General features: G+C 59.7%; 57 protein-coding genes and 2 pseudogenes (1 of these 59 cut by a window edge). 29 read left to right on the forward strand and 30 right to left on the reverse strand.

What is annotated here, in order from left to right; all coding sequences use genetic code 11:
• Together ACYVNQ_RS35195 and ACYVNQ_RS35200 are read right to left on the reverse strand one after the other, a co-directional pair.
• Positions 1-264 (reverse strand): manganese catalase family protein (locus tag ACYVNQ_RS35195; RefSeq protein WP_460909941.1); only part of this gene is annotated, 264 nt, incomplete at its 3' end.
• A gap of 870 nt (positions 265-1,134) precedes the next feature.
• A complete protein-coding gene (locus tag ACYVNQ_RS35200) occupies positions 1,135-1,371 on the reverse strand; it encodes a hypothetical protein (RefSeq protein WP_460911229.1) in 237 nt (78 codons plus the stop codon).
• Between the two features lie 526 nt (positions 1,372-1,897).
• Between ACYVNQ_RS35200 and ACYVNQ_RS35205 the strand changes: the two genes are divergently transcribed.
• Complete coding sequence (locus ACYVNQ_RS35205) at positions 1,898-2,116, forward strand: hypothetical protein (protein WP_460909943.1); 219 nt, start codon at positions 1,898-1,900, stop codon at positions 2,114-2,116.
• 27 nt (positions 2,117-2,143) lie between these two features.
• Here ACYVNQ_RS35205 and ACYVNQ_RS35210 read toward each other — a convergent pair whose 3' ends face one another.
• Together ACYVNQ_RS35210 and ACYVNQ_RS35215 are read right to left on the reverse strand one after the other, a co-directional pair.
• A complete protein-coding gene (locus ACYVNQ_RS35210) occupies positions 2,144-2,407 on the reverse strand; it encodes a hypothetical protein (protein WP_460909946.1) in 264 nt (87 codons plus the stop codon).
• Positions 2,408-3,191: 784 nt separating this feature from the next.
• Positions 3,192-3,820: pseudogene (locus ACYVNQ_RS35215) on the reverse strand (tyrosine-type recombinase/integrase).
• A 364-nt stretch (positions 3,821-4,184) separates the two neighbouring features.
• Between ACYVNQ_RS35215 and ACYVNQ_RS35220 the strand changes: the two are divergent.
• Positions 4,185-5,315, forward strand: a complete 1,131-nt coding sequence (locus tag ACYVNQ_RS35220; RefSeq protein WP_460909948.1) for an ATP-binding SpoIIE family protein phosphatase — start codon at positions 4,185-4,187, stop codon at positions 5,313-5,315.
• Between the two features lie 131 nt (positions 5,316-5,446).
• Here the strand turns inward: ACYVNQ_RS35220 and ACYVNQ_RS35225 are convergent.
• A pseudogene (locus tag ACYVNQ_RS35225) lies at positions 5,447-5,658 on the reverse strand (ATP-binding protein); the annotation flags it as partial.
• Positions 5,659-5,877: 219 nt separating this feature from the next.
• On the opposite strand from ACYVNQ_RS35225, the gene ACYVNQ_RS35230 reads away from it, so the two are divergent.
• Positions 5,878-6,129 (forward strand): hypothetical protein, encoded by a 252-nt coding sequence (locus ACYVNQ_RS35230; protein ID WP_460909950.1) that lies wholly within the window; start codon positions 5,878-5,880, stop codon positions 6,127-6,129.
• Between the two features lie 171 nt (positions 6,130-6,300).
• Here ACYVNQ_RS35230 and ACYVNQ_RS35235 read toward each other — a convergent pair whose 3' ends face one another.
• From ACYVNQ_RS35235 to ACYVNQ_RS35245, 3 genes are all read right to left on the reverse strand, one after another.
• Entirely contained in the window at positions 6,301-6,537 is a 237-nt protein-coding gene (locus ACYVNQ_RS35235; RefSeq protein ID WP_460909952.1) for a hypothetical protein, read from the reverse strand.
• A gap of 207 nt (positions 6,538-6,744) precedes the next feature.
• Positions 6,745-7,197, reverse strand: coding sequence for a DUF2934 domain-containing protein (locus ACYVNQ_RS35240; protein WP_460909954.1), 453 nt, complete (start codon positions 7,195-7,197; stop codon positions 6,745-6,747).
• An 8-nt stretch (positions 7,198-7,205) separates the two neighbouring features.
• Positions 7,206-7,664 (reverse strand): type II toxin-antitoxin system HicB family antitoxin, encoded by a 459-nt coding sequence (locus ACYVNQ_RS35245; RefSeq protein WP_460909956.1) that lies wholly within the window; start codon positions 7,662-7,664, stop codon positions 7,206-7,208.
• A 706-nt stretch (positions 7,665-8,370) separates the two neighbouring features.
• On the opposite strand from ACYVNQ_RS35245, the gene ACYVNQ_RS35250 reads away from it, so the two are divergent.
• Positions 8,371-8,523, forward strand: a complete 153-nt coding sequence (locus ACYVNQ_RS35250) for a DUF3309 family protein (protein WP_460911231.1) — start codon at positions 8,371-8,373, stop codon at positions 8,521-8,523.
• 331 nt (positions 8,524-8,854) lie between these two features.
• Positions 8,855-9,061: a hypothetical protein gene (locus ACYVNQ_RS35255; RefSeq protein WP_460909958.1), complete on the forward strand. Its 207-nt coding sequence runs from the start codon at positions 8,855-8,857 to the stop codon at positions 9,059-9,061.
• A gap of 229 nt (positions 9,062-9,290) precedes the next feature.
• Here the strand turns inward: ACYVNQ_RS35255 and ACYVNQ_RS35260 are convergent, their stop codons facing one another.
• The 5 genes from ACYVNQ_RS35260 to ACYVNQ_RS35280 all read right to left on the reverse strand — a co-directional run bounded on the left by ACYVNQ_RS35260 (position 9,291) and on the right by ACYVNQ_RS35280 (position 11,817).
• Positions 9,291-9,497, reverse strand: a complete 207-nt coding sequence (locus ACYVNQ_RS35260; RefSeq protein ID WP_460909960.1) for a hypothetical protein — start codon at positions 9,495-9,497, stop codon at positions 9,291-9,293.
• Positions 9,498-9,600: 103 nt separating this feature from the next.
• On the reverse strand, positions 9,601-9,804 hold the full coding sequence (locus ACYVNQ_RS35265) for a hypothetical protein (RefSeq protein WP_460909962.1): 204 nt from the start codon (positions 9,802-9,804) through the stop codon (positions 9,601-9,603).
• A 42-nt stretch (positions 9,805-9,846) separates the two neighbouring features.
• On the reverse strand, positions 9,847-10,119 hold the full coding sequence (locus tag ACYVNQ_RS35270) for a hypothetical protein (RefSeq protein WP_460909964.1): 273 nt from the start codon (positions 10,117-10,119) through the stop codon (positions 9,847-9,849).
• A 367-nt stretch (positions 10,120-10,486) separates the two neighbouring features.
• Positions 10,487-10,795: a chaperone modulator CbpM gene (locus tag ACYVNQ_RS35275; RefSeq protein WP_460909966.1), complete on the reverse strand. Its 309-nt coding sequence runs from the start codon at positions 10,793-10,795 to the stop codon at positions 10,487-10,489.
• A 5-nt stretch (positions 10,796-10,800) separates the two neighbouring features.
• The gene (locus ACYVNQ_RS35280; protein ID WP_460909968.1) at positions 10,801-11,817 is read right to left on the reverse strand and encodes a DnaJ C-terminal domain-containing protein; all 1,017 of its coding nucleotides are present in this window, start codon (positions 11,815-11,817) and stop codon (positions 10,801-10,803) included.
• A 463-nt stretch (positions 11,818-12,280) separates the two neighbouring features.
• Here ACYVNQ_RS35280 and ACYVNQ_RS35285 point away from each other — a divergent pair, with 463 nt between their 5' ends.
• On the forward strand, positions 12,281-13,141 hold the full coding sequence (locus ACYVNQ_RS35285) for a sensor histidine kinase (protein ID WP_460909970.1): 861 nt from the start codon (positions 12,281-12,283) through the stop codon (positions 13,139-13,141).
• Positions 13,142-13,381: 240 nt separating this feature from the next.
• Positions 13,382-14,101, forward strand: a complete 720-nt coding sequence (locus ACYVNQ_RS35290) for a Crp/Fnr family transcriptional regulator (protein ID WP_460909972.1) — start codon at positions 13,382-13,384, stop codon at positions 14,099-14,101.
• 32 nt (positions 14,102-14,133) lie between these two features.
• On the opposite strand, the gene ACYVNQ_RS35295 is transcribed toward ACYVNQ_RS35290, so the two are convergent.
• The 3 genes from ACYVNQ_RS35295 to ACYVNQ_RS35305 all read right to left on the reverse strand — a co-directional run bounded on the left by ACYVNQ_RS35295 (position 14,134) and on the right by ACYVNQ_RS35305 (position 16,965).
• Positions 14,134-15,165: a zinc-dependent alcohol dehydrogenase family protein gene (locus tag ACYVNQ_RS35295; RefSeq protein ID WP_460909974.1), complete on the reverse strand. Its 1,032-nt coding sequence runs from the start codon at positions 15,163-15,165 to the stop codon at positions 14,134-14,136.
• Positions 15,166-15,285: 120 nt separating this feature from the next.
• Positions 15,286-16,059: a PRC-barrel domain-containing protein gene (locus tag ACYVNQ_RS35300; RefSeq protein ID WP_460909975.1), complete on the reverse strand. Its 774-nt coding sequence runs from the start codon at positions 16,057-16,059 to the stop codon at positions 15,286-15,288.
• A 36-nt stretch (positions 16,060-16,095) separates the two neighbouring features.
• A complete protein-coding gene (locus ACYVNQ_RS35305; RefSeq protein ID WP_460909977.1) occupies positions 16,096-16,965 on the reverse strand; it encodes a slipin family protein in 870 nt (289 codons plus the stop codon).
• 294 nt (positions 16,966-17,259) lie between these two features.
• Here ACYVNQ_RS35305 and ACYVNQ_RS35310 point away from each other — a divergent pair, with 294 nt between their 5' ends.
• The 4 genes from ACYVNQ_RS35310 (at position 17,260) to ACYVNQ_RS35325 (ending at position 20,682) form a co-directional block, all read left to right on the forward strand.
• Entirely contained in the window at positions 17,260-18,009 is a 750-nt protein-coding gene (locus tag ACYVNQ_RS35310) for a CBS domain-containing protein (protein ID WP_460909979.1), read from the forward strand.
• 48 nt (positions 18,010-18,057) lie between these two features.
• Entirely contained in the window at positions 18,058-18,234 is a 177-nt protein-coding gene (locus ACYVNQ_RS35315) for a CsbD family protein (RefSeq protein ID WP_460909981.1), read from the forward strand.
• Positions 18,235-18,542: 308 nt separating this feature from the next.
• Positions 18,543-18,944, forward strand: a complete 402-nt coding sequence (locus ACYVNQ_RS35320) for a hypothetical protein (protein WP_460909983.1) — start codon at positions 18,543-18,545, stop codon at positions 18,942-18,944.
• A 139-nt stretch (positions 18,945-19,083) separates the two neighbouring features.
• Positions 19,084-20,682 carry a SagB/ThcOx family dehydrogenase gene (locus ACYVNQ_RS35325; RefSeq protein WP_460909985.1) on the forward strand — a complete coding sequence of 533 codons (1,599 nt, stop codon included), beginning with the start codon at positions 19,084-19,086 and terminating at the stop codon, positions 20,680-20,682.
• A gap of 232 nt (positions 20,683-20,914) precedes the next feature.
• On the opposite strand, the gene ACYVNQ_RS35330 is transcribed toward ACYVNQ_RS35325, so the two are convergent.
• The 5 genes from ACYVNQ_RS35330 to ACYVNQ_RS35350 form a co-directional block, all read right to left on the reverse strand.
• The gene (locus ACYVNQ_RS35330) at positions 20,915-21,376 is read right to left on the reverse strand and encodes an HNH endonuclease (protein WP_460909987.1); all 462 of its coding nucleotides are present in this window, start codon (positions 21,374-21,376) and stop codon (positions 20,915-20,917) included.
• 510 nt (positions 21,377-21,886) lie between these two features.
• Complete coding sequence (locus tag ACYVNQ_RS35335) at positions 21,887-22,063, reverse strand: hypothetical protein (RefSeq protein WP_460909989.1); 177 nt, start codon at positions 22,061-22,063, stop codon at positions 21,887-21,889.
• 40 nt (positions 22,064-22,103) lie between these two features.
• Complete coding sequence (locus tag ACYVNQ_RS35340) at positions 22,104-22,418, reverse strand: autotransporter domain-containing protein (RefSeq protein ID WP_460911233.1); 315 nt, start codon at positions 22,416-22,418, stop codon at positions 22,104-22,106.
• Between the two features lie 292 nt (positions 22,419-22,710).
• Positions 22,711-23,337 carry a trimeric intracellular cation channel family protein gene (locus ACYVNQ_RS35345; RefSeq protein ID WP_460909991.1) on the reverse strand — a complete coding sequence of 209 codons (627 nt, stop codon included), beginning with the start codon at positions 23,335-23,337 and terminating at the stop codon, positions 22,711-22,713.
• A gap of 237 nt (positions 23,338-23,574) precedes the next feature.
• Positions 23,575-24,540 carry a hypothetical protein gene (locus tag ACYVNQ_RS35350; protein ID WP_460909993.1) on the reverse strand — a complete coding sequence of 322 codons (966 nt, stop codon included), beginning with the start codon at positions 24,538-24,540 and terminating at the stop codon, positions 23,575-23,577.
• Positions 24,541-25,301: 761 nt separating this feature from the next.
• Between ACYVNQ_RS35350 and ACYVNQ_RS35355 the strand changes: the two genes are divergently transcribed.
• Both ACYVNQ_RS35355 and ACYVNQ_RS35360 read left to right on the forward strand, forming a co-directional pair.
• On the forward strand, positions 25,302-26,408 hold the full coding sequence (locus tag ACYVNQ_RS35355; RefSeq protein ID WP_460909995.1) for an integrase domain-containing protein: 1,107 nt from the start codon (positions 25,302-25,304) through the stop codon (positions 26,406-26,408).
• Positions 26,405-26,797 (forward strand): hypothetical protein, encoded by a 393-nt coding sequence (locus tag ACYVNQ_RS35360; RefSeq protein WP_460909997.1) that lies wholly within the window; start codon positions 26,405-26,407, stop codon positions 26,795-26,797. Before ACYVNQ_RS35355 ends, ACYVNQ_RS35360 begins: the two co-directional genes overlap by 4 nt.
• Before the next feature lie 298 nt (positions 26,798-27,095).
• Here ACYVNQ_RS35360 and ACYVNQ_RS35365 read toward each other — a convergent pair whose 3' ends face one another.
• Positions 27,096-27,287 (reverse strand): hypothetical protein, encoded by a 192-nt coding sequence (locus ACYVNQ_RS35365; RefSeq protein ID WP_460909999.1) that lies wholly within the window; start codon positions 27,285-27,287, stop codon positions 27,096-27,098.
• Positions 27,284-28,171 (reverse strand): ubiquitin-activating E1 family protein, encoded by an 888-nt coding sequence (locus tag ACYVNQ_RS35370; protein ID WP_460910001.1) that lies wholly within the window; start codon positions 28,169-28,171, stop codon positions 27,284-27,286. Before ACYVNQ_RS35370 ends, ACYVNQ_RS35365 begins: the two co-directional genes overlap by 4 nt.
• A 55-nt stretch (positions 28,172-28,226) precedes the next feature.
• Between ACYVNQ_RS35370 and ACYVNQ_RS35375 the strand changes: the two genes are divergently transcribed.
• Entirely contained in the window at positions 28,227-28,493 is a 267-nt protein-coding gene (locus ACYVNQ_RS35375) for a hypothetical protein (protein WP_460910003.1), read from the forward strand.
• A gap of 984 nt (positions 28,494-29,477) precedes the next feature.
• Here ACYVNQ_RS35375 and ACYVNQ_RS35380 read toward each other — a convergent pair.
• Both ACYVNQ_RS35380 and ACYVNQ_RS35385 read right to left on the reverse strand, forming a co-directional pair.
• Positions 29,478-30,284 carry a hypothetical protein gene (locus ACYVNQ_RS35380; protein ID WP_460910005.1) on the reverse strand — a complete coding sequence of 269 codons (807 nt, stop codon included), beginning with the start codon at positions 30,282-30,284 and terminating at the stop codon, positions 29,478-29,480.
• A 634-nt stretch (positions 30,285-30,918) separates the two neighbouring features.
• Positions 30,919-31,398 (reverse strand): hypothetical protein, encoded by a 480-nt coding sequence (locus ACYVNQ_RS35385; protein WP_460910007.1) that lies wholly within the window; start codon positions 31,396-31,398, stop codon positions 30,919-30,921.
• 1,488 nt (positions 31,399-32,886) lie between these two features.
• Here ACYVNQ_RS35385 and ACYVNQ_RS35390 point away from each other — a divergent pair.
• Both ACYVNQ_RS35390 and ACYVNQ_RS35395 read left to right on the forward strand, forming a co-directional pair.
• Positions 32,887-33,420, forward strand: a complete 534-nt coding sequence (locus tag ACYVNQ_RS35390; protein WP_460910009.1) for a hypothetical protein — start codon at positions 32,887-32,889, stop codon at positions 33,418-33,420.
• A gap of 266 nt (positions 33,421-33,686) precedes the next feature.
• A complete protein-coding gene (locus ACYVNQ_RS35395; protein WP_460910011.1) occupies positions 33,687-34,787 on the forward strand; it encodes an MraY family glycosyltransferase in 1,101 nt (366 codons plus the stop codon).
• 36 nt (positions 34,788-34,823) lie between these two features.
• Here ACYVNQ_RS35395 and ACYVNQ_RS35400 read toward each other — a convergent pair whose 3' ends face one another.
• The 3 genes from ACYVNQ_RS35400 to ACYVNQ_RS35410 form a co-directional block, all read right to left on the reverse strand.
• Entirely contained in the window at positions 34,824-35,810 is a 987-nt protein-coding gene (locus tag ACYVNQ_RS35400) for an MraY family glycosyltransferase (RefSeq protein WP_460910013.1), read from the reverse strand.
• 5 nt (positions 35,811-35,815) lie between these two features.
• Positions 35,816-36,769, reverse strand: a complete 954-nt coding sequence (locus tag ACYVNQ_RS35405; protein WP_460910015.1) for a UDP-glucose 4-epimerase family protein — start codon at positions 36,767-36,769, stop codon at positions 35,816-35,818.
• A gap of 102 nt (positions 36,770-36,871) precedes the next feature.
• Positions 36,872-38,764, reverse strand: coding sequence for a polysaccharide biosynthesis protein (locus tag ACYVNQ_RS35410; RefSeq protein ID WP_460910017.1), 1,893 nt, complete (start codon positions 38,762-38,764; stop codon positions 36,872-36,874).
• 688 nt (positions 38,765-39,452) lie between these two features.
• Here ACYVNQ_RS35410 and ACYVNQ_RS35415 point away from each other — a divergent pair.
• From ACYVNQ_RS35415 to ACYVNQ_RS35435, 5 genes are all read left to right on the forward strand, one after another.
• Positions 39,453-40,604, forward strand: coding sequence for a class I SAM-dependent methyltransferase (locus tag ACYVNQ_RS35415; RefSeq protein ID WP_460910019.1), 1,152 nt, complete (start codon positions 39,453-39,455; stop codon positions 40,602-40,604).
• A gap of 41 nt (positions 40,605-40,645) precedes the next feature.
• Positions 40,646-42,922 carry a glycosyltransferase gene (locus ACYVNQ_RS35420; protein ID WP_460910021.1) on the forward strand — a complete coding sequence of 759 codons (2,277 nt, stop codon included), beginning with the start codon at positions 40,646-40,648 and terminating at the stop codon, positions 42,920-42,922.
• 47 nt (positions 42,923-42,969) lie between these two features.
• Positions 42,970-43,731, forward strand: a complete 762-nt coding sequence (locus ACYVNQ_RS35425; RefSeq protein WP_460911235.1) for an ABC transporter permease — start codon at positions 42,970-42,972, stop codon at positions 43,729-43,731.
• A 15-nt stretch (positions 43,732-43,746) separates the two neighbouring features.
• Entirely contained in the window at positions 43,747-45,156 is a 1,410-nt protein-coding gene (locus ACYVNQ_RS35430) for an ABC transporter ATP-binding protein (protein ID WP_460910023.1), read from the forward strand.
• A 318-nt stretch (positions 45,157-45,474) separates the two neighbouring features.
• Complete coding sequence (locus ACYVNQ_RS35435) at positions 45,475-45,747, forward strand: hypothetical protein (protein WP_460910025.1); 273 nt, start codon at positions 45,475-45,477, stop codon at positions 45,745-45,747.
• 37 nt (positions 45,748-45,784) lie between these two features.
• On the opposite strand, the gene ACYVNQ_RS35440 is transcribed toward ACYVNQ_RS35435, so the two are convergent.
• A complete protein-coding gene (locus ACYVNQ_RS35440; RefSeq protein WP_460910028.1) occupies positions 45,785-47,221 on the reverse strand; it encodes an O-antigen ligase family protein in 1,437 nt (478 codons plus the stop codon).
• Positions 47,222-47,391: 170 nt separating this feature from the next.
• Positions 47,392-48,573 (reverse strand): glycosyltransferase family 4 protein, encoded by a 1,182-nt coding sequence (locus ACYVNQ_RS35445; RefSeq protein WP_460910030.1) that lies wholly within the window; start codon positions 48,571-48,573, stop codon positions 47,392-47,394.
• A 203-nt stretch (positions 48,574-48,776) separates the two neighbouring features.
• Here ACYVNQ_RS35445 and ACYVNQ_RS35450 point away from each other — a divergent pair, with 203 nt between their 5' ends.
• From ACYVNQ_RS35450 to rfbF, 8 genes are all read left to right on the forward strand, one after another.
• Entirely contained in the window at positions 48,777-50,225 is a 1,449-nt protein-coding gene (locus ACYVNQ_RS35450; protein ID WP_460910032.1) for a mannose-1-phosphate guanylyltransferase/mannose-6-phosphate isomerase, read from the forward strand.
• A gap of 157 nt (positions 50,226-50,382) precedes the next feature.
• A complete protein-coding gene (locus ACYVNQ_RS35455; RefSeq protein WP_460910034.1) occupies positions 50,383-51,444 on the forward strand; it encodes a glycosyltransferase in 1,062 nt (353 codons plus the stop codon).
• Between the two features lie 39 nt (positions 51,445-51,483).
• Entirely contained in the window at positions 51,484-52,272 is a 789-nt protein-coding gene (locus ACYVNQ_RS35460) for a hypothetical protein (protein WP_460910036.1), read from the forward strand.
• Positions 52,199-52,456 carry a DUF7024 domain-containing protein gene (locus ACYVNQ_RS35465; RefSeq protein ID WP_460911237.1) on the forward strand — a complete coding sequence of 86 codons (258 nt, stop codon included), beginning with the start codon at positions 52,199-52,201 and terminating at the stop codon, positions 52,454-52,456. The genes ACYVNQ_RS35460 and ACYVNQ_RS35465 overlap by 74 nt, the downstream gene beginning before the upstream one ends.
• 100 nt (positions 52,457-52,556) lie before the next feature.
• Positions 52,557-53,651 carry a CDP-glucose 4,6-dehydratase gene (rfbG, locus tag ACYVNQ_RS35470; RefSeq protein ID WP_460910038.1) on the forward strand — a complete coding sequence of 365 codons (1,095 nt, stop codon included), beginning with the start codon at positions 52,557-52,559 and terminating at the stop codon, positions 53,649-53,651.
• A gap of 1 nt (position 53,652) precedes the next feature.
• Positions 53,653-54,564, forward strand: a complete 912-nt coding sequence (locus ACYVNQ_RS35475) for an NAD-dependent epimerase/dehydratase family protein (protein WP_460910040.1) — start codon at positions 53,653-53,655, stop codon at positions 54,562-54,564.
• Positions 54,561-55,571 carry a glycosyltransferase family 2 protein gene (locus ACYVNQ_RS35480; RefSeq protein ID WP_460910042.1) on the forward strand — a complete coding sequence of 337 codons (1,011 nt, stop codon included), beginning with the start codon at positions 54,561-54,563 and terminating at the stop codon, positions 55,569-55,571. The genes ACYVNQ_RS35475 and ACYVNQ_RS35480 overlap by 4 nt, the downstream gene beginning before the upstream one ends.
• Before the next feature lie 20 nt (positions 55,572-55,591).
• Positions 55,592-55,758, forward strand: partial view of a glucose-1-phosphate cytidylyltransferase gene (gene rfbF, locus ACYVNQ_RS35485; protein WP_460910044.1) — the start only. 613 nt of this gene lie beyond the right edge of the window; 167 of the gene's 780 nt are visible here — the first part of the coding sequence; it begins with the start codon at positions 55,592-55,594; its stop codon lies beyond the right edge, outside the window.

Below are 55,758 nucleotides of genomic sequence, written 5' to 3' on the forward strand. Positions count from 1 at the left end.
GGCAAGCTCGCCCTTCGCGCCGCGGTTGAGCATCGCCACGATCGAGCCGATGATCTCGAGGTGGCTGAGCTCCTCTGTCGCGATGTCGTATAGCATGTCCTTGCGACCCGGATCTTCTTCGGCGACTGCCTGGGTGAAGTAGCGCATCGCAGCGGCAAGCTCGCCCTGCGGACCGCCGAACTGCTCGAGCATCAGATTTGCCAGACCGGGATTGGTCCCGCCAACGCGCACCGTGTACTGCAACAGCCCGTTGTGCATGAACATGAGAGTCTCCGTTTCAGTGAATGCCAGCAACACAGCGCATGGGGTATGCCTGCGAGGTCGCGGTCCACCATTGAGTCAGGCATGCCACGCACGTTGAGCGTGCGTCACGGGATGCGCACGCGGTCATGTCCTCGTGGCAACAGCAAGACAGTCATGGATCGAGACGATTCAGGCGGACCGGGGAAGCATCGCCATCAGGAGCAAACGCCAATGGAGTTAACTTTTCTGGACGCTGGCCTGCGTAACAGCGACACATGGCGTGCCGCTTCGGAATTGAAATATTCTCAGCGTACTCTGCATAACTGATGAACACAGAGTCTCAATGTCGGTTTCGTGATGGGCCGGGTGCGCCTGACGCATTTGCATCGGGCATGCTGTTTCTACATTGTTTGCCGGCAACGCCCTGTCCGAGTCGCCGGTGTGACGACGTGAGGTGACCAGACCTCAACCGTCCGCGCAAATCTGGATTTCACCAGTCTGGACTTCGTGAGGCGCGATCAACGACGCGTTCGCCGCTTACGTGGCTTCGGCGATGTCAACGCTGCAGTCCAGAAATTCACTGCCTCCCGCTTCGCGGCCGATGCGACTCGCCCTCGTGCTGCTCCGATCGCGGCATGCGTACCGCTGAGCCACATGCTCAGGAAAGGATTTCTCTTCGTCCATGGATTTTTCATGACGGCCGCCTCTGGAACCAAAGCTCGTTGAAATTGTTTAATGCCGTACCCGACGACGCTTGACGACGTGAGCCAATGCTTTTGGTAGCGCAACACGTGTTCCCGAAACGACAGAAACGCACATGCAGATATGTCGGCGGTGATGCGATCAAGAGCCGGGCATGCGGGTGTAAGCAAATGAGCAACAGAGATTCAATCAGTCAACCGGGCCAAGCAACACGTCGATTGCGGCTTGCCCAGCGATCTCGGCGACCAGGTAGGCCCATCGCTCAGTGAAGGGGCCGTTGCGTAGCCGTATGCGCCCTCCGCGGGCGCCGAGCACTTCAAGGTTAGTGCCGCCTTGTATCTGAAAAGTGACGTCAAACGTGTCGTCCGTCGATGGACTTAATTCGACCTGAATCTCGAAGCCGCGATACGTGATCGTTCGGCGCATGGACGCCTCTGTGTAATCGTTGGAGAGGAACGAGAAAATCAGAACGGTTTGCGCAGTTGCCACGCGCCCGCGACGGGCCGCATGTAACCGACGCCCGTCTGGCATCATGCAGAGCATGGCGGCACTTCAGCGTCGACGTTGACGGTTCGCTGCCAGTCAGCTTGTGACGGAGCGCCGCGCGCTTAACGGTTCGCGGCGGCGCCCCTCGTCGACGTGTCCGGCTCGCAGCATGTGACAGCAGGCCCCCGGGGCGAGCAGAGTTCTCATCTCACGGCCTCACCTTCGTAATTGATTTTTTCACGCGTTGAGCGTGGATCGCCAACATGACCTACCATCTTTGGCAGGTGGCCCCGCCAATCGAGGAACGGCTATCCTGACATCGCTCGCGCTTCCCCGCTTCCCCGTGCGGGCGCATTGCTTGTTCTGGGCCCCTCTTTTTCGGAGGGGCTTTTTTCGTTGCCAGCGACTGGCATGTTCGGCCATCGACTGCGAAACCTGCGCGATTGCACTGCGGACAACCTTATGCATGGACATGGACAAAAACCACAAGAACCAGCCCACCATGCCGGCCCGCGATGCAGCCATGGAGGTCCAAAAATCCGTGCGTGCGAACCGTAAGGCAAATGGCAAAAAGAATCCTGAGGACTGTGTGCTCTTCTCCGATGAGTGGCAGGCCGTGGAAGAAGAGTTTACGAAGGATCTTTCGCGCGCGCTGGCCGGCGATCCGGACGAGTGCAAAGACTAGCCGCCCGAAAGCAGGCCGCCACCGAAACTACTTGCCGGTCTTGCGGGACTTGCCAGGACGCGTCGGCGTTACCCGCACGCGGTCCAGTTGTCGCGCGTACAGCCAGTACTGGCAGGCTGCCATATGGGACGCAAACTCGTCCCCGCGTCCACGCAGCAGGTCTCTCCAATGGACCACCCATTCGACAGGCAACGCCCCGGCCGTGCTTTTCCAGAGCGCGTTCATGAGGAACGCATCTGCCTGCCTGGGGGTGCCTGTCAGCAGCTCTTCAGGGTTGAGGGCGAAGGGCACTGGGAGGGTTTCCGAGGAAGCAGCGGAAATTGCGCGAGCCGCATGGATTGAATGGCAAGAAAAAACCCGCGCCAAGGCGGGCTGAATCCATACCCAGGAGACATGGAGGAGACGGAATCAGTATAAACCCAGTGCTTTCGGCGCAATTGAGCTGTTGCGACGCAACAACGAAAGACGGGACAGTGCAGCACGTTGGCGATGGATATCTCGGACTGAACGACAATCCGCACGAGGACGACGACTAGCAGGCAGCCCGCGGCACAAGGCGCGCCGCGCGGGCGTGGCACTAAAGCCCCGGGCGGCAGGCAAGAGCAGTACGGCGATCCGCAAGAGGGCTGAAAAGGATGTAGCGATCGGCAAGAACACTACCGCCAGGCCAACTAGCAGCGGCATGGCGAAAAAGACGACGGCGGCCAGCAAAGGCACGAACTCCGGGTCGACGGCGCAGCAACCACTCCCGGAAACGCAGCGCTCAAACGCGGAAGCGGCGCCTCAAGTGCTGCGATGTCAAAACAGAGCAAGGCGGCTGCCCGAGCCAGGTCGGCAGCAAGCCGGTCCGCAGCAGCGAAGAGGGCCTGTGACAAAAGGTGCAACAGGACGCTCGGCCGCCACGAGGAAGGCAGCACATACGCGGGCGACTCGCGCCCACCACTGACGACGGTCAGATCTGCATCTCGAGAGCCGTCGCTCACCGAAGGGCAGTAAGTCCGTCGATTGCAGACATTCACGAACCGCGTGCGAAAGACTGCTTATGGCCGGCAAGCACCCGCTCGCCGGCTGTCGTTCATACTTCAGTTTGCTTCGCCATCTCCAGTGCATCGTCTACCTCGATGCCGAGGTAACGGACGGTGCTCTCGAGCTTCATGTGCCCAAGTAGAAGCTGGACCGCGCGAAGGTTCTTTGTTCGACGGTAGATTAAAGACGCCTTGGTCCGTCTCATGGTGTGCGTTCCGTACGCGCTGTCGTCCAGTCCTATCGACGCTACCCATCGATGCACCATCCGCGCGTATTGGCGGGTCGAGAGATGCTGCGATGCATGTAGCCGGCTTGGGAAAAGATAGTCCGCGGTTTTCAGGTGACGCGCAGCGATCCATGCCTCTACGCTCTGACGGGTCGGCTCCGTTATTTCGAACTGGACCGGCCGTTGCGTTTTCTGCTGCATCACTGTTGCGCGCGCTCCGACGTGGCTTCCGTGGCAGTGTCCTGCACGCGCAGCCGAGTCAGGTCGTATGCGCGAAGCTTGCTATCAATCGCGAGGTTGAACATCGCTAGCTTGCGAACATTCATCGATATCTGTAACCGGATGCGGATGGCCCAGATCTCGGGCAGCTTCAACGGCGACTTCTGACCCGTGAGCTTGCCTTTATTCCACGGCACACGAGCACTTGGGCGGCTGACTTTCTGCGTTTCCATATCGATCTCCGTCCAGTTGGAGGGAGATCCAGTGTGCGCTTCCACTAGCGGTCGCTGTTCGACCTTTCTGAGACGTTGATGTTGCCGGTCACACTGTCCGAAGGGGATCGGAAAGCCGACATACACACCACACATGCAGATCGAGAGAATTACCGCTAGCCGCCGACGTGCTTGCAGATAGGATGCCGACCATTGCAAAGGGCTCCGGGCATAATGGGACGCTGAAGATGCGTAGCGATCGGAGAAGCGGCCAACAAGCTGACTTCAGCCGACCAGTAGCGGCTTTACAGCAATTTATTGACCGTTCCGCTCCTCGGCGCGGCCCCCCTTTTACTAGCCGCTTCAAGCTTTACCGAGCCTGGCCATGCCCGCACATCAACGTTTCGAGATCAGCGACCCCAGCGAGGTGTCGTATGCGCACCGGAGTATCAGGGCAATCGCAGCGCTCCACGGTTTAAGCGAGGCGAGGATCGACGACGTTGCCATCATCGTTGCCGAGTTGGGTGCAAACCTGCTCCGGTATGCGGCGCGCGGTGAACTGCTGGTGTGTCCGTTGGCGGATAGCGCGCTATTGCATCCAGGGGGCGTGGGCAGAGCCGGTATCGAAATCCTGTCGATTGCAAAGAGCTTTGACACGGCTGGGGCCACGTCTAGCTCTATGATCGCAGATTGGGCGGTTGGTATTTCCGAAGAAGGTATGCCAGCGATGCGGCGACTTTCAGACGAATTCGCCGTCTGGAGCGCGCCGGACGCCGGCGCAGTGCTGCGCGTCTCATTGTGGAGCGACGCACCGCCCCACGGTCCTGCCGCCGCGGCGGTCATGCCGGGTGGCGTCCCGGTCGAGTATGGCGTGATTAACCTGGCACTACGCGGCCAGGTCGTCAGCGGCGACGCATGGGCGTGCACACAGGGTATCGAAGGCTTCACCGTGATGATCGCTGACGGCCTGGGCCACGGACTGCTAGCGCATTCCGCGGCGGTGGCCGCGATCGGGTCACTCTCACCAGGCAGCGTAGCGCCTCTGCCCGAGATTGTCAGCGTTGCCGATCGTGCCTTGCGACCCACGGTTGGCGCGGCACTCGGTGTCGCCCGCTTGCCGCCGCGCGCGGTTCCGCCCGACACCGGCGACCCAAGGTCAGACTCTGAGGAGCGCGGGACCGCTTTCTCGCGCGCGGAGAGCGTTGCCCGTTTCTGCGGCATCGGGAACGTCGCTGCAAGCGTTTGGAGCGCGGCAGGCCATCGTCATCTCGTCTCGCATGCGGGCATCGTTGGGCGCGGCATCCGCAAAACGCAGGAATTCGACGGCGCGTGGAGCCCGGGAGCGCTGCTCGTGATGCACTCGGACGGATTGAACACGCGCTGGGATCTCGCACGTTACCCTGGCTTGTCAGTGAGCCATCCGTCCTTGATCGCCGCCGTCCTCTACCGCGATCACTCGCGTGAAGACGACGATGTGACCGTTCTCGTCGCCCGTGATCGCCACGTTCCGGCATGAGAGTCGCCGGCTAGTGACAATGCGGTAAGCTTAACTTGGCGAAGCGGCCGGACAGATCTGCGCGCCCCTGTACTCGTGTTCATCGTCGGTCGCGGTCGCTTCCGCAAACCTGGCACAGCGGGTTATCAGCGCTATTTGCCACGAGGCAGGAGTACCGAGAACACCGTTTCCGTCTCGTCGGATCCTGCGACGATCTCGCCGCCGTGGGCTTTGGCAATCTCGCGCGCGACATACAGTCCGAGCCCGAAACTACCGTTGGCATATCCCCCTGATGATTTGGGCCGCGTTGTAGTGGATCAAAGATCCGGTCGAGGGTCGAGTGCTCGATAGCATTCCCAACATTTCCGTCAGTGAGCGTTTTCCGGCACAGTCACCGACCGTAAATGCGCCGCATCCCCACTCATCGACAGATAACGGCAAGACAGCCGCTAGGAAAGCGCTGCGGCGGGAAAGCGACAAGCCACCCATATTGATGTTGCGACGCAGCATTTATCGGCCTATGCTGGATCCGTAGAGACCGTGCATCTGAGCCAACACAGGTCACTATTTCGCGGAGGCGCACATGAAAGATCCGCGCTCGTTGCCCGACCTGACGCTTCACGTGTTCGAACAGGACGGTGGCTGGCATTGGGGGCTCACCATTGAGCGACTGTATGGCGTAGGCAAGAAGGTGATCGCGTTTAGCGATACGGTATTCGGTTCAGAAGCAGAAGCGCGTGCGGATGGGAAAAGGGTCCGCGAGCACGAAAACGACGCTAGCCAGCGTCCGTCCGCGATGGGACCATCGGCCTCTCCGGAGCATTCGACCAAATGATGCACCCTTCACCGGGAATCATTTGAGTGTGTTGAATAGCTGAAGCAGCCGGGTTACACAGGTCCATTGGGCAACAGGTCTTCGTGCGCGCACGGCGAGGTGATGAGACGGCGCCAGTACGAGAGTCCGAGGGCCGCCGGATGCAAGAAGCGGAACGCAATAGAGGTCCGATCAGTCAACCGGGCCAAGCAACACGTCAATTGCGGCTTGCCCAGCGATCTCGGCCACCAGATAGGCCCAACGTTCAGTGAAGGGACCGTTGCGCAGCGGTATGCGCCCTCCGCGGGCGCCGAGCACTTCGAGGTTTGTGCCGCCTTGTATCTGAAAAGTGACGTCAAACGTGTCGTCCGTCGATGGACTCAATTCGACTTGAATCTCGAAGCCGCGATACGTGATCGTTCGGCGCATGGACGCCTCTGTCTGGTCGTTGGAGAGGAAGAAGGCATACTGCCGGCGCCGTCGCCCAATACAGCGCACGGCGGGCACTTTAGCGTCGACGTTGAGGGTTGCACTGCCAGTCAGCTTGTGGCGGAGCGCTGCGCTCTCGACGCTTCGCGCGGCGCCCCTCGTCGACGTGTCCGGCTCTCAGCGAGTAGCAGCAGGCCAAGCGCGGCACTACTGTGCCTCAAAGCTGACTACAAGGTGCCAGAATTCGTCCGCGCGCCCATCCGGACAACCTTCCCGTTGCCACAACGCATACGCGCGCTCACTCAGATGTTGATCCAGCGCTCGATGCCAGTACACTTCCGTTGGTCTATCCGGGCGACCGTCTTGTTCCCAAAGCGCGTAAGCGCGTTCACGAACAGACTGTTCCAATCCGCTCTTCGTTTCAGAGCTTCGTTCAAGGTCGTCGCCATACGGAGACATCTGACCGCTCCGGCTGACGTGCAGTCGAGCCGTTAGACGTTCGACTTCACTGTCAGCAACCAGACGGCCGTGCGCTGCCGCCTCCAGTGCCTTCGCTTCATACAGGCTATCGTTTGCCTCATCTCCCTGTTCCCCGAGGGTAATAGGGTACGTGTGCAGCACGGTTCCGCTGCGGTTCAGAACATCAACCAGTCGTAGCATTAAAAGTCCTAACAGTTGACATCTGTCACGAAACCTACTTGCGAAACCGGCAAGCAGGACAATTGCCCCTCGTAGCGGGCTGCAAGTTCGTGTACGACAGCCAGCGTGATAAACGCGGAGCGCGTCATGTGACGTTCGCTTGCGGCCAGATCGACCTGCTGCAGCAATGTGTCGAGCAGGTTGACCTGAATGCCAACGGCTTGCGAGGTAACCCGAGCAAGATTGATGTCGACAAACATCCAGATCCCTTCCCCGTCGTCCATCTCGTGCGCATGCAACTCCGACGCACTGCACGTCGGAACGGGTATGGGCTGCTCGCTGCGGTCATACATCAATTCGACGGCCTGCTTCGCATCGGTCTTCAATTCAGCCATTGACTCGCCGTGCGCAACGGCACGGGGGAAATCGGGGAAACTGGCGCGAAAGCCGGTGTCGCCTGTGCGGTGTACATAAAGCGGATATTGCATGATCTGCTCCACTCGAGCTGCGGGCTGACTGGCATTTAATGTGTCAGAGCCTGCTCGCCTGAACCTTTGCCATCGACGATATCCTGCCCGAATTGAATCGCGAGGTCGGTGGCATCACCCGCGCTTGCGAGACTTGCTCCTGGCGAACAACGTCGCATAGCGCCGGACTTTGGCCGTTTTCTTTACGCCGAAAGACGCTCGATTTCGTCGAATAGCATGAGAAGTCGAGCCACACGGGCCCTGCCATCGGATAGCAGACGCTGGTGCGCGGAAAGCCAAATAATACGACGACGCCAGTACCGTAGTCCAAGCGGGCTGTCCGGCGCAAGAAGCGGAACGACGTATTCAAGGTGCGCCAGTTCGTCTTCGAATTGAGTGTGCAGCATTTTGTTCCCCGGCAGCTATCTCGTATCAGCAAAGATTGTCGACTGAGCGCGGTTGAATGTCTGCCCGCTACCGTACAAGGTATGCGGTAGTACTCAACCCTGTTGCGCAGTTTTTGATGCCACGTCACACAGGTCGACAAGCGGTACGACACCGTACAGACAAGCCGTCGCCTGCTCATTACGCTGAGCGCTCAAAGGTAGACAAACGGGGTTTGCCTCAGCTGGATTCACGACCGCGCAGAAGACGGAGCTCACGCCAGAATCAGGATGGGTTACGGCCGTTGTCGCGCTACCAGCGCTCAGAAGGATTCGACATGAATATGGGCGTTCTTGTACTGATCGTCGCGGTCGCACTGCTGGTCTCCGCACTGCCAAGATGGCCGCATAGCCGAAGGTGGGGATACTTCCCGACCAGCGTTATAGGAGTGGTCGCGATTGCCGTACTTGTACTGGTTTTGATGGGAAAGACCTAAGACACGCGTTCTCGCTACAGATCGATCCGGCCATATCTAACGCCATAAATCCAGGGGGCATCATGACTTACGCGATGTGGGGCATCTTGACAGCCATGATGCTTATTTTCTCGGCCTCCTTTCACCGGTATCGCAAAAGCGTAGCGCGAAAGCAGGAGATTCGCTGGTTGAGCGAGCACCACGTGATCGACAGGCTGCGCGATAGACTCGGTTTGTAGTCATGCTTCCGGTATGCACAGCAAGCCCGGATAGCTCGATCTGCGCGGATTGATTTCCGGGAGCACCGGGCACGTGTCACGTTGAGAAGACCAGTCTTGGAGGAGTGGACGAAATGACCCTGAACTACGCAGGCAGGTCGCACGATGAAGCCGTCGCAGCCCGGCAAAAGCAGAAACAGAAGGCGCAGGAACAGGCGGGCGGTGTCATGGCAATAGAAGGCACGGAGGCCGACGCCGAGCGTAGTTGCGGCGAGCTATCCGAACAAGGCAAGCAGGTATGGCGGACTGGAAGCGGAATGGACGGCGGCGGGAAGGAGTGATGCGATCGCGTCAATTCGACGTTAGGCACATGGAGCCATTCATTCCGCCCGTATCGCTCGCCAACCAGCAAGTGTATTGAAAGAAGACCGGGAAACGTACATCGCCGCCAGGCACTGTACGCCACCGATGTTGTGCCAGCTTATAGAGCCTGCCAAAGCGACCTTTTACCGGTTTTTTGTTTGCCCGTTTCCGCGCGAGGCTGCTTCCTCTTTTTTGATCCGCCGATGGTCAGGATCGCATCGAGCCGCTGCCAGCACCTAGCCATTTCCTCGCGTGCCTGATCCATTGCTTCGGTTTCCTGTATGGGATCTCCACGGCGTCTCGCTCTCCAATTTCTGCGGCAACCGGCATGCCATCATCCGCCGCACGCTGCATGGCTTCTCTGCGCCTTCTGCTTTCTGCCAGCTCTTCCGCATTGACCTGGTCATCGTTCATGATCCACTCCTGTGAGACATACTGGTTCGCCGACAGGCGGTTAGCGACGCCCTGATAGCCGGGACGGCGCGACACATCGTATTCCGTGTTCCTGACGTACACGTCATCGGTCCACGAAGACCCGTTGGGAAACAGGCATGCTGGACAACTGTCCTTCGTACCGGCCCGCAAGTTCGTGTACTACGGCCAGCGTGATCAACGCAGAGCGTGTGATGTGAAGTTCTCTTGCTGCCAGATGGACTTGCTGCAGCAGACCTTCGAGCAGACTGACGTCGCCATCGCGGTGAACATAAAACGGATATTGCATGCCCTGCTCCACTCCAGTTGCGGACCGACTGGCATTATTCGGTCAGAGTCCGCTCGCCTGAACGTTGCCGTCGACGATGTCCCTGCCGTATTGCATCGCGAGGTCGATGGCATCACCCTCGGTGGTGGGAGTTGCTGTAGTGAACAACGTCGCATAACGCCGCACCTCGGCGTCGCCGGGCTGAATAGTGTCGATGCGCACGACGGACGAAAACTGCCGCGGACCTTTGGCATACGGGTCACGATGCAGCGGAAACTCTTGATGAGCGTACGCGCGTAACTCGTACCCTCTGTATTCGATGGTGGGAATGGTCATGATGACGCGCTCCGTAAATGGTGCTGACCGTCATTGAACTGTGCCTGTCCGGATGCGAAAAAAAAGGCGGCCAGAGGTACATCTGGATCAGTTCACAATGCGCTTGATGATGCCGCAAAGCAATCTAAATCGTGCGGATGTAAAAATGGAGGCCAGCGTCTTGCTGGCCTCCCCATCGGACGGCGAGTCCGTCCAGCGACCTGCTCGTGCAGGGCGTAGTTTTCGTGCTTGCACGTAAGCTATGCATCGCCATTCATGGGGCCAAGCTTTATCACCGGTGCCTCCGACGACGATCCCAGTGGCATCGCGACCTGCTCTCAGGTTGGCGTCAGTCTATTCGGCAGGTATTCCGCTAGTCTAGAAAACGCTACGGATGCGTCACGCGTGCGCGTAACGCATCGATTTCATCGAGCAGGTCGAGGGCTAACGCGATGCCCGACGGGTTGATGTCGAGGTCGCTCGCGAGCCGCACAGCGACGCGCGCCCGGTAAAGCAAGGCGCCGGCGAACCGCCACGTCTGCGGCGCGCCGTCCTGCACCCCGAATACGCCTTCCGAAACCCACAAAACTAGCTGCGATTCCGAAGCACCCGTCGCCCGACATAATCCAGATAGCGTGAACTCGGTATGATCTTCGACAATGTGACCTTCAAGACAGATCGTTGACGGTTCGCTCATCGTGATCACCTGTAGAAATCGGCGCGCGGATCGAAATCGAACGCCTGTCTCATCCTGTCCCACGTCGCTCTTGCCCTGTCACTGTCGGCCGGGGGCAGTGCGATGTTCAGGGTTACGTACACATCGCCCGGCGGATTGCCGGGGATGCCCATGCCTTTGAGTCGCAAACGCCGGCCACCAACGCAGCCCGGCGGAATCGTCATTTCGACGGAACCGTTGGGCAACGGCACCATCACGTCCGCGCCGAGTGCCGCCTCCCAGGGCGCGACCGGCATATCGAGTGACACGTCGCGTCCGTCGACACGAAAACGCGGGTGATCGCGCAACCTGATTTCCAGATAGAGGTCACCCTCACGTCCATGTCCGTACCCGGCGCCACCCTGGCCGGAAAGCCTCAGATGCTGGCCGCTGCGCGTTCCCTTGGGGATTGATACGTTAAGCGTTCGCGATCGCAACGAAACGTGACCTTGTGGATCGAGAACTGGCGTTTCCAGCGAGATGGCGCGCTGTGCGCCGCGATACGCATCTTCTAGATCGATGGTGATCTTCGCGTGATGATCCTGTCCCGGCATCGGGCATTGCGCACCACTATAGGCATCCTCGAGATCGTTTGCCGTCTGGCCGGCATGATCCGCCCGCGACGAGCTTCCGTCTGCCTGCCGCCTCTGACCGCTGGCATGTTCACCGCCGAACAGCGCCTCGAAGAAGTCGCTGAAGTGCGCGTTTGCGCGGCTGCGATGTTCCTTTCCATTGAATTCGAAGTTCTCGTCCCACTGCGGCGGTGGCTGGAAATCCTGACCTTCGTGCCACTGGCTACCCATCCGGTCGTAGGCGGCGCGTTTCTCCGTATCCTTGAGCACCGTGTACGCCTCGCCAAGCTCCTTGAAGCGCTCTTCCGCGTCGGCTTGCCTGCTCACATCCGGATGATATTTGCGCGCCAGCTTCCGGTACGCACGCCTGATACCGTCCTGCGTCGCATCGCGTGACAGTCCGAGGATCTCGTAGTAGTCCCTGTATTTCATCTCAAAGGCTCGGCCGCGAAAATGTGGGCGCGCACGCCAGGCGTTGTCGCGTGGATATCGTTACAGCGCCTCGAGCGCAGTGCCCGACGTGCTCAGAATGATTACGTTGGACGCATATTCAATGGAAAGCGGTACGGTACCGTACCTGCATGCGAGCGCCGGGCAATCCCCGGCCGGCACCGCGGGAAATACCCGTCAAGACCGGACGCCACGAGCGATGAAGGCTACTTTCGCCAGCATCACCGTCTCAGGCCGGTGCTGCACGTTACCGTACAGACCTTCGTCGCGCGGTATGAGACCGTACAAGTCCACCCTTGCACGCACCAGCGCCGCCCAGGTCGCGCTAGCGGCGCAGCCGTAGGCAGGGCCGTTACAGACATACCCTGCGGCAGCGAAGTCACCTTTGTGGCCGCCGCAAGCGGCGACACCTGTGCGATTCACGCATTGCAATCTGGGGACCAACATGTCACAGCATTCCGCGTTCGCCCGGCCTTCTGTCGGCACGCTTTCTTTCTATCCTGTCGAATCGGAGGAAGGATTGATCGAATGCCCTGCCCGGCCCACCGTGGATCTTTCCAACTACCGCTTGCCCTCCGTCGGAGAGCGCAATCGGGCTAGAGTGAAGGATGAGATCCTGGCGATCGTCGCGCACGAATTGCGTGGTCCGCTGGCGCCGCTGCGATTCGCCGCTGAGGTGATTCGCAGGGCATCCCCCGGGCAGACCGACGTGCTCCGGATGGTCGACACGATTGAGCGGCAGATCGAAGGCATCGCCCGTCTCGCCGAAGATCTGATGGACGCTACCAGAATCGGTCAGGGGGCACTGCGCCTGTGCGAGGGCGAAGTCGACCTCATCGATTGCCTGTCCGATCCACTCGCCGCCACCGCCCTGGCGACTGCGGCACGTTGCCAGACTCTCACTGTGCAGATTCCTGACAAGCCATTGCGCATCGTGTGCGATTCCGTTCGCCTTTCGCAGGCTGTCAGTAACCTCTTGCAGAACGCCGTGAAGTACACGCCGCCAGGCGGTCATATCTGTTTCTCCGCATACGCGGAGCGGGGGGAACTACTTCTGTGCGTGAGCGATGACGGGCTTGGCATTTCGGCCGTGCTGCTGCCGCATGTTTTCGACCTGTTTGCGCAATCCAGCCGGACGATTGCGGCCAGTTCAGGCGGTCTCGGCATCGGGCTTGCCGTCGTGAGCGCGATTGCGCACGCGCACGGAGGGACCGTGTCGGCGAGCAGCGCAGGCCCCGGAACTGGGAGCGCATTTACGCTCCGCCTGCCGGTCATCGCCGCACAGCACGCTTTCGACAGGACCTGATGCCGCATTTGCAGCATTGACCGTCGGCCGCCTGATTTTCCCGTTACAAAGCACGATCAACAGGCATTCCCAGTTTTTTCGCAGTTCTACTCGCCCTTTATGCCCACAAATAGCCGGAACACGGCATGATGTCGCGCTGACGCCCCCGAACTATAATTTGAACCAGGCTCTCCCGTCGCCTTCGAGAGCGCTGCTGCGACCTCGTCACCCGGTTTTCAGCAGCACGTTAAGGAGCGGTACATGGCAAACGTGGATCCCGCAAGGAAAAATCATCTGCTCTCGGTTCTGCAGGAGGCAGAGTGGGCGCGGGTGTCACCTCACCTGGTGCGCGTCGATATGCCGTTGGGCCAGGTCGTATACGAATCCGGCGATCGTCTCAATCACGTTTATTTTCCGGTCACTGCCATCGTCTCACTGCTCTACGTGATGGAAGACGGCGCGTCAGCGGAAATTGCGATCGTCGGCAATGAGGGGCTCATCGGTATCGCATTGTTCATGGGTGGAGAGACAACGCCAAGCCGGGCGATCGTGCAAAGCGCCGGCGAGGCGTATCGACTCGATGCCCGGATTCTGAAGCAAGAGTTTCACCGGGCCGGCCCGGTGCAGCGGCTGTTGTTGCGCTACACCCAGGCGCTGATTACCCAGATGGCGCAGACAGCCGTGTGCAACCGTCATCATTCGATCGATCAGCAACTCTGCCGATGGCTGCTGCTCAGCATAGACCGCCTGCCGTCCAACGAACTGAAAATGACGCAGGAGCTGATCGCCAACATGCTGGGCGTGCGACGTTCTGGCGTCACCGAAGCGGCGTTGAAACTACAGGATGCGGGACTGATTCGCTACAGTCACGGGCATATCGAAGTGCTGGACCGTCCCGGACTGGAAGTACGCGTATGCGAATGCTACAGCGTGGTAAGACGGGAATTCGACCGACTGTTGCCCGATCTGAAAGCGCTGTAGAAGACCGCGCCGCGACACCCTGCTACGTCCCTTCAGGTTTCGATGATTACCTTGAGCGCCCGCGTATCCGCTGCGTGAGAAAAGGTCTCGTAAGCATCGAGGATATCGTTGAGACGGAACCGGTGCGTGATCAATAATTTTGCGTCGATTTTCTGAGAATGAAGGCTGCTCAGGAGCATGGGCGTGCTGACCGTGTCGACAAGCCGCGTGGTGATCGTAATGTTGCGGTCCCACAGACGTTCAAGATGCAGATCCACCTTTATTCCATGCACGCCGACGTTCGCGATGGTCCCGCCCGGCGCGATCAGATCTTCACACAGTTCGAACGTGGCTGGAATACCAACCGCCTCAATCGCGGTGTCGACGCCGCAACCGGCGGTCATGCTCATCACAGCCTTTGCGGCATCTGAGCGCACATTGTTGATCGTCTCAGTCGCACCGAAGCGCTTCGCCACTTCCAGCCGGTTATTGTCGAGATCGATCATGATGATCTGCGCTGGAGCATAGAACCGGGCAGTAAGCAGCGCAGCTAGCCCAATCGGCCCCGCACCGACGATCGCGACCGTACTACCGGGCTGCACTTTGCCGTTGAGCACGCCGCATTCGAAGCCGGTCGGCAGGATGTCGCTCAACATCACCAGCGCCTCGTCATCGTCCGGAATCCGGTACAAGCTGGTATCCGCGTAAGGAATACGGACGTATTCGGCCTGCGTGCCGTCGATCGTGTTGCCCAGGATCCATCCGCCGCTCGTGCAGTGCGAATACATCTGCTTGCGGCAGTACAGGCATTTCCCGCACGAAGTAATGCACGAAATCAGAACACGCTCGCCCGGTTTGAATGTCGTCACGGACGGGCCGATCTGATGGACAACCCCTATTCCCTCATGACCTAGCACACGGCCAGGCTGACAACTCGGGACGTCGCCCTTGAGGATGTGCAAGTCCGTGCCGCAGATTGTCGTCTTCGTGACCTTCACGATCGCGTCTGTCGAGGTCGAGATTTCCGGAGTGGGTCGCTGCTCGAGAGCCTTTTCATATGGCCCTTGATAGACAAGTGCTCTCATGGCTGATCTCTCCATCGTGTGGTCAGGCCGTCAGGGTTACGAGTTGGCCCTCCATGGCGCGCCCTTATGATGCCGCAAGAGCTATGCCGCGCGATTGTTTAGCGGCTACGCCACCCTTTCCTACGACCAGTACCCCGCCTTGCCATAGAACGCGTAAAGTTTCGTTTCGAAATCGCGCTCTAGCGGGACAGCGCTGTCGTACACCGGGCTGTCCCTGATGGAGTCGCGTGTCAGTTCGGTTGAAACGGTAGATCCGAACCAGTCGATCAGAAAGATCCACTGCGTTGCCAGCAACACTTCTTTTGATGACGGCCACCAGTTTTGCGTGTCAACGGCGAGATATCGAATGATCCAGGCCTCATCGTCAAAAACGAATCCGGACACGTGACCCACATCGCCCTCGCCTGCCACGACGTGGTACCCCTCCACCGCGTTCGTGCTATGCAGATGACTGTCGCCCGGCGGTTTGTCTCCGTACAGCGCGAGTTGCGCGCGCGTCTCCGGCGACACAGCCGACAGCGCCGCACGACTGAATGCCGGATAGCTACTCACGCCCCACACGTCCAGGCCACCCCAATAAGTCGGGTAGCCGTAGTAGCGCAGATACTCCGCTTCGTGCTGACGCGAGACAGGCCTGTGGAGGTCGACCGGAGGACTGTCACTCACCTGCTGCCGCGTGAGTTCGACGTGGATGCCCAACGCCCCCGGGTCTGTGCGGATAACCGAGTACGGCGAAATCAGCACGCGCCGTCCGTCGATCCAGTTCCCCGTCTTGACGACCAGATAGCGGATACCCCACGCCTCGTCATCGAAATAGAGCTCTTCCACATTCCCTATTTCGCCGTCACTCGCGATCACGGTGCATCCCTTCAGACTCTCAATATTTCGCAGCATGGTTCGATACTCCGGTGATGGACGTCGGGCGCCCGCCTAAGCCGCTGTCTTGAGCGGTGTCGGCGACACGCCCGCTACGTCGCGCGCGGCTATGGCCAGCGCCAGCGGCGGGTTCAGGCTATCGATCATCGAACTTGGAATCAGGATGGTTGCACCGCGCTCCTTCGTGGTTTCATAAATGATATTCATTGCCCGCAATTGCAGTGCCCCTGGGTGATTTTCATAGACCCGGGCAGCTTCGACGAACTTCGCGGCAATTTCCGCTTCGGCGGAACCGAGAATCACACGCGCCTGCTTTTCGCGCTCTGCCTGAGCCTGCCTCGACATGGCGTCCTGCAGCGCCTCCGGAATCGCAACGTCCCGGATTTCTACCGATCGAACCGTGACGCCCCAGTCGGCAATCTTGCCGCCTATTTCATCGCGTAAATGCGAATCGGCGGCCCTACGATCTGAAAGAAGCGAAGCCAGCATCGACGAGCCAATCATCTCGCGCAACGACGTCTGGGCGACGCGATCGATCGCTTGCCTGTAATCGGTGATGGCGAGCGCCGCCTTTTGTGCATCATGCACGTGCCAGAAGATGACCGCGTCGACATTGACTGGGACTGTATCTTTCGTCAGCGCCTGCTCGGCATTAAAGGCGGTGGTCTGGACACGCTCGTCAATGATGGCGACCACGCTGTCCAGTACCGGGATGATCATGAAGAATCCCGCCCCCCTGACGCTCTGAAGTTTGCCGACGCGCAGGATGACAAACTTCTGCCACACGTTGGCGACCTTCACCGACGCAGCAACGAGGATAGCTACGAGAAAAATGGGCGGCGCCAGATAAACGCTGACCCATTGACCGACCGCGACTGCGATCAGCGTAATCGTGACGGAAAGAAAAAGTGTGATCGGGTTCATAGGCATGCTCCTGGCGCGGGTGGCAGTTAGCTCGCGTGCGCCGACGTCCTTTTGCGTGACATCTCACTGAAAAGCGCGAGAACAAACCTTCGGCGCATCGTGGATCATGGTGCCCGCTGCTGCGGTGAAACTCGGTACGGTAACGGACGGCTTTCGCGACCGCCAGCACGTAATATCGTTCGGAAGATGCGCAGACTGCTTACGCCGGGCCTGCCAGCCGGCAGGCCCGGCGTTGGGGGCCGTCGTCTGAATCTGATGCGCCACCATCTTTAACAGTGGTCAGGGAACAATGCCATGCTAGTCAGAGACGTGATGAAAGAGCCAGTCTGTATCCAGGCCGATGAAATGCTCGACTCGGCCTCCAGAAAGTTCAAAAAGTTCAATGTCGGCGCGTTGCCGGTATGTCTCAACAACAAGGTAATCGGCATGATTACCGATCGCGATGTGGCGGTGCGTGGCGTCGCCGATGCACGCGATGTGAGTCGAATGACGGTGCGCGAGGCAATGTCGGCAGATATCCTCTTTTGCTTCGAAGACGATCCCGTTGAGGTAGCTGAACGGATCATGCGCGAGAGTCACGTGCAGCGGCTCGCCGTCCTGGACCGAACGGACCAGCACCTGGTCGGGATCATTGCGCTCACCGCGTTAAGTGGCGGCGGCTCCGAGCGGCGACCTTACGAACTAGCCTTCCACAAGACGTTCATTGATCACCGCGGGCATCCGCATCACACTGAGCTGATGCGTGTGACCGTAGCCCAGGGCACAAAGGCAGAAGCCATCGTCGTCGGTATCCGTCAGTTCGAAGAAATGAACCATGTGACTGCATGGCACCAGCTAGCCGACGGATACGATGTCACGACCGTACATATCGACGCTGGCGGCGAAACAGTCGAAGAACGCGAACCGACTTCGGCGAGGGAGGCGAGCATCCTGGTCCGCGCGCGCGAGTTATGGGAACAGGCGGGTAAGCCGCAAGGGCGCGACAAGCAGTTGTGGGAACAGGCAGCCGGCGACGTTGACAGCGCGCTACCCCGCCAGGCCTAGAGTTTTCGATCCTTGTTTCCAGCGAGGCAGCACATGAGGAACGATGTAATGAATAAAGATCTGATGCATGGCTGGACAAAGCAGATTACCGGCACTCTGCGCGCACACTTTGGCAGGGCCATTGGCAATCGCGCGGTCACGCTTAAAGGCCGCGTGGGGCAAGTGATCGGCAAGACCCAGGCTTCTTACGGTAGTGCGAGGGCCCGCCTCAAGAAACACAAGTGAGCAGCTGCGCCATAGCTGTCTCCGTCGGCACGACCGGTTCCAGATCGCTGCCTTCGCCGGGCAGCCAACGCAGGCGACATCGAGAGAAGCAGGGAACGCGAAGGTCGGATACCTTGCCGGCGGCTCCGGTCAGGAAAACAGGCGTCGGTAGCGAAATGTGAGACATGAGGCATCGGGTATGACGTCAGTTGTCGGCGAACATCCGTAGAGGTGACCTGGAACGTTGGAAGCTTCGGGCGGAACAGGATTAACGTGGTGAATTGAAATGAGCGTTTTCTTCGCTGCAGCCCTGGAATGGGTGGCATTTGATGGCCAGCAAAACGCACAACTCGGGCGACACCGGTTCGTTCGTTGACGAGGACGGCATGATGTCCTGTACGAATTCATGGGCGATCAAGTGTTGTGACGAAAACCTGACTGAAACGAGTGCGGCCGTTCCGCACACACGGCGATGGGAGAGCGACATGCCGCATGAGCTTAAAACTGCTCAGGAGCTAGTTGAGATCGTGTCAAAAGCACTCGATGCCAATGCAGACACGACCGGTTGGAGCCCAAGGGGAATCCAGGAGCACGCTGAAGACTCGGAGGGATGCAACTGGAACATCAACTATTTGCATGGTGACAGCCACAATGCAGATATGAAGGAAATCGTCATGGCGGCGGCTGAGGAGATCATCAATGGGCTGCGCAAACAATACAACTTGCAGTAGCTTTATAGCGTGCTCGCTCCGAGCCTCGGCTGTCGCCAAAGCGAGCCTGCCTACATGACGTAAATGAGATCGCGTCCCAACGTCCAGCCAACTGGCTTTGTACAGCCGCATGTGCGGGAATTTTTGGCCTGAGGGGAACATGGACTGGTCAAGGCATGCGCTGCTTGAATATCACGAACGCAGCAAGCACCACGTCAACTTCTACGCTCCTGGCCCCGGGAGGCCCGACTGGACAACCCAGCCGGATCCCTTCCGGGTGTTTCACGGCGCACCACGCGTAGGTCTGCCGTTAGCCGCGGATAAACTGGCCACACACTACAACGCGTTGCGCTGTGGCGCCCTGCCGCCCGCGCACGCATTCGATCTATCCAGTCTGGCAATCCTGTTCGAACTCTCCCTCGGCCTGTCGGCGTGGAAATCCTATGGCGCCCAGCGGTGGGCACTGCGCTGCAACCCTTCGAGCGGAAATCTGCATCCGACCGAGGGCTATCTTCTGTGTCCGGCTCTGCCCGGCTTGTCCGGAGGCGTCTACCACTACCTGAGCCAGCATCATGCGCTTGAGCATCGCGCTACAGTGGAAGATCCGCGATGGACCGAAGCGTTTTCGGACAGCGGTGTCCTGCTCGGCATAAGCTCGATCCACTGGCGCGAGGCGTGGAAATACGGTATGCGTGGCTGGCGCTACTGCCAGCAGGATTGCGGCCATGCCATTGCTGCGCTGAGTTACGCAGCGGCTGCGCTCGGCTGGCAGACGCGGCTGGTGGAGGCGGCAGCCGATGACGTACTGGCCGACTTGCTTGGATTGGAGCGCAGCGAAGATTTCGTGGACGCCGAATCGGAGGCGCCAGATGCTTTGCTCTGGATCGGCAATCCTGGATGGCGGCCTGATCTTGGGCGCATGCTGACCGCTTTGGATAAGGCACGGTGGTATGGACGCGCGAATCAGTTGAGCTCGGGACATGTGAAGTGGCCGGACATTGATTCGATCCGTCGAGCAACATACAAGGCCCGTACTCCCGAACCGACTTCGCCGAATCCAGAACTGCGCCCGTCGCCCGCGAGGCCCGCCCTTGACCTCCGCTTCGCCCGGATCGCCCGGCAGCGTCGTAGCGCGGTGAACTTCGATGGTACGACGCGCATCGCCGACGCGGCTTTTTTCAGCATGCTGGGGTGCCTGTTGCCGCGTCGCGACACGCCCCCGTGGAATGCACTGATATCCCCTGCGGCAGTGCACGCGGCGCTATTTGTACACCGCGTCGACGGCTTGGAGCCAGGCCTGTATATGCTCGTCAGAAATCCCGAAGCGCTGCCGGTTCTCAGGCAGTCTCTGCGTCCAGAATGGCTGTGGAAGAAGATCGGGCCGGACTATCTGCCGCTCTATTTTCTACTACCTTACGATCTGCGCGCCGTGGCAAAGTTGATCTGCTGCCACCAGGATATTGCCGCCGACTCCTGCTTTGCGTTGGGAATGATCGCCAGATTCGAAATCGCCTTGAAGCAACCATGGCGTTATCGCCATCTTTACTGGGAATGCGGCATTCTCGGCCAGGTTCTCTATCTCGAAGCCGAAGCTGCCGGAGTGCGTGCCACGGGGGTTGGCTGCTTTTTTGACGACGAAATGCATACATTGCTCGGAGTGAAGGATCACGCCTGGCAGAGCCTGTATCACTTCACAGTAGGTGGCGCGGTGGACGATCCACGCCTCTCTGCATTCCCGCCGTATGAGGTTCAGCCTTGAACGAGCCTCCCGCGTCCTCCCATGCGGAGAAGGTGCTGATCGAACATGTCGACGCCTATGGCATCGACATGACGTCCGCATGGACGCTTCACTCCGATCGCCACGCCGACGGAAGCGGCCGCAGTCGGTGCGCTGGGCGGCGCGATCCTTGCCGAGCTGTACCGGCAGATCAACCTCGCGGTATTGAAGGAATCGTTGTTTCTGACTGCGAAAACCAGTGAATGGTTTGAGCCTACGACTGCCCTGCATCAACGACTTTTCCTTGTCGCGACATCAGGTTCTCGCGCAGCTTTATCTTCGCAATGATCGGCAGATCCCCGGCTATTTCATTGCAGCGGCGATGCGCAAGAACAAGATTTGCAAGGTTGCTCGTCCCACCATCCTTTATCGAAAGCAGGTGCTCCAGCGTCAGGTCTCCACTTTCCATGCCGCTGCCGCAATAGAAACAGCCGTCTCCATCTCTCGAGCGTAGGGTCCTGACGCGAGAAGCCCGCTTCTTTTGGCTCCTTGTCACGGCGCTGGGAAAAGTTGATGGCACGCCGTTTCCAGCATTTCGCTTCAGTCGAATCACCGGTGGACTGCTGCTCACCGCCTCTGCGTGACCTTTTTCTATCAACGCATCAGCGCGATCCTCCGTGCAATTAGCAAGCCGATTACCCATCTGATCAAGCACAACTACAACGGTCGAATCCATTATTCGCCCTCCAATCATTTTTTCTCCCATCTATTTAGGATAACGAATCGTATTCACAGTGAACGAAAATACCTGGCCTGAACAGGAAAACGACCGGAGTCCGCCTGCATTCTTCTGCAAAAAATGCTCAGCCTTCTCGCGAGAGCTGGGGCGTGAACGGCCGCGAGGCACCCCGATGAATTCAGATTTTCGGTCGGCTCGAGCAAAAGTTGAGATCCCGGCCGTCACCACGCAGCACAAAACCTCTTGGCTCGCCTCGCCGCCCTATCATGACTATCGACGCGCGTGGCCGAGCCGTACGAACCGGAGGCTGGTCGACGCATGCGCAGAGCGATGTTCTGCCCTGCGACCATCAACAACATAATGTTTCGCATATCTTATTATGTCGAGCGGCGGCCGCTTACGCGGCGAGCGTTGCAACAGAGGCGCTAACGCTGACCGTGGCCCACTTGCCGTTGAGGAGAACGTCGCGCATACACGTGCAGTTCAGCACATAGGTGTGCGTCGCTCTTATCCGTCATGTCCGGTGGCCAGAAGGTATGGATCGCCATCGTCGGCAACATTGGTAATCAGCCAACTGTCGGCCTGCTCAGGACTCGCGGGTGCTACCAGCATCCATCCATCGCTACCCGCGTGCACAGCTTCGCTTTGCGGGGCGGTTTCTTCGTCGCTTGCAGTGATGCTCATATTTCGCTCCTCTGGTCAATCGCGCGAGGCGCAGCTCAACCTATTGTTGCGAAAGCGACGGACGAAAGAGGGCCAAAAGCCGGCGATTTTCGGAGCCTTTTCCGGCACAACCGTCGTTTGAGACAACTCGGGCGGTGCGACGAGCGAGGCATGCTCTCAAGGCGCGCAGCGCGCGCCCATACGCGACATTCGCGAACGGCTCGACCGACGCACGCCCGATCGCCATCCGGTAGCCCAGTTCGCCAAATACCTGAGCGGTGCCCGCATGATAGTTGGTGCCCAGATGATCGACAAAGCCCGGTACCGCCAGGTAACGGTCGGCGTTGCGGCGTTGCGGCGTTGCGCATTCACGAATGACGCTTCATGGCCCGACTAGCGCCCCGCGCCCGAGCGCAGCAAGCGAGGCAGTGCAGGTGAATGGAATAACGGACCCCGTTTGAGTCGTTCACCATGCCGTGTACCGGAAGTTCGAAAAATCTGCGCCGGTAGCTGTGCCGGCTCCAACTCGGAACAGAATCCTCTCTGCATCCGAGCCTGCGCGGCAGGCCGGCTCGCGGCGGGGATGGAGAGTCGGCGTCGCGCCCGGCGAGCGTCACGGACACGGTTGACGGCGCGGGCTGGATTCGCCGCGCGCCCCCCTGGCCGATCTACACCGCTGCCTTCGGCAGTTGCCAGCCATGCGTCGCAGCAAGCATGCGCAGCACGAAGCAGACCGCGCCACCGAGCAGTGCAGCCGCGACCGGTGGCACGCCGAGGCGTCGCGCGGTGACGAGCGCAACACCGCCGACGAATGCCGCACTCGCATAAATATCGGCAACCAGAACGAGCGGCACGCGCGCAAGCAGCAGATCGCGGATGGCGCCGCCGCCCACGCCGGTCAGTGTGCCCATCAGCGTCGCGATGAACGGTCCGATCCCAAAGTTGAGCGCCTTCTGGGCGCCCGCCACCGCGAACAGCGCGAGCCCCGCCGCATCGAGCGTGGTGACGAGCAGCGCAGGCAGTTCGCGCGCAGCGCCGTGAAAGACGAAGCTCAGCAGTCCCGTCACGAACGCGAGCACGGCATAACGCCAGTCGCGTACCGCATTCGGCGGCGTCGCGCCGATCAGCAGGTCCCGGATCACGCCGCCACCCAGTGCGACGACGAACGACAGCACCATCACGCCGAGCAGATCGAGCCCACGGTGCATCGCGGCGAGCGCGCCTTCGAGCGCGAACACAGCGGTGCCCGCAAGGTCGGCCGCGAGTACGACCGTTTCGATTCTTTTTATGGACATCGGGAGCGGAATGAAGAGGAGGACCGGTGACATGCCGTCCGGCGACTGGACTCGATGATAACCGCGCCCCGCCATTCCTGGAGTGCGCCTACCAAGGCACATGCAGCCAAGAAGTGCCGTCTCCAGAGCGCCGTGTCGCGGTCATTCCTCGATCTGAAGGGCGACGGCTGTGGACCGCACGCCGACCCAAAGAACTGTCGGCAAGTCAACCCTTCCTCCGTCTTTCGATTTCTTGTTTCACACGTTCGATCTCAAGCCGTCTGGCCTCCTTTGTTCCCCATGGTGGCGCTCTGTTTTGGGTGGCTTCGGCGGCGGCATGAATACGTGCTTTGGCAGCAAGTTGATTGACTCTGCGTTCGTCCAGCTCCCGCATTTGGCCGCTTGCCGCTCGGCGAAGCGTTCAGCCGCAATGGGTGTGGTTCGTTCAGGTAGTCCGGCAAGGATCACAAGCTTGTCAATATTGTCCCAGGTGCTGATCCAGCCGTCGAAGCCAGAAATTACGTACCCACATGTATGCAAAGCTGGAGACGCCGCCGTCATCGAGCTCCTTTGTCCGTGTGGCCGTGGCGGTCGAGCGCATGATGCCTGAATCGCTAAACGCGCGATGAAAAAGCGCATCGGTGCGGTCAACTGCCTGCGCCGCACGGTCCGCGCCGAGAGTCGCCACGACAGAGTCATCAGACAGGAATTTTGACGCGCCCGATCAATGCTCGGCACGATCAGGTGAGTCCGCATGACTCGAGGATTGGTAGCGCGCATCAAATGGCAAACATTCCGCCAGGTCACTGGATCGGCTTTTACGACGGGAACCGGCTGGCTCACGTGATGGACAGCACCGGAGGAGGCACAAGCTTCAAGCAACAAGCCTTTTGGAATCATCAGGCAGTCGCCGTGCAGGCTGTCGTAGACATTCTGTTCAACGAGCAGCGACGCCGTACCGGTCGGTCCGGGTTCAAGCCCTCCATCGAAAGGACCGGAATGTGATGTGGCGGCGAAAGCACGCAGCCACGAGCCTGGCGTGACGCGCAGCCAGAACGCGACTCGGTCGTTGAGATGACGTTGATCGGCGCGAACAAAAACCATTGGCGGCATGAATGAGGAGACAACCAGCTTGGCGCGCGCCGTTGCACGGACGGTATTGGCGCAGGTCGCGTAAATATGATCTAATCCGTACCAGAAGTTATTGCGATTCCGTGCGCTCACGTAACGAGCATCGACCCTTGCCAGCCGATCTTTCGGTACTGGCTATTTCTTTTCTCCGTTTCGGCTTTACCATTTCCTGATCACACGCATGCCGCGGAAAGATCAGCCATGCGTCTATCTGTCTGTTCCCTGCTTCACGTACGTCTTCTTCCAGAGCTGCCTTAAACAGCCTGCACGAGCTGCCTTAAACGGGCTGCGCTCTCTCCTCATCACGTCCTTCTGACCCCTGCCGCCGGCCCGGAATGCTCAGGTCAGCGCTGCCATCCCACACGCCTGTCTGCCGCACGACAGGCCATCTGACTTCGCAGCCTCCACAGGCAACAGTACCCGCCTGTTTCCGGCCGCCCAGCCGGCACCCGTGCGTCCTGGGCCTCTCCACGTCCAGACGCATGGACAGTCTCCCTTCATGGTCCCGCGCATCACAACGCCGGGCGCACGCAATCATCGCTAGAAGGATGAGCGCGCTCCCTGTGCGGGACATCGACCCTCCTCCGTCCATCTCCTTGCAGCTTTCAACCCATACCCACCCGGACACCATCCCCTCGCGGATCCCCTAGCTCAACGCAGTCACGTCCCCGGTTGGCCTTCGCCTGTCCAGAAAAACGCACCGCCCCCCGCCGGTCGCGCATCCCATTCAGATGCACGTGCGGCCTTGCACCGTCGCACGACGCGCATGCGTGCGCGTGCAAAAGGGGGAAACGCGCCTTCGGCGCAGAACAACGCGGAGGATATCCGCACAACCATCATAAGGAAAACTGACGATGAGCGTCATGAACCAGGCCATCCACCAGGCCGCCCTCAGCAGCAAACGGGCAGGCGGCAGCCTTGCCACACAGAAGAACCGCAGGTTTGATGCATCCGGGCTTCTGCGCTTCGCGCGGCAGGTCGGTGAGCTGCATCCCTCTGTTCAGGAGACTCCGGACTGGGTCGTACACCTGTACGCACAGTATTGCGTCGCACAGGGCAAGGCGCCCAGTACGCTGGCAAACATATTCTCCTCAATCCGTGTCCTGGGTACGGCAACCGGCGAGCGCATCACGCAGACTCCCGGCAATGCGGTGCTTGGGATCACCCGACGCACGAGAAAGGGCAGGAAACGGGCAATGACGGACACGGAAATCGTGGCCTTGCTTAAGCGCGCTGCCCGCTCTGACGAAGGGCTCATGCACACCATCTCGCTCGCCCTCGCCTTCGGGTTGCGACGCAAGGAAGCCCTGATGAGCGCACCTGACCTGCAGATGTGGCTCGAGGCGATCGTGAGGGGCGACAGCCATGTCCGCGTCATGAGAGGAACGAAGAATGGCCGTCCCAGGACCGTGCGGCTCCTGGACGCACGACGCGAGCAGACCCGGACAGTCGTCCATGCGGCGCTTGTCTATGTTACGGCCAACGGCATGCGGCTGATCAGCAGCCAGCCTGCAACGCTCGAGGCTGCAATGAACAGGTTCAAAAGTCTTCTGTATCGCCTCGGAATGTCAGGCGAAGTCAGCTTCCACGCGCTGCGCTACACCTATGCGCTCGAAAGCGCCAACGAAATGCTGGCCGCCGGCCTGTCACCGTATGACACGCTCGTAGAACTGAGCGAATCGCTCGGACACGGCCCCGACAGGACGCGCATGATCCTTGACCACTACTGCCAGCCTGTCAGGGATCGCTTTGCCGGAAAAATGTCCTTTCCCGGACAGCATCCTCACTCGCGGCGCACGTCGGGCGGCTTGCCGCGAGCGGCCGCACGCCTCGAAGCGAAATCACTTCACGCCGCGCTGAGCGGCTATCCCCTTGGAGATGCCATGCCTGCCGGCAAGGAACACGTGCACGCAGATGGCCAGACCTTTCCCGGACACCCGAAATCAGGAGGCGTCGCATGAACGCTGGCAAGCTCGACGACGAAGCACGCGCCCACATCGCAGACGCAGGCTTTAACGACACCGTGCGCGCCTGCGCCACTGAGGCGTGGCGTGCACTTGCAGCGCTTCTCGACGAACACGGACCCATCCCGGACACACTTGCGGACATCCAGCCGGACCTGCTCGCAACCCTTGCTTCGCGTCTCACGCGCAACGACGTAGAGACGACGCTCGTCATGGTGGCTACCATCCGTGTTGTGTTGCTGCGCGCGGGCCATCGCGTGTCGTCAATTGAGGGGCTCAGGGTACGCACGACGAGAAGGCGGATCGCGAATGGACCGAACGGAAAGTACCGGTTCGAGAAGACGCTCGATACCGGCCCGAACCTCGGCGGACACGAAGGAGGCTGACAGGCAGGACGGGGAGCGTGCCTGCGCCTGGCGCCTGCTCTGCCTGCGCCCTCGCAGTGCTGCGTGCGCGACGTTGGGCGTGCTCCGTGCGCCTGGCGGCGCAGCACTACCGGTTTGCTTTCCTTGCCATGAGGCGGGTGCCGACCTACCCTCTAGTTGCTCAAGCGGTAAGCGCGAGCAGTCCTCGTACAGCCTCGTGGAATACCGCGAGGCTTTTTTTCCGGACAATAAAAAAACGCCTCTCCGCAATGGAGAGGCGTTGATTGCCAGTGAATCGGATGCCACCACGCAGGCAACATCAAAACACGCCGATCCTGTCATGCCGGTCATCGTCCCATTCGATCAGCAGCTTTGCCTCGGGCTTCAGATACGAAATGCTGTGACAACGAATGCATTCGACCACAAGAGCGGCCGTCTCGTCGGCTGTGGAGAGCCTGAACAGGTCAGTGCCGCAACTGCCACAACGCATCGGCCTGGTGTTTGCCGTCATGCCCGACCTCCTTCTTGCGCGTTGCCAGGCCCCTTCGCCCGCAGCGCCTCATGGCCGGATCGCGCCCGTGCTGCTGCGCCAGTCGGCACCGGCTTCGTTCGTCCCGCAGCGAGATTCACAAACAGCACCGGATACGATGGCGTGCCGGTCCTGAACAGTGTCGACAACAGATTGAAAGTCCGCACCACGATCGTCTCGTTGATTACCAGCGACCGGGGGCTCAACGCCCCGGCCATGAAACACGCTGGCGCACCCTCATCCTTGTCGTGCTGCGGGGCCAGCCGTTCGGAAGACATGCCCCCCTCATCGGGCCGCCTGTCGCACCGTGACCTGCCGGATTCGCCAGACACGACCTGGCCGCGAACGGCCCCGTTGCCACAGTCAAGGTAATAGCGGCGCGAATCCGCCTGCGCCGCCTTTGCGATCGCATGCTTCGCACGAGGCGAATCGATACAACCCACAACGATATCTATGTGCAGACTCGTGGTCGCTGCAAAGAATGTGGCGTGATCCGGCAACGCGAGATTACCAGTGCGTCGTCGTCCCGGCTGCAGTTGCATTCCTGCCGCCCGCGTGGCTGGTGAAACCTGGCCAGGGTCATCGGGAAGCCTGACGGGTAGATCGGTGCCGTGTACTGCACGCTCAAGATCGCTGATCGGCAGGTGCTTTGCTGCCCCGTCCGTGGTCGGGAACGGCAGCCCATTCAAATCGGCCGGATCTTCCACAACGGGATGATGGATCAGCAGGTCGTGGCCGGGGGCGGCGGTCATCTGATTGACAATGATGCTCGTGGCGATGCCCGGGCTGACGGTAATCGGCACCGGGAGACAGGTGGGAGCGCAGGCAGTGAGATGCCCGGTGAGCTGCGAAGATCTGACTTTCATGGGGTCCTCAAACGGAAAACCCCACCGGACGACCGCCCACAGGGACGGAGTCCCTGTGGGGAAATTGATGGATGCGTCCGGCTGGACGCGCGAGACTGAACTGCTAGAGATTGATGACGCGCAGCGCAGCCATCACAATCCTGGTCTGGCGGCTGTCAATCATGTCGCCGTACGCGTTGGCAAGCGAAGGCGCCTCAGCGTATTGCACGAACGCATCTGCTTCGACAGACCCGGCGGATGCCAGGCTCCGGTCCGGCCGCATGTTGATGGCCGCTTCGATCCGGGCGATGGCACGAGCTGCGGCCTTTCTGAAGCGGGTTGATTCATGGGGACAACTCCTTTTCAAGGGTTGCCGCGCCTGAAAGTCCCGTCGGGGGATAAATCCCGGCGGGGCTGGAAAGTTGCCGCAGTCCGGCTATTCGATGCGTCGTGGACGCGCTGACCAAGCCAGTGTAAGCGCGCGGCGCAACAGTCACCTGGCGAAAGCCGAAAATATCCGTAGTGCTTTCGCGACTGTCCTGTCGCGACGGCATAACCCGGCGCGGACGGAAAGAAATGCGCACGAAGCGGACTGTACCCTGTGCGACAGCGCCGGTGCGCGCATCGCAGACGCGGCAGATACCATCGCCGCACGGGTGGATAGAACGCGCGTCACTGCACAAACGTCGTTCTGCGTTCGCCTCCTGACGGGTGTCGTGACTCGCAGCTCACGATCGTTTCCCACGTCACCCCTTCGCCCGATCTCAACCGGTTGATGGCCTTCAGCCCGAAAGCTCAAGGAAACATGCGCCCTTTCGCCTTCGGCTGCGCCAATGTTGCCGTATGTCACTGAGCGGCGTTTTGGAACGATTCCAGGATCGGCGTAATGCCGCCACGTGATGATTGGCGCATACCGCATCGCCGTCGGGGGCAGGAGCTTCCGCAAGCCTAAGCCTAGGCCGATGCCCATGACGGCAACGTCGCCCTCGAAAAACCAGAAACCCCATTCCTGAAGCCGCTGCAGTCCGCGTGTCGCCCCACTTCCAGCTGACGCCATGACGGCGATCATCGCCGACGCCTTCACGCTGGTCCATGACATCGTCTCACCCGGACGTTACACGCGTTGCACACCACAAGCGGCGGCTGCCTTTTGCAGGATTGAAAACTTCCTCGCGAAATCATGGTGTTACGCTTCAGATGAAAAGCAGGCACGCGTGCGGGGGCTTCAACCGGTTGAACGGTTGCTGCCGGATTTGCGTCATCCGTGCACGCGGATGATGCGATCTGCTTGTGAGCCAGGTGCCGTGCACGGCACCCGGGCGGCGCATCAGATCGTGGGCAACGACCCGACAGACCGTGCGTTGTCCCGGCGCGGGCCCGGGCGATGCGCGATGCCGTTCAAGCCGAGCGGCAACTCCACTTGCGATGCGGGGGCGAACACCGCGCGCCGGAGGGCATTGACCGACGTTCCGAGCGCGCGCGCCGCATCGAGTACGCTGCCACGATGCAACTCAAGGGCGTTCATGGCAATCGCACTGGTAAGAACCGGAACCTCGATCGGCAACGCAGCCCCGCCAGGGTCCGCTGCGTCGTCGCTGAAGTCCATTGACCCGGGGAGGCTCGCATCCACCTGTTGCTGCCACGCATGCCTGCCGGTCTGGTACACCAGTTCATCCCAGCATTTGATGCGTAGCCCCTTCACCGATTCCGCAAGCCCCCCGTTGCGACGTTCGAGCCATGCCGTGCTATCGGCAAACAGGGCGGTCAGCTCCGCACGTAGCGCTTTTTTGCCGATCGACTGCAGAAACATATCCCAGCAGACAAGCCGTAGCCCGAACTGCCTGGCATCGAGCGCATCCTGCTGCCAGCGCTCAACGATACATAGCAGGTGCTTGCGTCTGAAGTTCAATAGCTTCTGCAGACCAAAGCCCGCTGCGAGCAGCACCTGAAAATCACACATCAGTATGGCAGTCTGTATGCAACGCACCGCATAGGGCACGCGCACACTGACGTCGAAATAAGGCCTGTAGTACCGTGGCGAAAAATCACGGGCAGACGCCCGCGCCACAAGTCTGAATCTGTCCGTCACGTTGGCGCGGGCAATGATGTATCGTTGATCGTATATTGCGTGCATCGTGGTAGCTCCGTTGGTGGGTCGGTCGTTGAACTGCGGGTTGCTCTTTGCGCTGTCTGGCCGCGCGTGCCTTTTTATCTGCATACCGAAATTTTTCAGGAAGAATCACCCGCGTGCCGCTGCGCGGGTCGCACCGTCATTCGGCTCGCCAGCGCGGGCCTACAGGCGTGTTACTGCCCATCGGGTGCCGCTGGGGGTTCAGAGAAAGCGCAGCCGTGACCCGCCCACTACTCCCCAGCGGTTCGGGCGCACCGGGACACCCAGGAATCGCGGACGGATCGCCGGAAAGAGACCCCGCATGCCGGTTGCGCTACGCGGGCCCTAGACTTTTAGTGCGAAGCCCCAGGCACAGGCCACGACGTGGTGAGCATCGCCCGATGCGGAGATGCACAGCACGTCGAGGCCCGTTAGCGGGCGCAGACAGCCCACTGACCAGGCACGATGTGGAGAGAAGGAGTCGCGCGTACAGCGCGACCGGCAGAAGGAGGTACCGGCGTGGAGCCGGTACCTGAAAACGGCTATGAACAGTCGTCGCGACGCTTGCGAGCAGCGTCTACACCATTGCGATGCATGACGAGGCACAGCACTGAGAGGGCAATGGTTACTGCAAGAGCAAAAAGACTGAAGCCCATGATTACTCTCCGTTCATCGCGACCAGGCCCGCATACAGGCTGACCAGCGCCGCAAGCAGCAGATTGGCCTCGTTGACCAGGTTGACGGCCGATCCGTAAGGGCTTGCATAACAGTACGCGACAGCCCCGACGATCGATGCCGCGGCCAGCGTATGCATGTAACGTCCGAACTGTCGCCGCTGCTCCCGACCAGGCGATCGCACCAGTCTCACGCAGTCGCGCCAAACTGCGCGATGCCCTCTCGGCTCGGCAGGTTCGGCCCCCGCGACGAGAAACATGTCGCCCTCGAGATGCATGAGCCGCATCAGATGACCGTCCACGTACGCGCACACGGTGGGCTGAACCCTCGCATGGGCAAACAGCTGCATCACACGAGCGAGACCGGGAGAAACCTGGACACGCGAATCCTGAGCGGTGAAAGTGCCGCGATCAGAGATCGTCATGCCTGACGCATCCTTGACGATGATTGCGACTATCTGCATGACGCCTCCCGGGCTTTAGTGGCAGCAGGGCTGACCCGCCCCGGTTCAGTTGGCCGCGCTGCGCGACTCGCCGGTACTAGATGGTCTGGTTCGCCCGTGCATGTGCCAGCAGCTAACGCGTTGCTGCAGCAGCCCTCCGCACACATAAAGCGTGCAGCAGGGCAGTGCTGCACCAGGCCTGGACGGTCGCCCGATATCCGGCTGCCTGCAACTGCCAGCGCCCTCACGGTCGTATCAGGGTCCGGCTGCGGATACACCCTGCCCGCAAACACGTGCATGCGCGCTGCGATGTCGTGAAGGATTGCAAACCTCGCGGCCAGACTCCGGCCACGACGGCGGCGAGGAGTCGTCTTGATAATGTCCAGCATGAGATGCCTCAATAAAAAAGCGATTCGCCCTACGGCGTAATCGCGATAGAGAATCTGCCGGTTTAACCGGCGACAGGGATGACTGAAGAAAACGCAGGAAGGCGAAGAGTCAGAAGAAGGCTCCCCGTTGGGTTGAACGGCTGGCTGCACGCCGTGCAACGAGGGACAGCCGTCACGGGGTTACTGCATTGCACGGCACGCCGGCGTCTGGACAGCGCGGGCCGCACGCAGTGTTACGTGCATGCGCGAGCCACGGCGGGTGGCACAATCAACGCCCTACAAGGACTTGCCCGTCGCGGAGACGACTGGCGTACATGCGCGCACGGCCAGTGAGCACGACGACACGACTGCTGGAAGTGGGATCGGAAAATACATGACTGCAGCTCCTTCAGAAAAAAATCGGGAGCCACCCCTGTCGGGATAACTCCCGACGGGAACGACAGGTTTTCACCTGCCAGGAAAAAGCCAACGTCAGTCGGCTAAATGGCGAATGCCAGGCTTGGCACTGCTTGGTCGATGCGCAATTGCGCGGGAATAAGGCCAGTGTACGGACGCCAGTTCACCCTCGGCGCCGAAAAGATCAGCCAATCAGTATGGCTTTCGTAGCCAGAAGTCGCCACCGGCGACGCATACGTGACCCGTATCAGGGAGGCCCATTCGCCAACCGGTTGACGGCCTTAACCGCGAATGCGACGCCGAACCACACCGCTTTTGAGGCAACCTGCCGTTGACACGCGTTGCCCCCTTAAAGGTGGCGCAATGCGTTGCACGGCTTTGCCATTATTGCGCACGTAAATCATTGATTTTACTGAATTAAAAATTTCAAGGCCGATAACCGGTTACGCTCAGTTTTTCAGGAAATGAAATTATCAGCATGGAAACCCGCCACTTATCCAATATTTTCTTATTAAATGGACAGATACGCCGACCGGCGTCGCGTGCAGGTACCGTAGTCAAACGGCATCCGCGCCCACCGGTATGTTCAAGCTCGTGCTGCTCGATGCCGTTATGAGGTTTCAGTGGCGATCAGGGAGAGACGCGAGCGCTGCGCAAGACACGCACTGCGCGCTATCCAAAGGCTCAGTTTGGACAACATCCGCATGAAAACAGGCGACGTGGCATGGTACCAATCGATCTGAAAGATCAAGAATCGGCAGTCGCGGCTCACGCAAATTTCCGCAGCTCCGGTGCATCTCCGCTTGCGTTCGGCTGGTTGTATGGTCAATGCCTTGAGCTAGGGCTGTGGCCGAACCAGAGGACGGTGGCGAACGCGCTTGGGACAACGCCGACCCGGGTCTCCCGCTGCCTCGCGGCGAACCGTCTGCCGCCTGAACTGCTTGCGGCGCTGCACAACACGAGATCCGTCAGCTACAGGTCGCTGATGACAATGATCAACATCGTAAACAGCACCGGTGTCGCTGTCGCCCGTGAGCGTGCGAAGCGCATTCCGCCATGTTGCACGGTCAGCCAGATCAAGTCTTTTATGCTCGGCACGGAGGTCTCATCCGCGTCCGGTTCTGCGTTCAGGATTTCAGCGGGGCCGAGGAACAGATATCTGCGCATCGACACGCCGCACGTCGTAAAGATTCTTGCTAAACAGAAAGAGTTCGAGGACATACTCCAATTCGTGGCCTCCGTAACGTTTAGCAAGTAGCGTGTTGGCCAGTTGCGGCCCTCATGATCGGCTGTCTCGGCCAGAGGGCGGGCTGTTCTGCAAGCCGGCCGCTCGGCCCATACATCGCTCGACGGCAAAAGTGGACAGCATCGTCAGTCGCTTCAGGCAACTGGTCCAGTTCGAGGTCCCCATCGTCCTGCGCACAACCCAACGCACATCCGGGTCGGCGCAGAACAGCCGAAATTCGACGAAACCCGTGGCCGTGGTTTGTATAATCGTGCCTTTTATGCGCCGGTTGGCCCTTCATGCTTAGTTTTGCGCTCGGATTCATTGCATCACTGCTCGTCACGCTGCTGATCGTGCGCTACGCGCATCTGCATGAAGAGTTCGCCGATACCGATCTGGCCGGCGTGCAGAAATTTCACGCGAAGCCAACTCCGCGCATCGGCGGCATCGGCATCCTTGTGGGCCTGGTCGCCTCCGCTCTTCAGTTGCAGCACAGCTATCCGGCCGTGTCCGGCGGGATTCTCGGCATTGTCGCGTGCGGCCTGCCCGCCTTCGCTTCGGGCCTGATCGAGGACCTGACCAAACGCGTTTCGCCACTCGCGCGGCTCGTGTGCACGATGATTGCCGCGGCGCTCGCGTACTTCGTGCTCGGTATCGCGGTGACGCGCATCAGCGTGCCGTCGCTCGATTTCCTGCTGTCGTACGCGGCCATTTCATGCGCGGTCACGGTGCTCGCGGTCGCGGCGCTCGCCAATGCGATCAATATCATCGACGGCTTCAACGGGCTTGCGTCGATGGTCGCGTTCATGATGTTCGCGTCGCTCGGCTACGTCGCCTTCCAGGTGCATGACCCGATCGTGCTGTCCGCGTCGCTGATCATGATGGGCGCGGTGATGGGCTTCTTCATCTGGAATTTTCCTGCCGGGCTGATCTTTCTTGGCGACGGCGGCGCGTACTTTATCGGCTTTATGCTCGGCGAACTGGCGATCATGCTGGTGATGCGCAATCGCGATGTATCCGCGTGGTATCCGGTGCTGCTGTTCATGTATCCGATCTTCGAAACGTGCTTTTCGATCTACCGGAAGAAGTTTATTCGCGGCATTTCGCCCGGCATTCCGGATGGCGTGCATCTGCATATGCTGGTGTACAAGCGGCTGATGCGCTGGGCCGTCGGCGTGCAGACCGCACGCGAACTCACGCGGCGCAATTCGCTCACTTCGCCTTATTTGTGGTTGCTGTGCCTGATTGCGGTGGTGCCGGCCACGCTGTTCTGGCGGCACACGTTACACCTGTTCTGCTTTGTGGTGGTGTTCGCGGCGACTTATGTGTGGCTGTATGTGAGTATCGTGCGCTTCAAGTCGCCGCGCTGGATGGTGGTGAGGAAGAAGCCGCGGCATTGAGCGGGCTGCGCCGGCGCGGCTTTGGTTGTGCGGCGTTCAGGTTTGCTTGAAGTGCCGCCAGCGCCCGTCGATCTGTAGACCGATCACCGCCAGCACCGCATACCACAGCACCAGCACCCCCCATTGCACCAGCGGCGGCGCCTGCAACGCGAGCAGCGCCACCGCGCCGCCCATCAGCATCAACCACCAGTAGATCAGCGCGACGAAGGTGTGCCGTCCGCCAGTCATCTGCACGAGACGCTGGTAGTAGTGCTCGCGGTGCGCCTGCCAGACCTTTTCGCCGCGCGCGAGGCGGCGCAGCAGCGTGACGGTCGAATCGGCGATGAACGGTGCAAACACCAGCACCGGAAACCATAGCGGCCACACGTCGTGCTGCCAGCCCCAGAAACCGAGCGCGCCCGCCAGAAAGCCGAGCGGAATCGAGCCGGCGTCGCCGAGGAAAATCTGCGCGCGCGGGAAGTTCAGCACCAGAAAACCCGCCGCCGCGCCCGCAACCGCGATGGCCGTCAGTGCGAGCGGCGGTTGCGCCGTGGCAGCGGCAATGGCGTAGGTGCCGAAGCCCAATACCGCGACGCCGCCGGCAAGGCCGTTCGAGCCGTCCATGAAGTTGTACAGGTTGACGAGCCACACCATCGCAACGCCGACCACCACCGCGAACCACCACGGCACGTCGACCGCACTCGCGGCGACCGTCGCCGCCACCACGGCGATATGCGCGGCGAACCGCACGCCTGGCGACAAGCCGCGCCGGTCGTCGATTTGCGACACGATGCCGAGCACCAGCGCGCCCAGCGCTATCGCGCGCAGCGGCGGCGCACAGAGCGCGGTCAATAGCAGCGCGGCCGGCAGGATGCCCCAGCCACCGACGCGCGGCACCGGCCGCTCGTGCAGCGAGCGCGCATTGGGGATGTCCACTGCGATATTCCACGCCCAGCCGGTGCGCAGCAGCGCGATGAGAATCACAAACGACAGCAGTGCGGCGAGCACGGCCGCTACCGGAAGAGATAAGGAAAAAATCGGCATGGCGTTCAACGGGTGGTCTTGTAGGCGCGAGCGGTTTCGGCGAGTCCTTGTGCGACCGACCATGGCGGCGCCCAGCCGAGTTCGCGACGCAACCGGCTGCTGTCGACACGTAGCGGGCTGGTTAGCCGCTCGACCTGCGCGGTCTTGCCGGTCAGCTTGCCGAGCCCGCGCAGCCACGCGACCGGCACCGGCACGAGTCGCGCAGGCCGGCCCAGCGCGGTAGCGATCGCTTCGACCATGCCGGCCACGGACAGATCGTCGCCGTCGGTGACATGGTAGACGCCGCCGACCGGTTCGGGCCGCGTGGCGAGCGTGCGAATCGCGTCGGCGAGATTGCCTACGTAGACCATGCTGCGACGCGCGTCAACCGAGCCGAGCGGCAGCGGCACGCCGCGATCGACCGCACGCATCAGGCCGCGAAAATTGGCGCGCACGCCGGGGCCGTAGACCAATGGCGGGCGCACGACTGCAACCTCGACGCCGTGCTCACGGCCAAGCGCAAACAGCGCCTGCTCGGCTTCGTACTTTGAAATACCGTAGGGGTCGACCGGTGCAGGCGCATCGTCTTCGCGCCACGGACGGCCCGGCTCGCGCTCGCCGAGCGCCTTTACGCTGCTGATGAATACGATGCGGCGTGCGCCGGCTGTGAGTGCGGCGCGTGCGGCGTTTAGTGCGCCTTCGACGTTGGCGGCGCGGTAGGCGGCGAGCGGGTCGGTGGAATCGTCTTGCATCATGTGCACGCGCGCGGCCAGATGGATTAGCGCGTCGCAATGCGGCAGCGACGGCTGGGCGGCGGCGAGGCTCGCGAAGTTGTCGTCGGGGACTACGAGTTCGCGCACGCGCGGTTCACAGGAACCGGCGCGCCGTACGAGCGCGATCACCTGATGGCCGGCGTCGCATAGTTGTGCGCACAACGTGCGGCCTACGAAGCCGGTTGCTCCGGTTACGGCGATTTGCATGCGGTGCTTGCTCCCTGTTGCCGGCTTGCGAGTTGCCAATCCAAAAATAACAATGGCAGCCGAACGCTGCCATCATTTCAAGGTGACTTCGCAACGTGGTCGTCAGCCCGAACGCCGTGCCTGTCCGACCGACGTCACGCTTTGCAGCGTCGGTGCAGTCGTCGGTTGATATTCCGGAACCCAACGCCGCAGATCGCGCCGCACCTCGTCGTCCGACAGTACCCGGTGCTGCATTAGCCATGGCAGCAGATCGTCGAGCAGCCTGTCGGGTACTTCGCGCGCCTGAGCAACACGCAGCTTCGGATGTGCCGTCCGGGTGGTGGTTTCGTCGTCCGCCAGCAATTCCTCATAGAGCTTTTCACCGGGACGCAGACCCGTAAACTCAATGTTGATTTGCTCTTCGCTAAAACCGTACAACCGGATCAAGTCGCGTGCGAGATCGACGATCTTCACCGGCTCGCCCATCTCAAGAATAAATATTTCTCCGCCCCGTCCCATGCTTGAAGCTTGCAACACGAGCTGCGACGCCTCCGGAATGGTCATGAAAAAGCGCGTGATATCGGGATGGGTGACAGTGACCGGACCGCCCTTTGCGATCTGCTGCTGAAATTTCGGAATGACGCTGCCCGCGCTGCCCAGTACATTGCCGAAACGGACGGTCTCGAACTGCGTGCGCTCGCTTGTCTGCTGCAACGCCGTGCAGGCCATTTCGGCAAGCCGTTTGCTTGCACCCATCACGTTGGTGGGATTGACTGCCTTATCGGTTGAGATCAGCACAAAATGCCTAACGTTATGGCGAATTGCGGCGCGGCCCATGCGATAGGTGCCAAGTACATTGTTACGGATCGCTTGCCACGCGTTTAATTCTTCCATCAGCGGCACATGCTTGTAGGCCGCGGCGTGAAACAGAATGTGCGGCGCGTAACGCGCCATGACCTGGTCAATCAGCAGCGAATCCTTCGCGTCACCAATCACGGGGGTAATTCTGATCGCCGGGAATTTCTCTTTCAGCTCTTCCGTGAGCCGGTACATCGCAAACTCGGACAGATCAAATGCGATCAGTTGAGCAGGTTGGAAACGCACGATCTGCCGACATAACTCTGCACCGATCGAACCGCCTGCGCCGGTCACCATTACAACCCTGTTGCGCAACAGCGCCTCCACATGCGGCGTATCGATCTTCACTGGCTCGCGGCCTAGTAGATCTTCGAGGTCGACGCGCCGTATGCGCGACATGAAGGGTTCGCCCTCGGACAGTTCGGCGAGTGCCGGCAGCACCATCGCGCGCACGCCGGCGCGCACGCATAGCGTGGCCGCACGACGCTGTGCGTCGACCGACGCAGTTGGAATCGCGATGATCGCGTAGTCAGCCTTCAGTTCGGCTGCAAAACGCGGCAGGTCGCCAACCGCACCCAGCACCTTATAGCCGTAGATTTCGCGGCCGTGTTTTGCCATGTCGTCGTCGAGGAGGCCAACCAGACGCCATTCGCCCGAACGCGATAGCTCACGCACGAGACTGGCGCCCGCTGTACCTGCGCCCAGCACGATGACCGGTTTACCCTGCCCGACAAGACCGCCGTAACGGCGAAACTCCTTGGAGGCTCGATAGAGCGCGCGCGAGCCGCCCATAATGAGGAACAACAACATGGGCGACACTAGCAAGACCGAGCGCGGAACAATTGGCTGCGGCTGCAACATCACGGCGCCCACCATTACGACCAGTGCGCCGGCGCTGATCGCCTTCGAAATGCGCATGAGATCGGGCAGACTGGCGAACACCCACATGCCGCGGTACAAGCCGAATATCCGGAAGATCATGGCATAGGTGACCACGACCCACAGCAGCGCATGCACCGCGCCATACCAGAACTCCGCCGGCACCTCGCCGTTGAAGCGGATTGCATACGCCACGAGCCACGCCGCGGCGACGGCGCACAGGTCGAATGCAAACGCACCTAGTGACAACCAAGACGACCGCAATCGAAATATTTTCATGGCACCTCGGAAGGACCCGTTCTCTCTTATGAGGCCAATTCTGCGCAACCCCATATTTTTGTAAAGGCAGACGCACTCGAGCGTAACTACTACGCGCTCACGGCATGCTTGCTGGGACCACGGACTATCAACGCCTGCGCTTTCCTTGCCTACCATCCTGCCTGGAAAAAGGACCGCCTAAGTTCCGCCCCGTTATTATGCCGCTACTTCCAAGCAAATTCCATGCTTGTGTAGGACCGATGCTGATCTGCAACAATCGTAACAAGATGTTCAGGCAGAGCGCGCGCCACCGACGCGTTCAATCACAGTCGCGCTCACACACACCCTCTCGGAAGCGCTCTGCACGAAGAGCCACACGTAAATCGTTTGTGAACGTTGCATACGCCAACCATGAGCACGACGACTACGTCGCCGCAACGCGGCGCCGATATCAAACATGTTTCGTCGCGCCGCCTTGCAGTGTCCAAATGTTGGTCGATAACTTGATCTTTATTATTTATCCGTTAATACGTATAACGAAAAACATCAGACCTTGCACAAGCGAGCCGCTGCATCATTGATATTTTCTGCAGCACCAGCAGAGCAACGGATCACCCCCGGGCACATTGAATTGGCCGTCCTGCAGCGCCGTAGTCCAGGTTACAGCAGCAGCCCGACATGCAGCGAAACGTCTTAAAGGAACGACAGCATGCGTTCATTAGAGACCGCACCGGCAGAACGTGACGCACGCGGACACTTGAGACAATTGCTGCCCGGCCTGTTGAGCGTGCCTGTCCTTGGTCGATTGATTCACATTGCCGCTGCGCTGTACCGTTCCCCCGAGACACGCACCACCATCCACGGCATTGCACGCCGACAGCAGGATCTTGCAGACCAGACGCGGCCCAACTCTACCGACCCGCAACACGAACGCTGGCCGCTTCCACCCGAAGTGCAGAATCTGCTTGTATCGCTGCCGCCGACATTGCGACAACTGCATCGTGCCCAACACGAAATCCCGGCGCAGTTCAGCGCTGAGGCGGAACGCCTCCTCGCGCAGGCGCACTTGGCGACCGGCAAACAGTTGGCTGCGCACGGGCAGAGTCTGGATTTCATTGCACAGCAGCTGGAAGCGATGGCTTACCGCTCCGACGAAATCGTGCAAAGACTCGCGACGCTCGCTACACAGATTGAAGGCGTTTCCGTCCGCCAGGAGTTCATACGCCACGAATTGATGATTCAATTCCGCTACGGCGTGGGCAGCACGCCCAGCGGACAGTCCGCACCGGAGATCGTTGCCGCGGAAAAGTTCGCGGCGGCTCGACAAGACGGCGTCGTCAAACCGAACCTCGGTTGCGGTCATGTACCCCTCGACGGCTACCTGAATGTCGACCTCCGCAAACTGCCGGGTGTCGACATCGTCACCCATGTCGACGCACTTCCGGTCCGCCCCGGCGAAGCAGCAGAGATCATGTCGGCGCATCTGCTTGAGCACTTCCCTCAAGAACAGCTGATGCGCGAATTGCTACCGTACTGGAAGTCGTTACTGAGACCAGGCGGCATATTCCGCGCTGTGGTACCCGACGCCGAAGCGATGATCGCGCAGTTTTGCACGAACAGGCTGACGTACGACCGCTGCGCGAAGTCACATTCGGCGCCCAGGACTACGACGGCAACTTTCACTACAACATGTTCACGCCGGACACGTTGGCGAGACTGCTGGACACAGCAGGATTCTGCAGCACGCAAATCCTCGCACGAGCTCGCGCGAGCGGCAATTACCTTGAGTTCGAGATCTGTGCGCGCAACGGAAATGAGTAACGCTCATGCCCACTTTTTCCGTCGTGATCAATACGTATAACCGCGCGACGAGCCTGCGGGAAACAATCCTGGGGCTACGCTTTGCAGCGGCACGGCGACTTCGAACTCGTTGTAGTCAACGGCCCATCAGACGACAATACCGAGGCGGTGCTTGCCGAGTTCGCACCTGACATCCGCGCGCTGTCGTGCCCGGCACGCAATCTGTCGATGTCCCGCAACATCGGGCTTGCAGCCGCTCGAGGCGACTACGTTGCCTACATAGACGACGATGCCATTCCCGAGCTCGACTGGCTAACCGACCTTCAGGCGGGATTTACAGCACCCGAGGTGGCGGCAGTGGGAGGCCACGTGTTCGACCCGACCGGTACGGGCTATCAATTCCGGTATGCGAGCGCCGACCGGCTGGGAAATGGCTATTGGCGGGACGAAAAGCACTTCATGTCCGCCAACTTCCCCAATACGTTTCGCTTTCCCTATGTGCAAGGCACCAACATGGGCTACCGCCGATCATTACTCGAAGAGATCGGCGGCTTCGACGAAGAGTTCGAGTATTACCTCGATGAAGTCGACGTCTGCGTCCGGCTGATCGATCGCGACTATGTGGTGACGCAACTCGACAGGGCCTATGTCCACCACAAGTATCTACCGTCGTATATCAGGCCCAAGACCGGCGTCTCGCTGTATCGCTATCCGGTGCTCAAAAACAAGGTGTATTTTTCGCAGAAGCATGCGCACCCATTCCTGCATGACCTGGAAATCGCCACCGATAACACCCGCTTTATCAACGAATCGATTGCTGAAATTCGCTGCGACCTGAACGCCGGGCGTATCAGCGCAGAGGACTTCAGCACGTTCGTGGACAACGCAAGGCGCGCATGGGACAACGGCAACGAGCGCGGCAAGGCAGCAGCACATGCGCATCACGGCGGTCTTCGCGAGCGCAGCCTGAGGCCTGCGTCAACGCGTACTGCGGTGTCTACAGCAGGTGCGGGTAGATTGGGGACCGGGCGGCAGTTGTGTATCGCGTTGCTTACGCTCGACTATCCGCCGACACATGACGGCGGCATCGCGCGCTACACGGAGGTGTTGGCTCGCGGGCTGGCGCGCGACGGACGCCATACCGTGCATGTGATCACCCGCTCGGAAGGCGCGGCTTGCGTAGACTTCATCGAAGGAGTCTGGGTACACCGGCTTGCATACGACCCGCAGATGCTGAGCGACACGGAGCGTCGCAAGATGCCACTCGGGCCAGCGACGTTTGCGAAAAGCGCATGGCTCGAAATCGAGCGCATCATCACGAGGCATCCGATTGACCTGATAGAGGCGCCGCTTTGGGGCAGCCAAGGGTATTTCGCGTTTCAGCAGACAACTATTCCGACTGTCGTGGCACTGCAAACGCCGCTCGCGAAGCTTGTGCAAGAGGACTCCAGGCTCGGCATGGACTCACCGCAGTACGCAACGGAGATCGCGCCGCTGCTTGCCACCGACCGCGAGTGCCTGCAGAAGGCAGGCTACGTGCGCGCGATCAGCCATGCCGTCCTGCACACTACTGCGGATCTCTACGCATTGCCGTCGCTGGAAGCGAAAGCCGAAGTCGTACATCTCGGCAGCGCTCCGCTTGTCAACGGCTCGCAAGCGGCGCACCGCCGCATCGCCAAGGGTGACAGCGTCGACATTCTGTTCGTAGGCCGTCTCGAGCCACGCAAGGGTATCGGCACGCTGCTCGAAGCAGCGGTCAGGCTGTGCGAACACCATCCGCAAGCGCGCCTACTCATCGCCGGCGACCCGTCGCCCCGCCCTTTGCCCGGCAGTATCAGTTTTCTGGAGCGCTTTACGTGTGACCATCCTGAGCTGGTACGCGCGGGGCGCGTGCAGTTTCTTGGTCGCGTGGATGAGGCACTGCTCGGTCGCCTGTACGGGGACGCCGACATTTTTGTTGCACCGTCCGCCTATGAATCGTTCGGCCTGGTTTTTACTGAGGCAATGTCGTGTTCGCTGCCTTGCGTCGGCACAAATGTTGGAGGCATCAGCGAGGTGCTCGGTGAAGACAACGCGCGCTATCTGATCCGGCCAGGCGACACCTACGCGTTGTTTGAAGCGCTATCGCACCTCGTGGCCGACGCCAGCGAGCGCGCCCGGGTGGGAGCACTCAATCGGCAGCGTTGGCAAGAATTCTTCAGCGCGTCCGCGATGGTCCACCGCACGGAGGCTTACTTCCTACGCGTGATGGCGGCTCATGCGGCCCATGTGCGCAAACCGGCTGATATCGCATGCATGGCAGGCAATCGTTTCGACACTACTGACGCAGTCGCCGCAAGGTGGACCGGAAACCAATATTCGACGCGGGAGAGGTCATGACAACCTTGTCGGCTGCGAGCCTCGGCAACGGGTTGAGATTTGCATGGATGCTTGCCAAACGCGACATGCGCAACCGCTATGCGAGTTCTTATGCGGGAGCCGCATGGAACATCGGTGTGCCGCTGCTTTACTCGCTCATCAATGTCGTAGTGTTTTCGCTCATCATGAAAGGCCGCATGGATGAGCGCTACGACAACGTGCCGTTCGCGCTGTTTTACTTCATCCCATTCTCGTTATGGACGCTGCTCAGCGAAACCATGAACCGTTCAACAGGCATCCTGCGCGAGTATGGTTATCTGATCAATAAGATCTCGTTTCCCATATGGGTCTTGCCGCTGATCCCGCTCGCGTCTGCGATACTGAGCCAGACGATCATCCTGGTTCTCGCGTTGGGCCTGATGATCCACGACGGTGTATTGCCATCCGCGCACAGCTGGATTTATCTGTTGATCTGGGCGCTGACGCTCGCACTTAGCATTGGATTCAGCTTTGCGATCTCAGCTGTTGCTGTGTACGTACACGACGTTGCGCAAGTCGTGCCGGTGGCAATCAACATTCTGTTCTGGCTCACGCCAATTCTCTACCCAACGACGCTTGTCGACGCATCAGGACCGGCGTGGGTTCGCAATGTCATCGTGGTATTCAATCCGTTTTCCTACCTTGTCGAGGCAACGCGGCTCGCATGGTTCGGCGCAGCTGATTTTCCATGGCACTACGTCGGCATTCTGTGCGTGTTCGCGTTGCTGATGCTGCTGGTCGGCGGTTTTGTATTTCGCAAGTTGCAGCCTGGCTTTGCTGACGTCATCTGATAAAGGAGGCCGCATGTGACGCCCGATCTGGAATGCGCGTTTGCGGTCGAAGTCGACCACGTTGACAAGATCTATCGCACCTATGCATCGCCGCGACAGCGGCTGCTCGAGCTCGTGTCCGGCGCGCAACGCCGGTATGCGCACGAGACCCATGCGCTCAGTCAGGTCACGTTTTCGTTGGCCAAGGGCGCGAGGCTTGGCATCGTCGGTTCGAACGGCAGCGGCAAGAGCACGCTACTCAAGCTGCTGGCGGGCGTCTTGACACCTAGCGCCGGCCACGTGCGTGTGCGAGGCCGGGTGTCTGCATTGCTCGAACTGGGTGCGGGCTTCAATCCGGCGTTGAGCGGCCGGGAAAACATCCGCCAATTCTGCGAGCTGCACAACATGCGCAAGGGAGAAATTGATGCCGCGACGCCGGACATCATCGGGTTCAGCGAGCTGCAAAATGCAATCGAGCATCCACTCAAGACATACAGCAGCGGGATGGCCGTTCGCCTGGGCTTCGCGTGCGCGGTCTATGTGCGCCCCGACATTCTGATTGTCGACGAAGCACTGAGTGTGGGAGACGCTTACTTTCAGAACAAGTGCCTACACAAGATCCGCGCAATGCTGGACGACGGCATATCGTTTATTTATGTAACGCACTCAGCAGATGCAATCCGTTCGCTTTGCACTCGCGGGTTGTGGTTGGACGGGGGCATCGCGCGTCTGCAAGGCGCGGCGAGCGATGTAAGCGCGGCCTATGAACGCGACACGTTCAGCCGCCTCACGCAAATCCGACGTGACAGCGGAGCAATGAGAGACACCGACGCGCCAACGCGCGTGCAACCGGACGACGAACGCTCGCTCCATGCAGATGCACCGGCTGCCGTTGCGATCCACAGCAGCGCCCGCATCAAATCTCCCCATAAGCTGGCATTCGCCGATCGCGTTGCACCGCTGCGCACCGGTACCGGCGAAATACGCATCGACGACATTGGCATAGTCGACAGCAATGGAGAAGACACAGACAGCGTGCCAATGGATTTACCGATTCGGGTACGGGTGTCCTTTCACGTCGTGTCACCGCCTACTGAGCCTTGCGCCCTGTCGCTTGCAATCACGGACCAGACTGGCAGGCAAATCATCTATTTCAACGCGATCGTCCATGACGCGGATGTTGCACAGGCGACGCCACAAATCGAGCACATGGTCGAATTTTCATTTGATAACCCGCTCTGCCCCGGCGAATATGGGCTCGTCAGCGGCATTACCGTGCAGGCGCCAGCAGGCGTCTCACCGGGCCGTAACGTCATCGTTCAGGTGATCGACCACTGCGCCGGCGGCGCGCGATTTACCGTGCGCTTTCCGCCCCATGATGACAAGCGGGACCTGTGGGGGATTGTGCATGTGCCTTGCACGGTGCGAATGGTATCGCTGGATTAGGCCAACAGAAGGGCGCGCTGCGCGCCTGTCCGCGCCTACAGGGCGGCTCGAATGCATTATCCAACCGTGTGCGACGCCGTCCTGTTCGTGCGACTATCGCACTTCGAAGTAGCCGTTGACGATGATCTCGGCGAAAGGAATTCGCGTGCCTAATGTGGTACGTTCCCAAGCCGTGAACTTTGGAAGCAGCATATCAACATGATTCGCGCGTGTTTGGGCTCACTCGTAGCCCTTGCCGTGGCCAGCCAGGCTCTGGCAGTGCAACCTCACTTAGCTATTTCAATGACGGGCCTAACCGACACAGGAGACACTGCTGTATTGAAGCTCGACCAGGCTTCGTCCGCAAACGGCACGCTGACAATTCTCGGTGACCGTACTCATACCCCACCGCGCACAGTGCCGGTCGGCTATCGCCTGCTTCCAGTAAAAAGCAGCATCGAAGGTGACCCGCGCGTGCAGATCAGCTTCTCTGACATGCACTCGCTGACCATCATGTGCGACCCACTATCCGACAACTGTCGCTCTGACGGCTTTATCACCGAAAGCGGCGTCACCTTTGCGCTGCTTTGGCACATTGACCGCCGCAAATAGCGTTCGCGTCAACGCAGCGGGTGAAAGTGGGCGTGGCTCAAGCCTCCGAACTCGTCACCACCGGCACGCCCGCCAGCTCATGCCGCACCGTTTGCCCTTTGCGGATCACAACCGGTTCGCGCTGTGCAAGTGCCGATTCGCACTGCCCCAACAACCAGCCACAGCAAGCCCAGAACATCAGCGCGGTAGATTGCCACATGAAGTCGTCCGTCATGTTCTTGGCGAGCATGCCTAGCAGGAGCGCCAGACCGGCCCGGCAAAGAAATGGACGCGACGCGCGCGAAGCGAAGAAGCGCCACGCGATGGCTGCGAATACCACCAGTTGCAAAGCAAGGCCGATCACGCCCGTTTGCAGAAGCGTGTTCAGAAACAGATTGTGCGCGTGGGTCTTCGCATTCTCGTCAAGCTTGAGCAACGCGGCTGGAATCAATTGGCCGTAGGCTAGCGACGGCAACGGCTTGCCGAAACCGATACCAAGCCACGGATGCTCGTGCACCCGGCTCACATAAAACGCCCAAATCTTGGGACGCGCATCGGTAGACGCCATCTCGTCGAGACGGCTCATTCGCCGCATCTGACCGACCAGATCCGGCGCCGACTGCCCTGCCGATGCGCCGCGGCCATCGGCTACCCCGACCGTAGCAGCGCGCGGCACGGTCGGGGCAGCCACTGCAGGGGTCGCGACAACGGCCGACGCAATGACGGGCGGCGGAAACAACGTCAGGCGGACGCGATTACTCAATCCAGTGATGGAGACTATTCCAAGCAACACCACGCCTAACACCAGATACGCGCGCCGACGCCCTTCCACTGCGCCGCCACGAGGCCACAACAACACAACGGCGACCACGCCCAGAGCAACCCAGAAGAAGCGATTTAGCGTCGCGGCGCCTATCACCACGCAAAACAGTACGCCCACCAGACCCAGCAGCCGAGTGCCGCGCACGGCCGCCATCGCCGCGAAAACGGAGATCGCCATCAGGGCGACTGTGCTGGTGTGACCGACGCGTGCATAGAAATGCAGCAGGCCCGGCTTTGGAGCAGCCGGGTCAAGAAAATGAAAGCCAATCACGCTCGCGACAGCCAGCGCAAGGCAGGCGAGCCATGATGCCGCCTGCATGCGCCGCTGATGAACGGCTTCACGTCCTAGCAGCCAGAACGCGTAAAAGCAGATAAGCGGATACGCAATCTCGTCGAGCCATGCATGAAACGTCGCCTGCGGGCTGACACTCCAGAACGCGGAGAGCAACGACCATCCCGCCCATAGCCCTAGGGGCACAAACAGCGGAAAACGGAGTTCGCGCGGGGCGGACAGCAGAGATTGAACGACCAGGAACAGGATCAGCGCGCCAACCAGACCAATGCTGACAAATTTGACAGCCATCATGTGATCGAACATCACCACGAACAGCAGAACGGCGCAAACGGCAGACAAGGCTTCCCCGACCCAAGTTTTGAGCCTCAGGTGCATCATGTCGGAATTCCCTTCATTGAGTCGGGCGATTTTACGGCAAGTGCAAGACACCCGCATGTCAGGCGGGTCAATTTTTCGTGAGTATCGCGAAAAACGGCAGAAATGTCGAAACGAAACAACAACTTATTAGATTCGCATCGATGCAGAATCTACCGGTACGCAGCTTTTCGTCAGACCAGCGCACGGTACACATTCATGGTCTGCGCGACAGTCGCCCCCCACGTGAGTTCGGCCGCGCGACGCAGGCCCCTCGCGCGAAGCTCGCTGCACAACGCGCCATCGCCAAGCAAGCGCTCGAGGCCAGCCGCTATTTCTTCGACAGAGTAAGGATCGACTTCGACCGCCGCCCCCGCCACCACCTCAGGAATCGACGTCACATTGGAGGTGAGCACCGGCACACCACTCGCCATTGCCTCGGCAACCGGCAAGCCAAACCCCTCATAGAGCGACGGATAGGCGAATACCGCGGCCGCGGCGTAGAGCTTCAGCAAGGTGGCACGCGAGACATAACCGGGCGTCACAGCCTGGCCCGCCAGCGTAAGCGGCTCGATGTCGCGCATCAAGTCCGAGTTCATCCAGCCGTCCGCGCCGATCAACACCAGCGGGTACGCCTGCCGCAAATCAGCCGGCAAACGCGCAAACGCCTCGACGAGCCGGCGCAGGTTCTTGCGAGGCTGCAACGTGCATACCGACAGGACGAATCCCCGATAGCGCAAACCATATCCGGAGAGCGTCGACGCGCACTCCTCTTCAGACAATGGACGGAAAGACGCTTCGACGCCCAGAAGAATCGGCACAACCTTTTCGTCCGGCAACCCATAGATGTCGTGGATCTCGCGCTTCGTATAAAGGCTGTCCGCTATGACGATGTTGGCCTGCTTCAGCGTGCGCGGTAAGCCATCGTCCAGATACCCAACCGCCACGCGAGGATGAAACTCAGGATGGCGGCGATGCGACAAATCGTGAATCGTCACAACGTTCGGCCCTTTATAACGCGACGCGATAAAGTTCGTCTCGTGATACAGGTAGCCGCGCTTGCTGAAGTGCTTGCGCAGGCCCGACGAGCGGATGCTGCGCACAATGGTCCGCGACTTGTAGACACCGGGCACGCTGCGCGCAGCCCGTAACATCGAAGCAGCCAATCCATCGCTGAACTGCGCAGCCTTCTGCAACGTGCCGTCGTCGCGCATCAGCTCATCGAGGCGTTCGCCTTGGTACACATTGGACCCGACCCAACCCGCGATGTCTTCCACCTCAGGTTGCTGACGCAGCCCCTCGAGGAGATGCTGGGTGTAGTAGCTGATGCCGCTCCTGGGAGGCCGCAGCGAGTTCAGGTCGTAAAGCAGTTTCATCGAGGTTTGGCTTAAGTGCCGTAGGCACGGGCGATTGGGCAGTCAGGCAAGCGGAGAGTGTCGCGCATGATACACGCGTCGCCACCCAGCACAGAAATGTTGCAGCACGACCATCCAAACCCGTCCAATTGGCGACTTCGTTATAGAAATCCGATAGAATCGTCGTTCGCCGGAACGATATGGCGCCATTCTTAAATAAATCCATGAACATCATTCCCGTGATCATCTGCGGAGGCGCCGGCACACGTCTATGGCCGGTTTCGCGAGAAACTTTTCCGAAGCCGCTGCTCAAGCTGGCCGATGGTCAAAGCCTTTTGCAAAAAACCTTTGTCCGCGCAGCCGCGGTGGCCACGATCAATGAACTGCTGATTGTCACGAACCGCGACACGTACTTTCTGACGAAAGACGAATGCCATGACGTCGGAACGGAAGTCGCGCGCGTCGATTACGTGCTCGAACCGGTTGCACGCAATACTGCAGCTGCAATCGGCGTTGCAGCTGCGGTGGTACGTGAACGGCATGGGCCCGACGCAATCATGCTGGTCATGCCGGCAGACCAGTTGGTGGAAAATCAGGCTGCATTCCGCGAGGCGGTCGAGCATGCGGCACAAGCCGCGCAGCAAGGCCGCATCGTCACGTTCGGCATTCGCCCGACGGGGCCGGAAACTGGTTACGGTTATATCGAGTTCGACACCCAGCCACTCCCTGAGACCACGGACGTGCATCGAGTCATTCGCTTCGTCGAGAAGCCGGAGCTCAGCGTCGCACAGGAACTTGTGGCAGGCGGCCGCCATGTGTGGAATGCAGGCATGTTCTGCTTTACCGCCGAGACTATGCTGAACGAACTGGAACAGCATGCGCCGAATGTGGCGGAGCCGGTGCTGGCCGCGTTGATGCAGGCCAAGCGCAGCACTTCGGACAACGGTATGACGGTCGAACTCGATGCCGCGCTGTTTCGCAAGGCCGAGGATATCTCGATTGACTACGCAGTCATGGAGCGATCGGACAACGTAGCGGTTGTCCCTTGTGAACTCGGCTGGAGCGATATCGGCTCGTGGCTCGCAATCAGCGAGTTGACCGCGCCCGATGAACGTGGCAACCGTATTCATGGCGAGGCAGAACTGTTCGACGTCGACAACTGCTACGTACGAAGCGAGGAACGCTTTATCGGCATGGTTGGCGTACAGGACATGATCGTCGTCGATACGGCCGACGCGCTGTTGATCGCTGCACGCGACCGTGCGCAGGACGTTAAACAGATCGTGGCAAAGCTGAAGCGCGACAGCCACGATGCGTACCGGCTGCATCGCACCGTTCATCGCCCGTGGGGTACGTATACCGTGCTCGAAGAAGGCGAGCGTTTCAAGATGAAGCGCATCGTCGTGAAACCAGGCGCGTCGCTTTCGTTGCAAATGCACCATCATCGCAGCGAGCATTGGATTGTCGTGCGTGGCTGTGCAGATATTGTCAACGGCGACCAGCTCATTTCGCTGCAGCCGAATGAATCGACGTATATTCCGGCTGGCCACAAGCATCGGCTGATCAATCCCGGCGTGGTCGATCTCGTGCTGATCGAGGTGCAGTGCGGCGAATATCTCGGCGAAGACGATATCGTTCGCTTTGAGGATGTGTACGGGCGAGCGCCTGCGTGACGTCTTAAAGCGCTGCGGACGCACTCCGCTAAAGCTCCGTTGAGCGATCACACGCGATCGCTCAACGGCCCTGCCAGCCGCCCATGGCATCATCGAAACTACAAGCTCGGGAGCCATGCGGGTACTCCATTTCTATAAGACGTACAAGCCCGACTCTATGGGAGGAGTCGAAGAGCTGATCAATCAGATCTGCTCCGGCGCCGCAAATCACGGCATAACGAGCGACGTGCTGACAGTCAGCAAGAATACGTCGACCGTGGATTTTGGCGACCACGTGCATTACCGCGCGAAGCTGGATTTCGAAGTGGCGTCGTCTGCGTTTTCCATCGCTGCGTTTCGGCGATTTGCTGACCTCGCGACACACGCCGATCTGATTCACTACCATTTTCCGTGGCCGTTTGCGGATGTCGTGCACTTTGCAACGCGCGTGCGCAAGCCATCCATCGTTACTTATCACTCGGATATCGTACGACAAAAATTTTTGCTGCAGTTTTATCGGCCCTTGCGCGATCGCTTTCTGTCGAGCGTCGATCGGATCGTCGCGACGTCGCCGAATTACCTCGCGACCAGCGATGTGCTTCAGCGCTATAAGAACAAGGTCGAAGTCATTCCGATCGGGCTCGATCCTGCGTCTTATCCTGTGGCTTCAGACGCGAAGCTGGCCGAATGGCGTCAGCGGGTTGGTCCGAAGTTTTTTTTGTTTGTCGGAAATTTAAGGTACTACAAGGGGCTGCATATCCTGCTCGATGCGTTGCAGGGTATGGAGTTCAAGGCTGTGATCGTCGGCGCGGGGCCTGTTGAGGGTGAGTTGCGGCAGCAGGCTACGCGGTTGAAGTTGAACAACGTAGAGTTTGTTGGGCCAGTTGGCGATGAAGACAAAATTGCGCTGCTGAAGCTTTGTCATGCGCTGACATTTCCTTCTCATTTGCGCTCCGAGGCATTCGGCATTTCGCTACTCGAAGGCGCGATGTCCGGGAAGCCATTGATCACTGCCGAGATCGGTACGGGGACTTCGTACGTCAATGTCGATGGGGAGACGGGGTTAGTGGTGGCGCCAAATGATGCCTTAGCGTTGCGCGCCGCAATGCAGAAGCTTTGGGCGGATGAAGTGTTGGCATGTCGAATGGGCGGACTTGCGGAGCGCCGGTTTAAAGAGTTGTTCACGTCAAAACACATGGTAGACGCCTATGTCGCCCTCTACCGCCGTTTGACCGCGTGAGATATCCATCGGCAAAACCGCCGCATTGGCGAATGCGAAATGACAAATCGAGCTTACATACGATACATTCTGGCCGCGCTTATACCCGCGCTGTGGCTGGCATATGCGACGAAGTACCTGACACCGGTGCGGGTTGGTGATGGATCCGGGTACTACGCGCTGTATCTCACGCGGAAGACAACGCTGCGGCCGTTTATGTCGTCAGCAAGTTGGGCTCAATATGGCGCACTTTTCGATTCAAATGCAATTCAATCGATGGTCCCGCTCAGGGACCTCGTTGATCAGTTTCCGGCATTGAGGCTAGGTGACACAGCTGATCTGAATCACTTCTGGTTTTTTAGTGGACTGGCCGCGCTTTTCACCGTCATCCCATCAGGGCTCGGCATCAAGAGTGGACCGCACGGAGCGTTTTTGCTCACCCATGCCCTGTTGTTCGCTGGCGTACTCATGCTTGCCAGCCGACTTGAGCAATGGCGTGGTCTGCTCGGTGTTTTGCTGCTGACAGTCTGCTCACCCATGATTTGGTTTGCAGACAAGGTCCATACAGAATTCTTCACATATTGCTTTGTGCTTGCGGGTGCCATCGCATGTGTCAACGCTAGATATTTCGCCGCAGTTGCCTTTGACGATTCTGTTGAACGACCATGGCAACCTGCCGGATATGACCATCTCCGGTTTCAGCTTCGCGGAAAGCTAGGGGCGTTGGAGCGACGGCCGTCACGTAGACCTGCAGTGTGTCGCGCCGGCCGCGAGAATCGCATTGATCCATGCGCGCAGTTTCGCGCCGAATGGGCACGCGCAGCGGGTTGTGGTAACGGTCAACAGTGAAAAGTCGAGCACGTTCACTCTGGACAACACCGAGCGAACATTGACTATTCCGTTGAGCGGGAAGATTGAGGTGCTCAACTTGCACCTCGATCTTCCCGATGCAATTTCACCGAGAGCAAGCGGCGTAAGTGGCGACGACCGGGAACTGGCGATCGGCATCAGCGAGATAGATTTGGTGAACTAGACTTGGCGTTTACGCACCGCCGGGATATTTCGCCAACGGATGCCATCTCAGCATCGAATACAATAGGCGATTAGCGTCGTCAGAATACGGAAGCCTCTAGATGAGCACCAATCCTTTGTTCGACTTCGAACAGACCTTGACAGGCAAGCGAATACTGGTCACCGGTCACACCGGATTCACCGGTAGCTGGGCTTGCCTTTGGCTTAACCTCATTGGCGCGAAAGTCTCGGGACTCGCACTGCAGCCAGATCAGACGCCGGCTCTGTATGAAGTACTTGGAATTGGTGACGCGGTCGACTCTGAAATCGGGGATATAACAAACTACGAGGTTGTGAAGCGCGCCTTTGAACGGTTTGAACCCGACGTTGTGCTGCATCTTGCTGCGCAGCCTCTGGTCCGCCGTTCGTACCGCGAACCGGTCAGCACATTCGCCACCAATGCGATTGGCACCGCAAACGTTCTGGAGGCAGCACGGCTGACACCCGCGACGCGCGCGGCGGTTTGCGTTACGACAGATAAGGTCTACAAGAACAACGAGTGGGCGTGGCCCTACCGCGAGAACGATCCGTTGGGTGGTAAGGATCCGTACAGCGCATCAAAGGCGGCCGCCGAAATGATCATCGACAGTTACCGGGCCTCGTTCGGCAAAACCGATGGGACCGGCTTGGCTATCGCGACTGCACGCGGCGGCAACATCATTGGCGGTGGTGACTGGTCAGAAGATCGACTGGTCCCTGATTTTGTTCGTGCAGTCGTGCAACGATCGACTCTCACGCTTCGCTATCCTGATGCAACCCGCCCCTGGCAGCACGTGCTGGCGTTGGCGCAAGGCTACCTGATGCTGGCGGCAGGCCTCCTTGCCGAGCCAAGCAAGTTTGCCCGCTCCTGGAACCTCGGGCCACAGGACCCCAGAAGCGTCAGTGTGCGCGAAGTGCTCGAAGAACTTTCATCAAACTGGGACCGCCCGGACCTCGAATATATGAACGCCCCGTTGCCAGAGGCAGGAGCGCTCGCGCTCGACAGTTCGCTTGCGCGCAACCTGCTCAAATGGACACCACCTTGGGACACGCGGCGTGTCGTAGCCGAAACGGCAAATTGGTATCGCGACTTTTATCGCAAGCCTGCCGAAGCTATGGATATTTCGCTCAGGCAGTTGCATGCATGGCGCACGGACCTCGCTTCGATGGAGGCCTGACATGCGATTGGTTCTCACCGGCGCATCCGGATTTGTCGGTACACGACTTGCACAACTGTTAGTGTCAGAAAATGTAGAGGTCATGCATATAGGACGCTCTGCGTGTGCTGTGCCGGGCGTCGGGAACGTCGTCGTGCCGTCCCTCACGCCGGAAGCGCTGGCAGCCCATCTTCCGTCGGGTTTCGATGGTCTGATCCATCTCGCAGCCGCGGGCGTAAAACCCACTGATCGTGATGTATCGACGATCGTAAATATAAACTCGATGCTTGCGCCGCAGCTTGTTTGTCTCGCCGCGCAACGAGATATCAGGTCGGTAGTAGCCGTTGGCAGTAGCGCCGAATACAGCGCTATAGGCGCAAAGACTCCCATCGACGAAAACTCGCCTCTGGAAACACAAAAGTTGTACGGGGCATCGAAAGCGGCCGGCGGAATATTGGCGTTGGCGACTGGTGCTGCGTGTGATCTACCCGTCGCCGTAGTTCGACTTTTTAATGTCTATGGCCCCGGCGAGGCTTCTCATCGCCTGCTGCCATCGCTGGCAGCAGGCTTGCGCAAAAATCAACCGGTAAAGCTTTCTGCCGGAACACAAATTCGCGATTTCGTCTACGTCGATGATGCATGCAACGGCCTTATCGCTGTTCTTAATGCATTGGTCAGCAAGCGGCTGCCGAGCGGAGCGTACAACCTTGCCACAGCTACGGGTCACACAGTCGCAGACTTCGCCCAGCAAGCTTGCAAGGCCTTGGATGCTCCGTCAGAGCTTCTTCAACTGGGCGCGCTACCGATGCGTCCAGACGACTTACCCTATGTAGTCGGTAATTCTGGGAAGTTAAAAGACGCATGTGGATGGCGTGCGGATACGTCGCTGGAAGAAGGTATCAAGCGCGCGCTCGCTGAAATGAGCAATCCGTGAAAAGAGTCAATCAGACATCCGACGTATCTATGCAAAATGACAAGGACATGCGGCATCGCCCTCTGATCTCGATCGCCGTTCCCGTCTTGAACGAGGCGGATAATCTGGACGCGCTCTACGCCAGACTCGATCAACTGTCGAGGAAAATGGCAAGCAAATGCGACCTCGAGTTCGTATTCTCCGACAATCATTCGAACGACCGGACGTGGGAGATGCTCTCAGCTCTCGCACAGCAAGATCCGCGCGTGCGCGCGATCCGCTTTTCGAAGAACGTGGGTTTTCAGCGCTCGATCCTTGCTAACTACATGCATACCCGCGGCGACGCAGTTCTGCAAATCGATGCGGATCTGCAAGATCCACCTGAACTCCTGGAAGAATTCTTCGACCTATGGCGCAATGGATATCACGTTATTTACGGCATCCGTGCAAAACGCAAGGAAGGCGCGATCATCAACGCAATCCGCAAAATCGGATACTGGGTGATCGACAAGATTAGTGAGCATCCCATTCCTAGAGATGCTGGCGACTTTCGTCTGGTCGACAAAAAAGTAATCGACTCCGTACAAAAATTCCGGTCCACCGCGCCTTATCTGCGCGGACTCATCGCGGGACTAGGCTTCCAGCAGATTGGCATTCCCTACGAACGGGCGGCACGAGTCGCGGGCGTGAGTAAATTCGGAATTGTCCAACTCATCCGTCTCGGACTTACAGGCGTATTCAACCATTCTGTTGTACCACTGCGGATCGCCACGTATTCAGGCGTTCTGTTGCTCGGCCTGAGCGTAATAGGCACCATTTATTATCTTGCGCTGAAGCTTTTTCACCCTGACTTGCCGCGCGGGTTGGCGAGTATCCATATTCTTGTTCTCTTCGGTATCGGTTTTCAGTCGCTGCTGCTTGGCATCCTCGGTGAGTACCTCCAGCGCATCTATATTCTGCTTCGAGCTGAACCGACAGCGATCATCGAACAGGCATTGAACATCTCGCCCGAAGAATTGAAACTCTGAACTTGTAGAAGGCAATCGACATGAAAGCTGTCATTCTTGCAGGCGGATTGGGAACACGTATCGCTGAAGAATCGGATACCAAACCCAAGCCTATGGTAGAGATCGGCGGACGCCCGCTACTGTGGCACATCATGAAGTCCTACAGCCATCACGGCATCAATGATTTCGTCATCTGCCTCGGCTACAA

It is taken from the genome of Paraburkholderia jirisanensis, from assembly GCF_054782355.1.

What these genes read in the sequence shown, in the direction of transcription:
- ACYVNQ_RS35380 (WP_460910005.1), bottom strand. Translation starts at nt 30,284, where the DNA reads ATGCACGCAATATACGATCAACGATACATCATTGCCCGCGCCAACGTG.
- ACYVNQ_RS35360 (WP_460909997.1), top strand. Translation starts at nt 26,405, where the DNA reads ATGAACGCTGGCAAGCTCGACGACGAAGCACGCGCCCACATCGCAGAC.
- ACYVNQ_RS35260 (WP_460909960.1), bottom strand. Translation starts at nt 9,497, where the DNA reads ATGAACGATGACCAGGTCAATGCGGAAGAGCTGGCAGAAAGCAGAAGG.
- ACYVNQ_RS35355 (WP_460909995.1), top strand. Translation starts at nt 25,302, where the DNA reads ATGAGCGTCATGAACCAGGCCATCCACCAGGCCGCCCTCAGCAGCAAA.
- ACYVNQ_RS35300 (WP_460909975.1), bottom strand. Translation starts at nt 16,059, where the DNA reads ATGCTGCGAAATATTGAGAGTCTGAAGGGATGCACCGTGATCGCGAGT.
- ACYVNQ_RS35315 (WP_460909981.1), top strand. Translation starts at nt 18,058, where the DNA reads ATGAATAAAGATCTGATGCATGGCTGGACAAAGCAGATTACCGGCACT.
- ACYVNQ_RS35455 (WP_460910034.1), top strand. Translation starts at nt 50,383, where the DNA reads ATGGGAGGAGTCGAAGAGCTGATCAATCAGATCTGCTCCGGCGCCGCA.
- ACYVNQ_RS35290 (WP_460909972.1), top strand. Translation starts at nt 13,382, where the DNA reads ATGGCAAACGTGGATCCCGCAAGGAAAAATCATCTGCTCTCGGTTCTG.
- ACYVNQ_RS35460 (WP_460910036.1), top strand. Translation starts at nt 51,484, where the DNA reads ATGACAAATCGAGCTTACATACGATACATTCTGGCCGCGCTTATACCC.
- rfbG (WP_460910038.1), top strand. Translation starts at nt 52,557, where the DNA reads ATGAGCACCAATCCTTTGTTCGACTTCGAACAGACCTTGACAGGCAAG.
- ACYVNQ_RS35365 (WP_460909999.1), bottom strand. Translation starts at nt 27,287, where the DNA reads ATGACGGCAAACACCAGGCCGATGCGTTGTGGCAGTTGCGGCACTGAC.
- ACYVNQ_RS35280 (WP_460909968.1), bottom strand. Translation starts at nt 11,817, where the DNA reads ATGAAATACAGGGACTACTACGAGATCCTCGGACTGTCACGCGATGCG.
- ACYVNQ_RS35445 (WP_460910030.1), bottom strand. Translation starts at nt 48,573, where the DNA reads ATGAAACTGCTTTACGACCTGAACTCGCTGCGGCCTCCCAGGAGCGGC.
- ACYVNQ_RS35245 (WP_460909956.1), bottom strand. Translation starts at nt 7,664, where the DNA reads ATGCAATATCCGCTTTATGTACACCGCACAGGCGACACCGGCTTTCGC.
- ACYVNQ_RS35275 (WP_460909966.1), bottom strand. Translation starts at nt 10,795, where the DNA reads ATGAGCGAACCGTCAACGATCTGTCTTGAAGGTCACATTGTCGAAGAT.
- ACYVNQ_RS35265 (WP_460909962.1), bottom strand. Translation starts at nt 9,804, where the DNA reads ATGCAATATCCGTTTTATGTTCACCGCGATGGCGACGTCAGTCTGCTC.
- ACYVNQ_RS35230 (WP_460909950.1), top strand. Translation starts at nt 5,878, where the DNA reads ATGAAAGATCCGCGCTCGTTGCCCGACCTGACGCTTCACGTGTTCGAA.
- ACYVNQ_RS35310 (WP_460909979.1), top strand. Translation starts at nt 17,260, where the DNA reads ATGCTAGTCAGAGACGTGATGAAAGAGCCAGTCTGTATCCAGGCCGAT.
- ACYVNQ_RS35220 (WP_460909948.1), top strand. Translation starts at nt 4,185, where the DNA reads ATGCCCGCACATCAACGTTTCGAGATCAGCGACCCCAGCGAGGTGTCG.
- ACYVNQ_RS35415 (WP_460910019.1), top strand. Translation starts at nt 39,453, where the DNA reads ATGCGTTCATTAGAGACCGCACCGGCAGAACGTGACGCACGCGGACAC.
- ACYVNQ_RS35450 (WP_460910032.1), top strand. Translation starts at nt 48,777, where the DNA reads ATGAACATCATTCCCGTGATCATCTGCGGAGGCGCCGGCACACGTCTA.
- ACYVNQ_RS35240 (WP_460909954.1), bottom strand. Translation starts at nt 7,197, where the DNA reads ATGCTACGACTGGTTGATGTTCTGAACCGCAGCGGAACCGTGCTGCAC.
- ACYVNQ_RS35295 (WP_460909974.1), bottom strand. Translation starts at nt 15,165, where the DNA reads ATGAGAGCACTTGTCTATCAAGGGCCATATGAAAAGGCTCTCGAGCAG.
- ACYVNQ_RS35205 (WP_460909943.1), top strand. Translation starts at nt 1,898, where the DNA reads ATGGACATGGACAAAAACCACAAGAACCAGCCCACCATGCCGGCCCGC.
- ACYVNQ_RS35200 (WP_460911229.1), bottom strand. Translation starts at nt 1,371, where the DNA reads ATGCGCCGAACGATCACGTATCGCGGCTTCGAGATTCAGGTCGAATTA.
- ACYVNQ_RS35335 (WP_460909989.1), bottom strand. Translation starts at nt 22,063, where the DNA reads ATGAGCATCACTGCAAGCGACGAAGAAACCGCCCCGCAAAGCGAAGCT.
- ACYVNQ_RS35325 (WP_460909985.1), top strand. Translation starts at nt 19,084, where the DNA reads ATGGACTGGTCAAGGCATGCGCTGCTTGAATATCACGAACGCAGCAAG.
- ACYVNQ_RS35370 (WP_460910001.1), bottom strand. Translation starts at nt 28,171, where the DNA reads ATGAAAGTCAGATCTTCGCAGCTCACCGGGCATCTCACTGCCTGCGCT.
- ACYVNQ_RS35255 (WP_460909958.1), top strand. Translation starts at nt 8,855, where the DNA reads ATGACCCTGAACTACGCAGGCAGGTCGCACGATGAAGCCGTCGCAGCC.
- ACYVNQ_RS35235 (WP_460909952.1), bottom strand. Translation starts at nt 6,537, where the DNA reads ATGCGCCGAACGATCACGTATCGCGGCTTCGAGATTCAAGTCGAATTG.
- ACYVNQ_RS35250 (WP_460911231.1), top strand. Translation starts at nt 8,371, where the DNA reads ATGGGCGTTCTTGTACTGATCGTCGCGGTCGCACTGCTGGTCTCCGCA.
- ACYVNQ_RS35395 (WP_460910011.1), top strand. Translation starts at nt 33,687, where the DNA reads ATGCTTAGTTTTGCGCTCGGATTCATTGCATCACTGCTCGTCACGCTG.
- ACYVNQ_RS35400 (WP_460910013.1), bottom strand. Translation starts at nt 35,810, where the DNA reads ATGCCGATTTTTTCCTTATCTCTTCCGGTAGCGGCCGTGCTCGCCGCA.
- ACYVNQ_RS35390 (WP_460910009.1), top strand. Translation starts at nt 32,887, where the DNA reads ATGGTACCAATCGATCTGAAAGATCAAGAATCGGCAGTCGCGGCTCAC.
- ACYVNQ_RS35285 (WP_460909970.1), top strand. Translation starts at nt 12,281, where the DNA reads ATGTCACAGCATTCCGCGTTCGCCCGGCCTTCTGTCGGCACGCTTTCT.
- ACYVNQ_RS35425 (WP_460911235.1), top strand. Translation starts at nt 42,970, where the DNA reads ATGCTTGCCAAACGCGACATGCGCAACCGCTATGCGAGTTCTTATGCG.
- ACYVNQ_RS35320 (WP_460909983.1), top strand. Translation starts at nt 18,543, where the DNA reads ATGGCCAGCAAAACGCACAACTCGGGCGACACCGGTTCGTTCGTTGAC.
- ACYVNQ_RS35405 (WP_460910015.1), bottom strand. Translation starts at nt 36,769, where the DNA reads ATGCAAATCGCCGTAACCGGAGCAACCGGCTTCGTAGGCCGCACGTTG.
- ACYVNQ_RS35475 (WP_460910040.1), top strand. Translation starts at nt 53,653, where the DNA reads ATGCGATTGGTTCTCACCGGCGCATCCGGATTTGTCGGTACACGACTT.
- ACYVNQ_RS35330 (WP_460909987.1), bottom strand. Translation starts at nt 21,376, where the DNA reads ATGGATTCGACCGTTGTAGTTGTGCTTGATCAGATGGGTAATCGGCTT.
- ACYVNQ_RS35385 (WP_460910007.1), bottom strand. Translation starts at nt 31,398, where the DNA reads ATGCAGATAGTCGCAATCATCGTCAAGGATGCGTCAGGCATGACGATC.
- ACYVNQ_RS35410 (WP_460910017.1), bottom strand. Translation starts at nt 38,764, where the DNA reads ATGAAAATATTTCGATTGCGGTCGTCTTGGTTGTCACTAGGTGCGTTT.
- ACYVNQ_RS35440 (WP_460910028.1), bottom strand. Translation starts at nt 47,221, where the DNA reads ATGATGCACCTGAGGCTCAAAACTTGGGTCGGGGAAGCCTTGTCTGCC.
- ACYVNQ_RS35270 (WP_460909964.1), bottom strand. Translation starts at nt 10,119, where the DNA reads ATGACCATTCCCACCATCGAATACAGAGGGTACGAGTTACGCGCGTAC.
- ACYVNQ_RS35305 (WP_460909977.1), bottom strand. Translation starts at nt 16,965, where the DNA reads ATGAACCCGATCACACTTTTTCTTTCCGTCACGATTACGCTGATCGCA.
- ACYVNQ_RS35345 (WP_460909991.1), bottom strand. Translation starts at nt 23,337, where the DNA reads ATGTCCATAAAAAGAATCGAAACGGTCGTACTCGCGGCCGACCTTGCG.